This window comes from Faecalimonas nexilis, from assembly GCF_059731825.1.
This window is the reverse complement of the sequence record NZ_AP029189.1, coordinates 2710562-2768232: the sequence shown is the minus strand read 5'-3', so window position 1 is coordinate 2768232 and position 57671 is coordinate 2710562. Positions and strand designations below refer to the sequence as shown.

Sequence of the window (57671 nt, the reverse complement as noted above, 5' to 3'; positions counted from 1 at the left end):
AAAATAAAAAAAGTGGTAGTGATGTTGGCTCTTTTGGGTATGACAACAAGTAGTATTTCTGCACAGGCGGCGGAATCGCAATCAAACAATACGTATCAGCAAAATGAAAGAATGGGGATTTCAAGTACAACATTGAGTGCAGGAGAAACCATCAATATTATTGATAACGATGGAATGGCATTTTATGTTCCGGGTGGGGCTAAGATAAGTTTTTACATTAGTTTGAAAACATCAGGAAGTGTTGAAATGGGATATAAAAATTCAAAGGGTGTCAAGACAAAGACGTATAGTGGAACCGGAAAAAGCCATAGCACTACTTTCACAATCGGAAGCACGGGATATTATAAATTTTATATAACCAATAAATCTTCTGGTACAATTACCATTACAGGAGGGAGCTTAAATTTTTAAATGAGAATAAAGAAAAAAATATGGATGATCATAAAATGGATTTTAGTTGTTATAATTTTGATTTTTTTACTGGGAGTTGTATGGAATGCAATTTGTAAGAAAGTAGATGAACGAAAAATGCAGAATGCATATGGTGACAGTGTACAAGTAAATGGTAAAAATATGGTTGTAGAGATTGTGGGAGAAAATCATGATGGACCACCAATCATATTGCTGCCAGGTTTAGGAGAACCGTCTCCTATTTTAGAATTTAGACCATTAGCAAGTGAGTTATCTAAAAAATATGAAGTGATTACGATTGAGCCGTTTGGATATGGATTATCCGATAGCACAAAGCGTAAGCGGACGATTGAGAATATTGTAGAAGAACTTCATGAATGCGTAAAGAACTTAGGCGAAGAGGAATATTATCTTATGGGGCATTCCATATCTGGGTTATATACTTTATATTGGAGCCAGATATACCCGGACGAAATCAAAGGAATCATAGGAATTGATCCATCCGTTCCCAAAATGACAAGTAAAGAAAACAATCCTTTCCCAATCAGTGTGCAGTTACTCAATCAAATATCTGCATATACTCAGAAGATAGCCAATATAAGCGGAATTACAAGGCTGCTTTCCATGAATGATCCAAAGAAAGTTGTGTATGCAGATTTTCAGTATCCATATTCAGAGAAGGAATGGGAAGTTTTCAGTATGTTAACATTAGATAAAGGTTATAACTCAACAGTTATGGCAGAAATGAAAAATCTTGAAAAGAGTATGGAAGCAGTAGAAAATATGAAGATTCCAAAAGAAATACCAATACTGCAGTTTGTTTCAAAAGAGAATTGCAGAACTATGCCGCAGTGGGAACAGCTACATAGGGATATTATAGCAGATAAAGAAAATGGAGAAGTGATTTTACTAGAAGGATCTCATTATTTACATTTTGAACAAAGATCGGCTATTGTCCAAAAAACGATACAGTGGATAGAAAATAGGTAAATATTCTGATTTTTATAGAAATAATTGTTCAAATGGTTCCGTATGTTTGCAATGCACTGTATATCGTGATAGAATAATAAAAAAATAAAGGAGTGGTGTTTGAAAATGGAATCTACGTGTAAGCCTAAAATTGTTTCATCGTTATTGAGAGAGTCCGGAAAGGGAAAACTTGATTTTTCACATCCCTTTCAGCGAAAAGAAGGACAATGGACCAGATATATGGAATCATTGGAAGTGGATTCTCTGCTAAGAGGATATTCTATTAATTTGGTATATGTTTGGAAGAAAGACAACAAAAACTATGTGATAGAGGGCAAGCAGAGAATTACTACATTGCAGAAATATAAAGGGGATAAATTCCCACTTTCTAAAAAACTTGATCCGGTTATAGTTGATGGAGAAACATATGAAATTGCAGGGAAAAGATTTTCTCAATTAGATGAAGTTGTACAAGATAAACTGTTGAATTCAGAAGTTCTGATTTTTGAAATGTGGGATTGTACGGAAAAAGAAGTAAGAGATATGTTTGTGCGTCTGAACAGTGGAAAGCGTTTAAATGGAGCCCAGATCCTGACAGGTCTTTTAAATATTGATGTGAGTACAGAACTTTATAAAATTATGGAGCATCCATTTTGGGCAAAGACAGGAATTACAAAAGGTGATATTAAGTCAGATAATATGCGCAAAGTGGCCTGCCAGATTTTGATGCTTATTTCCGGATATGAATATACTGCTTTTGATCAGAAAAATATTGAAAAATATGTTGAAGTATTGAATAGCGATTCAAAGGAAAGCATACATCTCATTGGACATGCATTAGACGTACTTGATAAGTTAGACGAAAAGGTTACAGATAAAATTGATAAGATGAAAAAGCTGTCCATTCCAATGGTAGTTGCAGCAATGGATATGGTGTACGGAGACGAAGCAAAAGAAGATGCGTATCTGTTATGGGTGAAAGAGTTTTTTGATAATTATGATAAACAGGAAAAATACCTGGAATATTGCGGAAGAAGTACAGATAAAGGCGAAAATGTAAGAGGACGTTGGGAAATTTTTTCACAGGCAGTAACAGAGTAAGAATGATCATGCCCCATGAGATTTCTTTTATTAAAATTCATATATCTAAATATAGTACGCAAATATTGACACATGCTATATATTGTGGTAAAGTGAAAATGAATTAACATTTATACTCATGTAAGTGAAAGATGAGTACAAAATTTTTTTCCGATACAGAATCGGAAGCAAGTTTTGAAACAGGTGGCTGTTTCGGCAAGAAATAAAGAGTTATCAGGCATTTAGAATGAAGATATTCTAGGTGCCTTTTTTTATTTCAATTAAATAAAAAGGAGGATAGTATTACGCCACAAAAGAAAGAAGAATAGGAGGAAAATCATGAACCAAGAGTATTTAAAAGGAATCCACAGTGAGATGTGCAGCAGAGAGGCAATTATTTTTCAGGCTACGGAAAATAACATTATCAGTTTCCTGAAGAACAGTTTATTTGCAGAACGTTCTGAAATCAGGACACTGGACGGAAAACGGTTTTTAACGACGATAAAAGGAAAATGGATCGATATCTGTCCTGATAGAATTTATCTGGAAGAAAAGTTAAAACCGCTGATTTTAGCTGTGAAGGAAGGGCGAAAAATGCTACTTCCATTAAAACAGATCAAGGTAGAACAATTAGAAGGATATCGTCCGCCGATACCGGATTGGAACTATTTTTTCTGGCTAGGGTGCAGTGATGAAGAATACGAGAACTTCAGAAAGCAGCAGAAACCAAAAACAGTTATGTATGAGGCTTTCGGAGAGAAATTTCCAATACAGTTAAAGGTGGATAAGTATTCAATTACTGGAAATCTGGCGATTGAGATGGTGAACTGGAAACACAGGTATCCGTCATCATGGGCTGCTTTGACAGTTGATTTGAATGAGGTGTGTGAAAAAGATTGTTCTTATGTTGATACAAACCATCATGGAAGAAAAATATTGTCATGGATTATAGAAAATGGATTAGGGGAACTGACAGGACAAAGAAATAGGAGTGGATACTGTACTTATGAGAAAATACGTTTTTATCCGGAAAAATTAAAGGATTGTGATCCCGAAGGTTACCAGAGATATAAAATAAAATTTGAAGAAACATAAAAAGGCTGCATAGTAGAGATGTTATCAGAGAACAGGAGGAATCAGGATGAGAAACTATCAAGATGAACAGAATAAAAATTATGAGAATACAAAACAAATGTTTGAAGCGTGTCGAAACGATGTAGGCGATTCTAAAAAAGCGAGAAGAACCATGCCAATAGTTGATGATGAGATTTGCTTTGCAGATATTCCGGAAAATGGAGTGTGTATTACGTCACAATTTGAAAATGGGCTTTGCGGAGAGATTATCTGGTGCCGAAGTGGAGAAGATGTTTATATGCTGCACAGCAGTATCCGTCTGGCAGATCATACTGTCTGGCTTCAGATGGACAAGAAAGGTAACAGCGAGGCACTGCATTTAAAACTGCTTTCAAAAGAAGGAAATGAAAAGGTACAGCAAGATGAGTTTCAGGGGCTTTATATTTCACCGCGTATGCAGGTGAAACGGTTTTATGAATATTGTTTCTGGCCAAATTACATAAGAGGCAAAAGACCGGCACAAGAGAACAGCCTGAACTTATATGAAATTTTAAAAAGAATTGTGAAATGCATTGGTTCTGATTTTCAGTATGATTTGGAAACAATGCGGATTTAGGATGTGACATTTAGAATGAAAATTCCAAGTGTCTTTTTTTGTACCTATTTGGCAGGAAAGAATTTTCCTGCCAGAATTTAAAGAAGGAGACCAATTATGAACGAACTTATTATGACAGGATATGTTGCTACAGAGCCTGAAATCAATGAATTTAAGAGAAAACGGCGCAGGAATAAGAAAACACCTCAATATGGTCTGGCTGCGAATTTTCGTATTTCTGTAAAGCGTTCTTTTAAGAAAAAAGATGGGAAAAAATATGACTATTTTTCCTGTTCAGCTTTTGATAAATCCGCTGAATATATTGAAGAGTACATTGAAGAAGGCGATTATATTGGAATACATGGAACACTTTTAAATGACAATTACGAAAATGACGATGGAGATATGGTGTATAAGGATAAGATTACAGTGCTCCGGATTGAACTGCTTAGAAAACGAAATGACGAAGAGGAAGGATATGATTACGAGGAAGAGTCAGAGGACAACGATTATGATGATGAAGAATATGAAGAAGATGACTACGAGAATGACTATGAAGATGATGAGTATGAAGAAGAGGAATTGGAGGAAGAAGAGTACGAAGAGGAAGAAAAAGGATATCGTAGAAGTGTAAGAAAACCCAATAAAAATACGACAACCTCGTATAAGAGAAGCAGCAGGCAAAAGAAAACAGCGCCTAAAAAAAGATCTGAGCAGAGAAAAAGAGCGAAAGAAAATTTAGAAAGAAGGAAGCGACAAGGAAAGAGAAGTGCACCGGAGCGAAAACGCGGTGATAGTAGAAAACGTAACCTGGTAGATGAAGAATTTGAGCGTGTACAGGAATCAGAGTATAACAATTATGGATTTGACTAAAAATAGAAGCATTTTTAACAGAAAGGAACTTGTGCTGTTATGAGTAGTAAATGGAAATACTTTGTCAAAAAGTATCAAAATTTTTGTATTGCTTCGGGGATTGTAGGATTTCTGTTAGCCCCATTTTTATGGCCGTTTTTCCTCGCAATTCTGGTGAATACCTTGTCCCTGACAGTACCAGTTCTGCTGGTGTACTTGGTGATTCGCCAGCTGAAAAAGAGGCCAGAAGGAGCAGAAAAAGAAACATTTAAAGAGGTAGCTGAAAATAGGAAAGAAAAAGCAGAGGCACCTGAAGAACAGTCTTTGAAAAGGGCGGCTCCGGTTGTGAAAGCTCCCAAACAGGAACAGACGGTGAAAAAGAAAATGGAAAAAGAACGGAGCCCAAGTGTTTCCGAAGAATTGAATGAAGCAGAGAAAGTAGCAAGAAACTGGTATATCATGGAAGGAAGAGAAAAATTTCATCATATTTCCATGAAGCTGGCATCAGAAGGAGTCAACTCTTTTTCCATAGGAAAAGACGGGTTGTGCAGTATCCGAACCGAAAAAGGGTTTCGCAGAGTTGCAGCAATTCGGGATTTTCCAGCTCAAAAAATGTTGGTCATCAAAAAAGAACTGGAAAAAGAAGGGATTTACTATGTAAAACTTTCTGGACGCTATATGTGGGTTACAAGGAGGGAATAGCTTGTTAGAGTGTAGATACGCTTCTTCCATCTATTATAATCAGGAAAACGGATATACTGTGGCGGTATATGAAACAGAAGATGAAATTCCAGAAGGGAAGAAGGAGATTGGGAAACAGCAGTTTATAGCAGTTGGCTGCGAACTGCCAAGAAATGAAGGGTTGGATATATCCTTAAAAGGACAATGGAAAGAATCAGAACGGTATGGAAAACAGTACCATGTGGCTTCTTTTGAGATTCAGATGCCAACAACGGGAGAAGGGGTGAAAGCGTACCTTTCTTCCGGATTAATCAAAGGGGTTGGACCTATTATCGCAGAAAGGATTGTAGACCGGTTCGGGAAAAATACCTTCTATGTCTTTGAACAATGTCCAGAACGTTTGCTTGAAATTCCAGGAATTACACAAAGAAAGCTGGATAGTATTTTAGAGGGGTACCATAAAAGCGAAAATATCCGTCAGCTTTCTCTTTTTTTATCTTCTGCGGGTGTAACACCAAAGAAAATAGAAAAAATTCAGGAACATTTTGGACACAAGGCAGTCAGCATTATCAAAAAAGATCCCTTTCGTTTGTGTGAAATGGAAGGTTTTGGATTTAAAACGGTTGATCCGATAGCCAGGAAGGTCAAACATTTTCAGGCAGATAATCCTTTACGGATAAAAGCAGCTATATTATATGTTTTAAAAGAAGCAGAAGGGGAAGGGCATCTCTATTTAGAGGTGCCTGAAATTTTGACAAGAACAAAATCCTTATTGTTTCGAGGAGATAAAAGAGGTCATGTCACAGAACGGAAAATACGTGATGCAGGGAATTCGCTCATTAAAGATGACAAGGAACTTGTCTGCAGCTATACGAAAATTTATTCTAAGAAAAATTATGAGTCGGAACAAAAAGCTGTTATACAACTTGCGGCGCTCAGCCGATATCCGATAAAAAGATATGATGTAGAAAAATGGATTTCCGGTTTGGAATCGAAAGAAAACATACAATTAGCGGAAAAGCAAAGAAAAGGGATTGAAATGGTTTTTCAAAATCCAGTTTCCATTATAACAGGAGGACCTGGAAGTGGTAAAACAACCCTGCTGCGTTTTATTGTTATGATACAGGAAAAATTGAATATGGATAGTATGATTTTACTGGCGGCCCCTACCGGAAGGGCAAGACAGAGAATGTATGAGGCAACGGGGTATCCGGCACTGACGATACATAAAAGTATCGGGCTTACAGGAGCAGAAGGGGAAGAGGCATGGAATGCTGGAGAGATGCTTTGTGATGATTTGATTATCATTGACGAGTGCAGTATGGTAGATATGCATCTGTTTACCAGCCTGATGATGAAAATAAAGGCTGGAAGCCGGATCGTTTTTGTAGGAGATAAAGATCAACTGGAATCAGTAGGTCCTGGCAATGTGTTTAAAGAACTCATTGATTCCGGAGTCATTCCGGTTACTGTTTTAGAGCAATGTTTCCGGCAGGAAAACCCTACTATTTTGGAGAATGCGATAAAAATCAACTGTGGGAAACAAAATCTGGTATATGATGACAGTTTTTCTTTTGTAGCAGCACATGATGATGAAGAAGCTGCGAAAAAGATTGTGAAAATTTTTGATACGGAGTGGAATCAACAAGGGAAAAATGTAAATGCAGTTCAGGTATTAACACCTTTAAGGGAGGATACAAAGGTAAGTGCCAATGCCTTGAATATAAAAATCAAAGACAGGATCAATCCATACCAGAGAGGACAGCAGGAAATCAAAAGTGGAAACAAAATTTTTCGGATACAGGATAAAGTGATGCAAACGAAAAATGAAGATGAAATTTCCAATGGAGATATCGGGATTGTACGAAAAATAGGAAAGGTGAATGGCAAGAAATACATGGAAGTGGATTTTGGAGAAGAAAGGGTTATGCGATACCAGGAAGGAGAATCTTGGAACCTTGTTCATGCGTATGCAATTACTGCCCATAAGGGACAAGGATCAGAATATCCAGTAGTCATCATTCCAGTTTTGTCATGCTTTCGGCGGCATACTTTAAAGAGAAATCTATATTATACTGCGATTACAAGGGCAAAAAGAAGAGTCATTCTTGTTGGAAGCAAACAGGCATTTTCCCAGGCAATACGGGCAGGAAGATCGAAAAAAAGAAATACGTTACTATCCTATCGGTTAAAAAAAGCATTTGCGGAGTTTTGGGATAAGAATGAAGCGGCGTAAGAAAATAGCAGGAAACTATTTGTAAAATTAAGAATAGTTATGATAGGGAAGGAAAAATAAACGGTCCTTCCTTATTATACTGATTATATGGAAGAATGATACAGTGAGAAAAATGTCAAAATTCTTGAATAAAAAGAAAATATTCATGTATAATAGTGTTAAGAATAGCAACAATGTTGTTGACATGCAATGGTTGGTTTGTTAAAATTATAAACAGATATTTAGGAGGGTAAGCATGAAAGAATTTAATGGAGAAAAGTTTTGCAAGGATATTATTGAATTAAGAGGAACAGATTCACAATCAGCATTTGCAGAGAAACTAGGGATTAATAGATCAACATTGTCTTTGCTGGAAAACGGGAAACAGATTCCAACACTTGAACTTTTTAACAAATTGTGTAATTTGGCGTCAAAAAGTACGGAGGAATATTTTAAAGAAACAACAAAGGATTCCTTAGTATATTTAATGGGAAGTCTTGATGAGGCTGATAAGGTGAAAATTGAAGAGATGGCTGAACGCATTCGCATTAAGGAGAAATATGAGAGGTTAGCGAAAAGGAGTAGTTATGTCGGATATTAATTATAAAGAATTATTTGAACACTATTACCAGAAGGATTATGATTTCAATACATCTTCTTTGTCAGCGGAGCAAATTAAAGATATTAAGCAGACAGCACGGCAGATGAGGGTGGACTATGCATTAGCGCCAATGGGAACTAGTATCTTCAACTGGATATTAAACCAGAATAGTAACATAAGATTTGAATTGGTGCCATTTGATTCTGAAAATATTGATGGTATGCTTTATGTGCCAACAACTGGAAAGGATTGTGCATATATCATATTGAATGTAAATAAGCCATTGATTAATCAGATTTTTACGGCTGCTCATGAATTTTATCATTATATCAAAGATTATAAAAAATTTAGAGAAACGCCGTATATCTGTGATTTTAATAAGCTGAAAGATATAAATGAGATGTGTGCAAGCCGGTTTGCGGCAGAACTATTATTGCCAGAAGAAGCACTGCTAAGAGAAATCAAAGATTATTTGGTGAATATGAAAATTCCAGATACCAGTAAAATGACCTTTCATCAGTATGCGACTTTGATGATTTTTTTAACAGTAAAATATCAAATGCCATTGAAAGCTGTGATTTACAGATTGGCAGAGGAAGGATACATTAAAAATATCGAAGAATATATTAAAAATTATGAATTCATAAAAAATGTGTTAAGGGAGATTGAGATATTTAAAAAACGTGTTGAAGAACTTTATAAAAAAGAAAATAATTATGTTCTTCCGTATAGTTCCACATATGTAGATATGGAAAGGGCCTTTTCTACAGGGAATGCATCAAGGGAAGAAATTCTGGAAGATGCTAAAAAACTTGAATTGGATATGAAATTAATTGATGATATTCTTGCGCAAGATACGGAAGAAGATGACGAAGAAACAGATGATGAGGAACTCTTTGCCTTGATTCGTGCAAAAAGGGGGTAACTACAGATGATAACACCATTGAAAAGAACTCCTTTGCATGATTTGTTGAATAAACCCGTTTTATTCGATGCTAATATTTTCATGGTGGGAATTGAAGATAGAATATCTAATAAGAATTGCTCTTTTGAAAATATGAAACAATTGTATATACAGCCACTTTTTGAGAGTTTCACAGATATTTGTATCCATAATGAAGTATATAAAGAATTAGATGAGAATGCAAAAAAGATGGTTGATACATATATAGGGAAAAATGTTACAATCGTAAAAGAAGATGGAGTGTATGGAATAGATCCATTGTATACGACGATTTTTAACCATATTGCAGGGCATGAACTTGTGAATTATAAACGAGGAAATTCAAAAGACAGAGGGGAAGTATACAGTTTAGCTTATGCTGCATACCATAAGATGAACTATTTTTGTTCCAAGGAAATTATGGTAGATAATATTGCACACGAACTGAAGGATTTACAGGATATTGATATTATTACATTTGATATTATTGTTTTAGCAGCGTATATTTATTATGTACATAAAAACGATTCTTCAAATACTAAAGGATTAAAATCTATTTATAAAAGGTATTGTGCAGATGTTATCAAAAGGCACGGATTGCCGAAAACATTAAACGAATATATTAAGGCATCATTAGAGTATTTATAAAGAGGACTTTGACAAAAGAATGATATGCTTCAGGTATTTTAAAATTATTAGAAGTTTTTCTGTATTCGGATCGTGAAGTAAAGGAAAAGAAAGAGATATTAGAGAATGATTTTTCAATTGAAATGACAAAGACATTAGAAGGTGTCTATGTGTAACCTGAGTAAAGGCGTTGAAGAAAAAGGAATTCAAAAAGGAATCCTTCTTTCAATTAGAAACCTTATGGAAACAATGAGGTGGCCGGTAGAACAGGCAATGGAAGGACTGAAAATTCCTGAAGAAGAAAAGAGTAAATATTTAGAAGAATTGAAAAAGGGATAAGAATTCAAAATATGTAACTTTTAAATAAGCTAGAGTGAAAATAAAATTTCTCCGGCTATGAAGAAAAGTCTGTAAATAGGCATTTCTACGATAATCAAGGACGAAAAGTTTGCGTAGAATCAGCCTTTGTCCTTTGATTTATGTATAATAGTTACAAAATCGAGGGACAAATAATAGGACACATTATAGTATCTTTCATGCTATAAGTGCTGTGCTCGCAAAATAGGATGTTGCTTTTAAACGTTACCAAGGTACGTTGAGACATTTCAATAAAAACTATATCAGTGCAGAAATATTTCCAAGAAAACTAGTACGAAAAATCGTAAAGGTAGAAAAAATCTGATATGCCAGTGATTATGACACGTTTTATATCGCCTCCAAGGCAGTAACAATCCGACAGATTAAAACTGTGGGAATACTATTGAAATTTGGGAAAAATATTTAGAAATGGAATAAAGCTATATAAATAAAAAGTAAAGCACGAGAGTGAGAATCAGCATAGGTTCATACTCTTGTGCTTTTTTGATTTACTTGGAAATGAAGAGAAATTTTCAGGTAAATCAAAAATATCGTGAATATCAGATGTGTTCTATATAGAAATATGCTACACTACCGAAAAAAGCGTGGAGGGCAAAATCATGAATTATAATGAGCAGGTAAAAAAATATCTGGAATATTGCGAATTTCGGAAAGAGTTAGACTGGAACACCTTGAAAGCGTATAGAATTGATTTAAAATAGTTCTTTGAATTTACCCAAGAGGATATGCCTGAAAAAGATAAAATAGCTTCTTGTATAATTCAAAGTATAGAGAGTAAATAATTTTACAAAAATAGATACCTAAGTTAAACTGTCATTGCTGACCGGCCAGTTAGCAAATGAACAGAATAAGGAAGGTATCTACAAATGAATTCTACACAAAACAAGAAGATTGAGCAAGTAAAAGAAACAACAATGAGCGTTGGTATTGATGTTGGAAGTGAAAAGCATTATTTCAGGGCTTTTAACTGGAGAGGCATCGAGCTTACTAGAAAGCCTGTACCGTTTTCAAACTCTATGGAGGGATTCAACAGCTTTTACAATACAATAGTGGAGCTGATGCAGAAAAGTGAACTTGAAGAGACACTGGTAGGAATTGAGCCAACAGGCAATGCAGATCTTGAATGCAGCAATGAGAAGCATCGGATTAAAAGTAGGTCTTAGAGAAGCCCGAATGGAGATTCAGGATCTGATAGAGGATTATGAACTCCAGACAAAACGTCTTGAGAGGATCAATGACCTGATCAAAGAACTGTGCCAGCAGATCAAGTATGCGAATAAGTTGCTTGAAATAAAAGGCATAGGAATAACAACGGTAGCTGGTTTCATAGCAGAAGTTGGAGATATCACGCGCTTCGATAACACGAAAGAACTTCAGAAACTGGCAGGATTAGAACTGGTGGCAGATAGTTCCGGTAAGCACAACGGAAAGACCAAGATAAGCAAAAGAGGGCGCAAGCGACTCAGATATCTTCTTTTCGAGGCTGCTATATCGGTAGTTGGAAAGAATGAAGAATTCAAAGAAATCCACAGGTATTACACTACCAGGGAAAAGAATCCATTAAAAAAGATGCAGTCACTGATAGCTGTAGCTTGTAAGCTGATAAGAGTATTCCATGTGATCCTTACAAAGGGAGTCAGCTATGATGCATCAAAGATGCTGGAAGATATACGGCATCCAGGAGTGCAGTTAAAGGCTGCGTAATTCAATAACAAGAAACAACCATAATGATTACAGGAAGCGTCCACCGAAAGGTGCTGTAATCGGAGTGTTTGGATCAGTAATGAAAGTACAAAGAATGAGCTGGTAGCCGGCAGGAATTTTCTCCAGAGGGCATGACCCTGATGAATAGCTAAGCTGGCACCCTGGTTATGGATAGGCAGAACGAAGGAAGTGGGGACCCGCCGCAAGGAGGATGATCCTGTTGGACATGAGAGGTGAGCTGCCATATAGGGATGGGTATACATCGAGGCCATTTAGAACGGATAGTGATGACGTTTTATTTGGTGTACCCATTATTACTATATATCTGCCCTGTATGAGTTAAAGATCACTCCATAACCTTAGTTCCATTCAACGATAGGTATCAAAAAGTATTGAATTTATTGAAAAAAACACTTGATTATATGGAGAGCTTAGTTTATTGTGCTTCCAAAAAAGAGATAGCATAAATAACGCTCCCGAAATTCGAATCACTTTCTGCTGATTGTTCTAATTTTAATTTTTCAAGGTACAAATAAAATCATATATTTTTAAAGTGTCTTTTGACACCCTAATCATATTAGACAAATAAGTGCTAAAAAAGAACGAGTTTCTTCTTGTTTATGAATTATGACATAATTTAATATTAGTACAATGAATATATACAAGGAGGAAAAGAATAAAAGTGAAAACTAGAAAAGAAACATCTAATAAGTGGTTAATTTTAGTGATTGTTGTATCAATGACTTTTATGGCCACCTTGGATTCTAGCATCGTGAATGTCGCTTTACCGGTTATGGCAAAGGAGTTAAAATGTTCGATGATTGCAATAGAATGGGTGGTTGCGAGCTATTCTATAATTATTTGTGGAACAATATTGTTCTTTGGTAAATTAGGAGATATTGTAGGTAAAGAAAAAATATTTCAATTAGGATGTATTGGCTTTATTATCGGATCTTTATTATGTGGAATATCCCAGTCATTTACTATGTTAATAATATGCAGATTTATTCAAGGAATTGGTGGAGCTGCGTATATGGCGAATAACCATGGAATTATTACAGAAATCTTCGAGCAAGAGCAAAGAGGAAAGGCTTTAGGAATTTTAACAACGGCAGTTGCATTGGGGACAATGATAGGTCCGCCTGTCGGTGGACTGATAGTCTCCCTGCTTGAATGGCATTATATCTTTTTAGTTAATATCCCTATAGGAATTGTCATCTTAGCTTTAAGCGTTAAGATTTTTATAAAAAAGAAGATTGAATTTAATATTCAGCATCTAGATGTAATAGGAGCTATTTTACAATGTGTTGGAATGATTTTATTTTTCGGTGCATTTATAGTATCACAAGAAAAGGGATTAGAAAATAAGAGTGTAATTTTGGCAGTGGTAGTTTCAGTATTTTTATTTATTATTTTTGGGATTGTAGAAAAAAAGCACTCGAATCCATTAATTGAATTAGGAATTTTCCGCAATAAACTATTTTCTATTAATTTAGTTTGTGCTTTTTTATCTTTTACATGTATAGCAGCTTCTACTATTTTATTACCATTCTATTTTCAATATACTTTGAAATTGTCTGCTTCTGTTACAGGATTTTTATTAATAGTATCTCCGGTGGTATTAGCTCTTTTTTCTCCTTTATGTGGGTCTATTTCGGATAGAATAGGCAGAGAAAAAATGTGTTTAATTGGATTAACGGTTATGGCTATTGCTTTTATTTTATTATCAACTTTAAAGACAAATAGTATAGCGATAATAGTTATGCTATTTATGGGATTGATGTCACTCGGTCAAGCACTATTCCAACCAGCAAATAATGTATTAGTTATGTCAAATTGTCCACGTAATCAGCTGGGGGTAGCGGGAAGCATTAATTCTTTAGTAAGAAATTTAGGACAGATAGTTGGTATAACTCTTTCTACAACAGTCTTATATGTTTTTATGAGTTACAAATGTGGATATAAAGTATCTGGCTATACTTTTGGGCAAGATGAAGTTTTTGTATATGGCATGAAAAGAGTATATATTATATTGTCAATCTTATGTTGTGTGGGTGTAATTGTGAATTTAATTAGAGTCCTTAAAGTTAGTAAGGTAGAGTAGACAAATGGAAATGGAGTGGTAGCATTTGAGTAGAGTCGTAAAGCTCACCGAATCTATGATATTATCAAGGCATAGATTTGATAAAAAACACAATATGAAAAATTATTTAAAGAAGAATCATTGAAACTTTCTGGCAAAATTAGAGTAAAAGCAGTTACTACTCAATTAGGCATACTCTACTACACGTTGTATAGTTAGTGTAATAATCGAAAAAATACGAAGCCAATTTGGACTGTAGGAATCTTGGAAAACCAGTCAAAGATATTTTCCTTTCAGCAGAGATACAATTCATTCTAGCTGAATATCCATATAATAATAATTGTGGTATCCCACAGATACAATTAGAAGTTGTTGATTCATAGATGATTATTCTTCTATGGATCAACTCCGTATAAAATTGAAAGCATGATTTTAGTATCTAAGTTTCACAAAGTTTTTTAGTACCGAAATTTAGAAGGGGAAATTCCATATTTCTTTTTAAATACACGACTAAAATAATTCAAATCATTAAATCCACAATTCATAGCAATTTCTGTTATATTCATAGAGTCTGTTTTTAGTAATTCTATAGATTTTCTTAAGCGTATTTCATTAATATATTCTACAGGAGTTCTTCCCGTTATTTGTTTAAAAATTCTCGAAAAATAATATGTGCTAACATGAGCAATTTCTGCGAGCTCAGCTGTTGAAATTTCATGTTTGTAATTATTTTCTATATAATCATATATTTCATAAAATCGTTTTATGGTATTGATTTTATGAGTAGCCTGCCTAGGCGTTACAAATCTGTCTACATAGTTTCTCATTAATAACACCATTAGTGTGTATAATGAGGATTTAATGGCTAATTCATATCCGATTTCTTTGGAGTAATATTCATGAATAATACTATCTATGCAGGAAGAGACAGTTTGATCATTTCTAATTAGATTTTTAAAAAGAATCAGATTTTCAGAGAATGGTGCCAAGTATTTTGTTTGGCATAAGTCAATTTGGTTGCTGAACAAAAAAGGAAGATCAATTCGTATTAGATAAAATTTGAAGTTGTCATCTTTACTCTCCAAATAGTGAATCTCACGACTATTTATTACTATTATATCTTTAGAGCAGATATCATAGTCTTTAGTTTCACATCTTATATAACCTTTTCCAGAGACAATATAAAAAATTTGCAAATGTTCATGCCAGTGTTCTTTGAAATTATGCCCGTATTCCCATGAATCAGATAAACCAATGTCTATAGAAAAATTGGGATTAGGCATATCTTTACTGTAATAATTTTTTTTGTCTTTCATATTTATATCCATTCCTTTCACTTCGCTCAGCCACAAAACGTTATGAAAATGGTTTCAATAACGAGTATTTTGTGTTATAGTGAATCTAATAATTAGGCATTCCGGTATCAATAGCTGATGCACCAACCGTTAAGTGTTGATATGAAGATTTTCTTTTCTCAAGGCGGGAATACCGTAAATTAGGTTCACTATGTGAGCCTTTTTTTATGTCTTATTGTAAGTTTTAACTCAGTTTACTATTTTGCAATCTTAATCTTCCAAGTAAATAATTTTTTGACTTATTATATCATATACAACAAAAAAATACTACTTTAAAGCAAAATAATTCTAGTGAAATGATATCATTTTAAAGTAGTATTTATTAAGAAATATTTTAAGATTAGGAGGAAAATTTATGAATACAGTAGAGGAATATATTCACAAATTAAATAGTAAAAGTCACATACTGTCTAAAGAAGAGTTCGAAAAAAATACAGCACTCAAATATTATTGTCCTGTCATAGATACAGAAGTTGCACGGTTCTTACAAATTATTATTCAAGCAATACGTCCGAAAAACATCTTAGAATTAGGAACTAGTATAGGATATTCAACTACTATGATGGCCTTTGCTGCGGATAAGTGTGGTGCAAAAATTACAACTATAGAAAAAGATAGAGCAGCTGCCTATGCTGCACAAGAAAATTTCAAAAAATATAAGGTGGATCATATAATTAGTTTGATTAATGAAGATGTATTTTCTATCTTACCTAAGTTAAAGCAGGAATATGATTTGCTTTTTTTAGATTTATATAATGGCTTATATCCAGAAGTCCTGGATGGATGCATTGATGCTTTAAAAATAGGTGGAATGTTAATTGCTGATGATACTTTATTTCCAATAACGCAGAAAAAAGTATTTTTCGAAAACAGTAATAAAAAAATAGAAGAATTTAATAAAGTGCTTTCTAAAAGGAATGATATGAATAGCTTTTTATTGCCTCTTGATGATGGAATAACTATTGCTATTAAACAGTGATTCGGAATTTGAGTGCAAAATAATGCTAAAATTCAACTAATAATTTCTTGATAATGATAAACCTAAACCATTACTATATATCCGACGGAATAAAAAGAAGTAGAATAATTATAAATCAAAGAGTAGGAGGAAGCATAAATGGACGATAATAAAGAGCAAATTAAACTTCTGTTGTTACCTTATGCAGGCGGCTCAGCACTTTTTTATTCTAGATGGGTCAAATATTTGAGTAAACACATAAAAATGGTTCCTATAGAACTTCCAGGCAGGGGAATGCGTTTTAAAGAAGAGTTATGTGATGACATGAGCAAAACTATAGAAGACATATGGCATCAAGTAAAAGCTGAAATTACAGAAGGTAGATATGCTCTATTTGGATACTGTATAGGTACACTTATTGTTTATGAATTATTAAAAAAAATCAAAAAAGAAAATATGCCAGAACCAAGTCATTGTTTCCTATGTGCATATCCTGCGCCAGATGTTCCTAGAAAGGGGAAGCAAATGAAGATAGTTAATGAAGAGGAGTTGATGGAAGAATGGATAAATTATAGCAATGTAAGTCGTAAGCAATTGATGGAAAAACCCTATTTAAGAAGTATGTATGAGGTTTGGAAGTCGGATTGTACTATGATTGACAAATATTATTTTTCAGGCACCAAAGAAAAATTTGACTGTAATATTACATTGGTTAACGGCACACGGGAGCAGATATTTTCGCTAAACGAATTAGAAAGCTGGCAAACTTTTTGCAATAAAGAATGCAATAGCTATATTGTAGAGGGTAAGCATGATTTTATGAAAACAAACGAAAAAGAATTGATCCAAATTATAAATAAAGAAATTTAGGAGGACAATTAAATGGATTTAAAAGAACGAATAGAAACTATTATTGAGGGATTAATGAGATCCCATGACGAATCTGATGATGTTAAAGAAATTGAAAATGAAACAGCAGTAGAATATCTTGAGTACATTGATTCTATAAGGTTCATTGAATTGATAACCGAAGTGGAAAATATCTTTGACATAGAAATCCAGAACGATGATTTGGTTCAAGAGAATATCAAACACTTTGACACATTTGTTAATATGATTGAAAAATATGTGAATAAATAGAGGGAAGTGCAAATTTCGCCCGACCGGTGTGAATATTTCGTTTGAAACGGTGTGAGCACATTGTTCCACCGGTGTACCTGCTCGGAATATCGGTGTGAGACTTATTGTGGTATAGTTTTCTCGTGGTAAAAACAAATGAGAAAGGAGCATACAATTATGCAAAACTGTACTACAATTCTTGGAATCATCGATATGCGTCAACGTGGCATATCCTATGATGATTGCCGTAGCCGATACAAAGTTGGCTGCAGCACAATTACTCTGATCATGAACCGCTTCAAAGAATCCGGCAAAGATCTTGATACGCTGAAACAAATGTCGGCAGAGGAAGTGGAACATCTATTCTTTCCACCCGAAAACCTCCGCAGAAAAGATGATTCCGTTATGCCTGATTACCAAGCCGTCTATGAGCGGCTAATTATGCCAGGAAGCAAAGCAAATCTCTTTTATCTGTGGCTAAAATACAAGAAGGACTGTCCTTCCGGTTATCAATATACACAGTATTGCCTGTATTTTAAACGCTTCGTTGAAAAGCATTACGGCTCGGAAGCTGTCAGCATGGTCGTGGAACGGATTCCAGGAGAAAAGGTTTACATCGACTGGGTCGGTGATCAACCGGAAATTCTTGTGGATTCATCAACTGGTGAAATAAAAAAGGTACATTTTTTTGTTACAACTGTTGGAGTAAGCAACCTTATTTATGCGGAAGCCTTTGAGGATGAAAAACTGCCCAACTTCATTGCCGGTACTGTTCATGCATTGGAGTCCTATGGTGCAGTGCCTAAATATCTCGTACCAGACAACTTAAAAACTGCAATCACCAAGCATACCAAGGATGAACTGGTAATCAATAGTGTCTATCAGGACTTAGAGAATTTCTACGATGTAGTAATCCTTCCACCACCGCCTCGCAAGCCGAAGGGAAAACCAACGGTGGAGAAGTACGTTCAGTTTCTGGAGACACATCTGTTGGAAGACCTGAAAGAAAAAGTTTACTACAGTATCGAAGATATCAATCGTGATGTACGGCAAAAAATAGCGGACATCAACAACGAGAAAAGGACCTCCCAGTCCCTTTCCAAAATGGAAAGTTTCCTTCGATATGACAAACCACAGATGAAGCCACTTGCCGGTGAATCCTTCTCGCTGTGTGATTATAAATACTTTGCCCGTGTACCGAATAATTACCATCTGTTGTATGATGACCACTATTATTCAGTATTGTACACGTATTATAATCAGCCTGCAATTCTTAAGGCTACAATGGCAGAGGTACGAATCTGCGACCGGAATAACAAGCTGATTTGTACCCATAGAAGGTCCTACAAAGACTTTCCCAAATACATCACCAAGCCGGAGCACATGGCTCTAGAGCATCAATACTACAAAGAAGTGAATTCTAAAGATGGCGCTTATTACAGACGATGGGCCTCGAGTATCGGTCCATATATGGGTAAACTTATTGATTCCGTGCTTCTTACACCTCAGCACGAAGAACAAGCCTATAATAGTTGTAACGGCATTCTTCATATGTGTAAGAATCAATCCAGACTTTTGCTGGAAGATATCGCAAAAACATGCGTGGAAAGTAATGCCTGTAGGTATTCTTATTTCAAAAAGCTCCTGAAAAATATGCAGGACAATCATTCGGTACCGACTACATCCTCACTTCCAGAGCATAGTAACTTACGAGGGAAGGAGGAGTATCGATGATAAATAAAAACCAACTTTCCACAGAGGACTACGAAATCTGCAGTAAGCTTAAAAGTATGCGGTTCTCCGGTATGGCAGAAGCATTGGAGGAAGTGTTTGCAGATCCCAATGCAGAACTTCTTCCATTCAGAGAAAAAATACAGCGTATCGTAGATGCTGAATGGAATCTGCGCTATTCCAAGAAACTGAATCGTTTTATCAAAAAGGCAACCTTGAAATATCCCGCTGCTGATCTGGATGAAACGCTTTATAATCCGGAACGACAGCTGGATGTGCGCATCATAGAGGAACTTTCCAAATGTGAATGGATTGAACAGGGAAAAAATCTTGTCATAACAGGAAAAACCAGTTCCGGTAAAAGCTACCTTGCCAATGCACTTTGTATTTGTGCCTTGCGGCAGTTCAAGACAGTCCGGTACATGAAGGCTAGCCAGTTGATAAATGAGTTGTCCAAAGCAGAAAAACTCGACACTTATCAAGAAGAACTGAATCTGTTCGCTGGCTATGATCTTCTTGTCGTTGACGATTTTGGATTGATGAACATGGATGTTAATAAGTGCCGAAACTTATTTGAGGTATTCGACAGCAGAGATCCTCATAAATCCATCCTTGTAATCTCTCAGTTCCCTGTACCTGCCTGGTATGACATGTTTCAGGATCATACTTATGCAGAGGCGTGCCTTGCACGCATGCTTAGTGGAGCCTATCGTTTGGAGATGAATGGTAAGAACATGAGAGATATGGAACCTATTAACAAGTAACAACAAACGGATAACGCACCGCTGGTGCGAGCCTCTTACACCGCTGACGCGGGAAAGGGGCTCCGTTTATCCGAAATGTGCAGGGAAGGAATATTATTATGTTTGACAAAAAAATTTTACTGCCGCATCAATATTATTATCCTCATATGGACTTGTTTGAAGATAAAAGTACGGTTAAAAAAGAAGAAAAGTTTTTTACAGAATTAAATTCAGAAGTAAAACCCGGCGATGCATCAATCTATATACATATTCCATTTTGTGATTCTAAATGTGCATTTTGTGGATTTGATAAAGTAAAAAATACAACGGAAATTATGCAGTATAAGGAAAAAGTTATAGAGGAAATTCATAATTATGCTGAAAAAGAATATATTCAACATTTGACAGTATCCGTTATACATATTGGTGGTGGTACACCAACAATACTTCCAAGAGATGTATTCAATGATATATTAAATGCTGCAAAAGAAAATTTTAATGTATCTGACAATTTGATTGTGAATATTGAAGGTTCTGCAACAACAATCTACAAAGACGAAGTTATTGATTATATTAAGGAAAATAAAATTTCAAAGGTAAGTGTAGGAGTACAAACTTTTAATCAGAAATTGCGAGAACAATATAAATCCAAAGCAACATTGGAGGAAGTTTATTTAACATTGTTTAAATTGCTGGATAATGATATTACAACAGGGATAGATATCATGTATGGTTTTCCTGATTTCAATATAGGAAATATGTTAGAAATAACATTCAACGACATTAAAGAAGCAATTCGTTTGGGCGTAGATGCAATTGACTTCGGACAGCTATATCCTTATTGTAATAGTTTGGAAAAAAGAATTAAGGAAGAGAATTTGCGATTTCCGACAAAAAATGAATTACTTGAAATAATTACAACTGTAAATGAGATGATGGAAAGAAACGGATATGAGCAAAAAGCATCTTATGGTTATACTAAGAAAAATAGGGATATCCGAGTAATGGAATCAGCATACTATGGTGGAATTCAGAATGTACCAGATTGTATAGCAATAGGATCTGGAGCATTTGGATTTATAAATGGTTATAAATATAGAAATAACTCCTATAACGCATATATTCGTGGTGGACGGACAAGATTTTCACAATTAAAAAAATTGACTTTGAATCAGTTGAATAATTTAAACATAGTTGGATTTCCTAAGTTGCTGTATCTTACAAAGGCACAATTAGAGCACAACCATGGAGAGAAATATATGGAGAAAATACAACAACTGATCAGTGGTGGTATGTTGCTTGAGACCGAAGTAGATTATAAGGTAACAGAAAAAGGTAAGTGTTATATTGATAATATATATTATTTTCTTTTGGAAGAGCAGGAGAAAAATATTATAGATAAACAAATTCGCATATTATCAATACAATAAGTTTGAAGGGATCATTAAATGGGAAAAAAGATATATTATGGTGGTTCTTTAATAGAGAGCACTTCTGTTAGTCGTAATACAAGAATATTCACTAAACTATTACGAAGAAACAATATTAGTGAAAAAAATCTTATTATCTGCAAGGCCCATACTCAGCTAGATGTATATTTACAGTGGATAGCATGTATTGAAAACAATCTTTTACCTATATTTGTTTTTTCTGAATTTTCTAAAGATAATATTGTAAACTGGAGTAACACTTTAGGTATAAAAGCAATAGTAGAATGTAAAAATGGGATTAATGAAATTTACAAATTACCTTCAAAAATAAATACTTCGAAGTTTATATCAGAAATAGAAACAGGATCGGTTATTCATTTAACATCTGCAACAACAGGAACTCCCAAATTGGTAATAAGAACAAAAAAGCAACTGGATGCAGAACTATTAAGATACTCAAAATATTTGGATATTAATGAAAAGGATACCATTTTACCTATAGTCCCAATTAACCATTCTTTTGGCTTTATATCTGGTATGCTTTTAAGTTTAAAGTTAAATGCAAACCTTGCATTACCAGATGTTCTATTGCCAAGAAATGTTATTCAATTGAGCAATAATACAAAAGCCACTATGATGTTAGGTGTTCCATATTTTTACAGAAAAATGTTAGATGTTTCAAATAAGTACTATTTGAATAATGAACTACGCTATATCATAGCTTCAGGTGGTCCGATGGAAGAAGGACTTCAACGAGAATTTAAGAAAAGATTTGGCAGAAAATTGTTGCAGCAGTATGGATCTACAGAAACTGGTAGTTTAGCTCTTGGATATTCAGAAAATGATAGCAAAGTAGTAGGTACTCCCATACCTGGCGTTAAATTAAAAATACTAAAGGATCAATATGGGAGACCACGTTTGTTTGTAGATACTAAAGATACAATAGGTGGATATGTCACAGAAAATGGGATTGAATGGCTTGGGTCTGAATATGAAACAGGTGATTTAGCTGATATTTCTTCATCAGATTCTATAAAATTGTTAGGACGTTATGATGATATATTAATTGTAGACGGAAAAAAAGTAAATAAAAATTATGTAATTTCTTGCATAATGAAGATTGAAGGAATAACACAAGCAGATGTGTTTTTAGAACAAAATGGAACAGCTACGGAGCTGACTTGCGAATACACAGGAGAGAGAAAAGTTTCAAAAATAGAATTTACGGAAAAATGTAAAAATATGCTTGCGAGTTTTCAGATTCCTAAGAAATTTATTTATTTAAAAGAAATGAAACCTACAAGTGACAAAACATGGAAAACAGGATTTTGACAGTATTTTAAATATCGAATAATTTAGGAGAATGAACAATGAACAGTAAAATGTTAGTGATAAAAGCTAAAAGTGAGCCTATGAAAGGAATTGTGAAGCCTTTACCAAATCAAATATATAAACATCCAAATCTTGTAATTCAAAACAGGGAGAAGAAAAAATTAGGTAGCAATGACATTAGATTACAAATGCTTTATGTAGGAATATGTGGTTCTGATTTGCATTTAGCTAAAGAAAATTCAGAAACCGGTTATATTATCAGCTCGGCACCAGCATTCATACCAGAAGAAGGAAGGGTCATTGGACATGAAGGTGTAGGAAAAGTTTTAGACGTAGGCGAGAATGTTAAAAACATACATAAAGATATGATTGTTACTTTGGAATCAATTTTAGTATGTAATCAATGTGTGCAATGCAAACAAGGAAAATTTAATCAATGTAAAAATGCTAAACTTATTGGTTTAGAAATAGACGGTATCATGGGCGAAGTTGTTGATGTTAATTCTTCTTTAGCACATGACATTACTCCCTATGTAAAAGAAGAAAAAGATTTGAAAGCTATGACCTGTATAGAACCGGCAGGTGTTGCATTTGATGCGTGTGTAGCTGCTGATATAAAGCCAGGAGATAGAATATTGATTTTTGGTGGCGGCCCTATTGGTGCACTAGCAGCAATGCTTTGTAAAAGAGTTTTTGGTGCTTCAATGGTGTCTCTGGTTGAACCTATAGATTTCAGAAGAAATGTAGTTAAAAAAATTGTAAATAATATATACAAAGATGTTAATGAAATTTATGCTGAAATTCAAGATGTAGATGTTGTTATTGAAACATCGGGGGTTTTGGAAAATGTTAATACTATTTTTCCTAAAATTTCAGCTAATGGTAGAGTTGTTTTACTAGCGAGAAATGGGAAAAAGTTAGTCGTGGATGATGTTGATCATATGATCACTAATAATATCAAGATAGTTGGATCCCGTGGACATTTGGAAGGAGCATTTAATAAAATATTAAGGTTATATGAAAGTGGGGATATAACTTTGGATGAAATAATTACAACTGAAATTAATGGAATAAACAAAGCAAAAGAGCTTCTTGAAACAGAAAATTTTGAACATAAAAACTGTAAAGTTATAGTTAAGATATCATAATCTCACGAAAGGAAATAGAAAAATATGAATTGTAAAACCTTACTTGAAGTTTATAATCAGCTTGAGATGCAACATACTTTTATTGTTTCAGCAGAAAATGAAATAATTATTTCAGCGGCTGAATTCAAAAAGAACGTTGAGGCGATTTTATATAACTTGCAAACCTTTGGCATTAAACCAGGCGATGAGTTGCTTTTTCAGATTAATGATGAAATTAGATTTGTTGAAACATTTTGGGCATGTATTTTAGGGAAAATAATTCCTGTACCATATACATATTTGGAGACTGGAAAAGAACATTATAAGTTGGCTGGCGTATGGGAGGGATTAACGAATCCTTATCTTATTACAGACAAAAAGTCATTTGATACTTTCAAAGATAATTTAAGTTCAGAATTTTTCAAGAAAATTAATAAGAAAACTATTATAATTGAAAATATTAACTATGATACAAGCAATATAAAACGTCAAATTCCAAACGAGAATGATATTGCATTCATTCAATTTTCTTCTGGTTCAACAAGTGAACCCAAAGGTGTAGTAGTAACACACAAAAATATTATTGCAAGTATTAATGCAACCATAAGAGCTATGAGGGTTACTGAAAAGGATATATATTTAAGTTGGTTGCCGTTGACTCATAGTTTTGGACTGATTGGAACTTATTTGACCCCGCTTATTGCCAGATGCCAATTTTATATTATGCCAACAAAACTTTTTGTGACACATCCGTTATTGTGGCTAGACAGAATTTCTAATCATAAAGTAACCATAACAGCCTCACCTAATTTTGGGCTGAAACATGTTTGCAGATATGTACAACATATTAATAAACAAAATTTTGATTTATCATCTTTGCGAATTATCATAGATGGGGCGGAACCAGTATCAGCTGAAGTTTGTGAAGAATTTACGAATAAGATGACAAATTTTAATATGAAATCTAATGTAGTAAAACCTTCGTATGGACTATCAGAAGCTACGTTAGTTGTTTCAACTCCTGAAAATTGTGATAGTTATACTGAGGTTTTGGTTGAAAGGAAGCATGTAAGGATAGGCCAGAAAATAATTGAACATGAAGTTCATTCAAATAACTCTATGAAATTTGTGGAAGTAGGACGAATACTCGACAATATAGATTCCAAGATTGTGGATGATGAAGGGAAAGTTCTTGAAGAAGGCTTTGTGGGACATTTGTTATTAAAAGGAGAGGCTATTTTCAAAGAATACTATAAAAATCAAAAAGCTACTGAGGAAACAAAAGACTTGCAGGGCTGGCTCGATACAGGAGATTTGGGCTTTTTCCACAACGGAAATCTAGTATTAACAGGTAGAGAAAAGGATGTAATTTTTATTAAAGGAGAAAACTTTTATGCACATGATTTAGAAAACATTTGTAATGAAATTGCAGAAGGAGATTTTTCTAAAACAGCAATATGTGGAGAGTACGATGTACATCGGGAAAAAGTAATTTGCTTTGTAGAATATAATCAGGAAAAGGAAAGTTTTTCTGAAATTCAAAATAGAATAAAAAGGCATGTTTTAAGCAAAGTAGGTATTGGAATAACAGAAGTAATACCTGTAAAAGAGATACCAGTAACTGTTAGTGGAAAGTTAAAAAGATACATATTATTGGAACAATATAGACAAGGATTACTATAATAACTGATCAGAAAGGGTTCTAGATAATGTTATATGATATTCAAAGATTTCCGGTAGGGCATGTTAATAATTATACATATTTAATCATTAATACAGAAAGTGGTACTGGTATTCTTATTGATCCAGCGTGGGAACAGAAGGAAATTTTAGATCATATAAAAAAAGCACATATTGAGCTGAAAGGCATATTACTCACGCATTCACATCAGGATCATACAAATTTGGCAGATTTTTTTTCAAAACAATATCAATGTTATGTCTATATGTCAAAATATGAAATAGAATATTATAATTTCCAGTGTAATAACTTGGTTGCACTAGAAGATAACCAGAAATTGCGTGTTTCTGGTATAGAAATTGAATGTTTATTAACGCCTGGCCATACCACAGGAAGCATGTGTTACAAAATAGAAAATGCTTTGTTTACAGGAGATACAATTTTTATCAGAAGTTGTGGATTCTGTAATTGCAAAGGTGGTAATCCGCAAGATATGTTTTTAAGTATAAAGAAATTACGACAATATGCAGAACAAGGTGCTCGGATATATCCGGGGCACTACTTTAAAAATGACTTTAAATACGAAAGTGATTGCTTACATAGGAATATATATTTTCACATCAAAGATTTAGAAATATTCTTAAAATTTGTAGAACGAAGCAGCAAAAGAAACGTCTATTTAAAATATGAATATTAATATAGAGTAGAGAGGTGCAGAAATGAAAAAATATACTTCTGAAGAAAAATTAAAAATTATAACTGATTGTTTACTAGAAGTAGCTCCAGAAAAAATGATTGATGAACTAACCATACAAACATCAATTACGAATGATCTTGTATTAGATTCAATAGAAATTATGGATTTACTAATTAAAATCCGGGAAACTATGAAAAATAGTAATCAGGATGAACAGGTAGATATTGATAGACTTTTGGTTTATTTATTTGCTAATACAGAAGATGTATTGGTAAAAGCCATATGTGACTTCATGGATGAACTTGTATGATTAATAGTTTAAGAAAGGAAAATATATGAAAGAAGATAACAAAATAAATTGGGGAATTTCTAAGGATTTGCAAGCAGATATAAGATATGAGCCTAACGCTTGCAAGGGATTCGTTATGGACTTATCATTAGGATGTCCTCACCATTGTACGTATTGTTTGTTTTCACCTCTTGAATTAAGAGTGTATAAATTACAAAATCCAGGCTACAAGGGAAATGTACTTCCACTTAAACTTGATAATTTCTTAAAAAGAAAGGAATTTCCGCCTTCAGTATATCTCTGCTATTCTTCAGATCCACTTGGTAATGAAAAAATTAAAGAATCGGCAAAGATTGTATTAAATAAGCTTTTTTCACATAATGTAAATGTACTATTTATAACAAAAGGCATATTTGATGAATCTATCATTGAGGTAATTAGAAAAAGGCCAGATCTTATGAACATACAAATTGATGTTTCAAGTTGTGATGAATCTAGAAATAAAATTATTGAACCCGGAGCTCCCACATATAGGGAGAGATTAAAAAATATAGAAAAGCTTTCAAATATTCCAGGATTAGCATCATTAGTAGTGAGAATGGATCCACTGCTACCTAATGTAGATGATACAGAGAAAAATATTACAACAATTCTGAAAGATATCAGCGAATTAGGAGTTAAAGAAATTGTTGCAGGTTATATTGTACTGACAAAAGGTCTAAAAGAGTCATGGAACAAAAACGAATTGATGCATATTGCTACACAGGCACTTACAGAAATAACACCAACAATTTCAAAGCAGGAATTGTATTCACTTCCATTTGAAATAAAGTTACAGAGATTAAATATGATTAGGAAATGGTGCTACAATTATGGAATTAATTTGTCTGTATGTGGTTGTAAAGATGAGAGATTTAAACAAACAGATATAGAATGGATATGTCATCCATTTAATAGAAAAAGAAGAGAAGAGTTAAATAAAAATGTTGCAAAAGAAATGCAAATGGCAACAGATCATTTGAAATAGATTAAAACAACTAGATGATTAAAAAACTAAGATTCTTGAAAACTCTCCTTTTCTAGTCTTCGTTTTTTTGCAAAAAAGAATATGATGGAACTATTAGATATTATCAATTATATTTAGTTTTTAAAGAAAAATATCTAAGAGGATTAATCCACTTAGATTTGACTGATCTTATGGAGTCTCTAGAAAATCGGTTATTAAATCGTGCTAGCGTTTTCCATTTCAGAACACCAATAATATACTTGAGCAACTATAACTATAAAAGTAATAAAAGTTAGCTTTTTATCTAGGTTTATATAAAAGATAACAAAAAAGTTGTTAATATGATAGAAACTATAATTAACATATTTTATATACAGTAGATAGAGGAACGATGCTTATGGATCTTAACAATTGTCAACTAAAAGTGATGCAAGAAAATTTCTTGAATTTTTATGAACAGATAGGTAATAATAACAAAATTTCTCCGAATATTATTGCAGGTCCGTGCGCTATGGAATCTTATGAACAAATGGAAAGTATCATAAGATTCTTAGTGCAAAGAAATATAACAAATATTAGGGTGGGCATTTATAAACCTAGAACCTCTCCATATGACTTTCAAGGTTTAGAAAATGATGGGGTGGAAATAATCAAACAGTTAAAGGGAATGTATTCAATTAAAGTTATTTCTGAAATTGTTTCCCCACGACATATTGACAAGATGAAAGAAGTAGTAGATATGTTTCAAGTGGGAGCACGAAATATGAGCAATTATGAATTGTTAAAAGAATTGGGTAAAGTAGATATTCCAGTCCGTAAGCGCAAAATAATTCGACGGATTGTGTTGCCCTAAAAATCATTCCATAATAATCAATAGAAAATGCAAGCATTTCACTTCATCTTCTCTTGCTAGAAATGATAGATGCGAGCATTTTACTCTATCCGATTTATGGAGGTGTGCTCATGAGAAGCAAAAGAATACCTACCGAAGAACAATACCGTCTCATCATGGAATGCCGTCAAAGTGGGTTGACAGATCATCAATGGTGTGTGGAACATGACATTAAACCGGGAACTTTTTACAACTGGGTAAAAAGGCTGCGTCAGAAAGGTTGTGTGGATTTGCCAGCGTCAACCGGACGCAGCTATCGTGCACCGGAAAGCCAGGAAGTTGTCAGAGTGGATTTTCATGATACTGACCCGCTCCCATATGAACAGCCATTAAATGTGATTCCGGTAGCTACGGAAAAAAATAACCTTTCCGTAGCAGAGCCAATGAAGCTGTCTGTAGGAAGTTTGCATCTAACAATACCAAATGGAACAGATCCTCAGCTTCTGGCTCAAACGCTTCGCATTGTGAAGGAGTTGGAATGTTAGGGGATATCACAGCCGCCGATGAAATCTATATCGTAACAGGCAGAACGGATATGCGGAAATCCATTGACGGGCTGTGTGCTATTGTAGAGAATCAACTCCATATGGATCCAAGGCGAAGCGCCCTGTATCTTTTCTGTGGAAAACGTTGTGACAGGATCAAAGCTTTGCTTTGGGAATCTGACGGATTTGTGTTGCTGTATAAACGTATGGAAGTCCAGGGCAGATTCCGCTGGCCCAGAAATCAGTTGGAAGTAAAGCAACTGACCTGGCAGCAATTCGACTGGCTCATGTCCGGTCTTGAAATCGAACAACCAAAAGCATTCAAACCTACGGAATGATTGTGTAAAACCTCTATGCCAGCCAACAAAAATGGAGAGCTTTCCACACCCTGTATCATGTCTGCAATCCCTTGTAAATACTGGGTTTTCTGCTTCCTTTTCATTGCTTTTTATGGTATAATAAGAGCAGTAAAAAAGGAGCAGAAGACATATGGCTGGTAATTCAAAAGATTCAAAAATCCTTGCGTACAAGGACATGATCAACCAACTGAATAAAACGATTTCCGCACAGACAGAACTGATCCAGTCTTTACAAAAAACATTGGAAGCAGACCGTCTGGAAAAAGAAAATCTTCGTCAGCAGATTGAATATCTCACGAAGAAGCTCTTTGGTACTTCCAGTGAAAAACGGAAAGATATCGATGGTCAGCTGAATCTTTTTGATGAAGCCGAGCAGGAAGCAGATCCGACATGGAAACAGGAACTTCCTGATGACATCACTGTTCCGGAACATAAGCGAAAAGCACGACGGACACATGCGGATCTCTTTAAAAATGTTCCTTCCTGCGACGAGATCATTTCTCTTCCGGAGGAGGAGCGGAACTGTCCAACCTGCGGAACGCAGATGGAATGTATTGGGAAAGAATTCGTCCGCCATGAATTCCGGTTTACCCCTGCCAAAGGGAAAGTAGTAAATATCTATCGTGAAACCTATAAATGCCCGGAGTGTGCCATATCAGAGGAACACCCGGATGATCAGACATTTGTCAAAGCGCCTGTTCAGGAACCATTGATCCCGGAAAGTTATGCATCGGAATCCGTTGTAGGATGGGCAATGCACCAGAAGTACCAGAATGGTCTGCCATTAAACCGGCAGGAATCGGAATGGAAGCAGCTGGGTGTCCCATTGAGCCGGGCTACGCTTGCTAACTGGATCATTTACTGTACCGAGAATTACCTCTGCCATGTTTATGATTATTTTCACCGTCAGTTACGGATGCGTAAATATCTGATGGCAGATGAAACTCGGGTTCAGGTACTGAATGAGCCGGAGCGCAATCCTGAAACAGATTCCTGGATGTGGCTCTTCCGCAGTGGAGAAGATGGGCTTCCGCCGATCCTGCTCTATCATTACACAGAGACAAGGGCAAAGTTCCATGCAGCATCTTTCCTGCAGGGGTTCCGTGGATATCTGGAGACCGACGGATACCAGGGTTATAACAATCTGCCGGATATCAAACGCTGCTCTTGCTGGGCACATGTGAGACGTTATTTCACAGATGCCATACCGAAAGGGAAAGAGTATGATTACAGCCTTCCGGCGGTGCAGGGAGTACAATTTTGCTCCAAGCTGTTTGATTGTGAGCGGTACTCAAAAGCAAAAAATCATACTGCGGAGCAGAGAAAACAGTTCCGTCTTGAAAAGGAGAAGCCGATACTGGAGGCATTCTGGATTTGGCTGGATCAACAGCGTCCAAACAAGGGAACCCGTTTGGCGAAAGCGGTGAACTATGCCCAAAATCGGAAAGACACCCTGATGACCTATCTGGAAGATGGTCATTGCAGTTTATCCAACAATCTTAGCGAGAATGCAATCAGACCATTCACTGTTGGTCGGAGGAACTGGCTGTTCAGTGCCAGTCCGAAGGGAGCGGCCTCTAGTGCTATTGTGTATACAATGGTTGAGATGGCAAAAGCGAATGACCTGAATACCTACAAATATCTGACATACCTCTTATCACAGCGGCCAGACGATAAAATGTCAGATGAACAGCTGGAACAGCTTGCCCCATGGAGCGAGACTGCGAAAGCAAACTGTCAAAACTAAACATAGAGCAAAACGCTTGCATCTATCATTTTGGTGCAAGCGTGATTCATGGGCAGCGTAGCAATATTTTGCGCTTACTCCAGTCCTATTAAAAAGAGGAATCAGTGCAACAATAGATGAATTCCTATATGCAGCAGAATATATAATCGTTAATGGTAATAGTAAAGTATCACTTTGTGAAAGGGGGATTAGGACTTTTGAGACACAAACTAGAAATACTCTAGATATAGCTTGCATTGCATTAATAAAAAAATATACCCAAATACCTATTATAGTAGATGTGTCACATTCATTAGGGCGTAAAGATATTATTAATCAAATTGGACAAGCTTTGCTTGCTTTAGGAGTTGATGGTATTATGGTTGAAGTACATCCCAAACCACAATATGCTCTAAGCGATTCACGGCAACAATTAAACTTTTCAGAATTTGATTGTTTTATTAAAAATCTTACAAATAATATTGAAAATGTAGAACGTGTCATTTGAAAGCGTCTATTTGCAACCCTCTAATTTATAAAGGGACATAGTTTTTTTGATAAAATATTAGGATAATAGGCTTCCTTAGAATTGAAAACATCCGTTTGTGTCATTTTATCAATCTGGCTTTGACGAAATTCGGGAGGCTGGAGAAAAGGGGATAAGACTTCATATTGCAAACACTTTATCCGAAGTAATAGGGTGCTTCTATTCCTTTGAAACAGTGGGGGCTTTGGAAAGAATGTGATTTCCACTATTTTGCATACATTCATAAATTGGGAAAAATCAAAGATTGACAAGTGTAGCATCATCAGTTCTGTACAATCCATACCGATAAAACATTGTACAGAGCGTAGGGGATAAAGAAGGCATTTTGATTTTATCGGAGAACCAAAGTGAACAGTATCCCTATTTTGAGGGTTTGGTTTTCCGTATTATTCATATATATGAAGCTATAGATAATATTTTGACTGTATCCATTTGTTTCTGCACATGGTAAATCTAAAAGCAGAAGGCAAGTTACGCTTGTGTATCTTTGCTTTCTTCCTTTTTATTAGGCTAAACTGGTGATACTGATTAAAAGATTAAAGGAAGGATTTTAACAAAATGAGTTTATTGGAAATTGAGGGATTGACACATTCCTTTGGGGAAAATGTACTTTATAAAAATGCGGGATTCGAATTGAATAAGGGAGAGCATGTTGGGATTGTAGGTCAAAATGGAGCAGGAAAAAGCACATTGATTAAAATCTGTACAGAGCAGATGATACCGGATGATGGAAGAATTGTTTGGCAGTCTAATACGACAGTTGGATATTTAGATCAATATGCTGTGATTGAACATTCTCTGACAATGAAAGAATTTTTGAAAACTGCCTTTTCAAATTTATATGAAATGGAAAAACAGCTGATGCAACTATATGAAAAGGCTGCCGAAGGGGACAGCAGGAGCCTTGAACTTGCAGCACGGTACCAAGAACAGCTTGAAAAACATAACTTTTATTCCATTGATACTGAAATCGAACGTGTTGCAAATGGATTGGGATTATCTGCCATTGGATTGGAACGTCCGATTTCAGAAATGAGTGGAGGTCAACGAGCAAAAGTCATTTTAGCGAAACTGCTTCTGGGAAAACCGGATGTATTGTTGTTAGACGAGCCGACTAATTTCCTTGATAAAAACCATGTAACATGGCTAGCGGAGTATCTGTCTGCTTTAGAGAATGCCTTTTTGGTTGTTTCCCATGATTTCAGTTTTTTGGATAAGATAGCAAATCGAATCTGTGATATAGATAACCATACAATCACAAAATACTTTGGTACCTACTCAGAATTTTTGCGGAAGAAAACACTGTTAAGGGAAAATTATGTTCGACAGTATGTTGCACAACAAAAACAAATAAAAAAAACAGAGGAGTTTATACGGAAGAATATAGCAGGTCGAAAGGCAAAGATGGCTAGGGGGCGACAAAAACAGCTTGACCGGATGGAAAAAATGGAGGCACTTGATCAAAAGGAAATTATTCCACATTTTCATTTTCCGGTATTGTCGTTGACAAATACAGAGCATCTACTGGTAAAACAATTAGCAGTTGGTTATCATTATCCTGTTTTATCGCAGATAGAGTTTAGCATCAGGGGAGGGCAGAAAGTAGTAATCACCGGTTTCAATGGGATTGGGAAATCCACATTATTAAAGACACTTATTGGACAAATTCCTTCCATGCATGGAACGTATCAGTTTTCGGAACAGGTAAAAATAGGGTACTTTGAGCAAGATTTAATCTGGGAAGACTCCGAACAGACACCGATTCAGATTGTTGCTAATGCCCATCCTGATATGGTGAGGAAAGATATTCGGAAGCATCTGTCACGATGCGGAATTTCTAGCAAACATGCAATGCAGCCGATCGGAACGCTAAGCGGAGGAGAACAGGCAAAAGTAAAAATGTGTTTGCTCACTCTGGTTCCTTGTAATTTTTTGATTCTAGACGAGCCTACAAATCATTTAGATGTGCAAGCAAAAGAGGCCTTGAAAACAGCTCTTTCGGATTTTGATGGGACAGTACTTTTGGTATCACATGAGGATGCGTTTTATCGTGACTGGGCACAGAGAGTAATCAACATTGAAAAAAGATAAGGTAGAAAGAGAATGGTGACAGACTGTAGGGGAAAGAAAATTGTAGCTTGGCAGATTGCCTTCATACCAAAGCCAGAGAAAAAACTCAACTTTATTTCACAAATGAAGTTGAATTTTTATATCAGCTCATATGTAAACATATCTTAAATTTTTTAAAAATAGTGGAATGAGAATATAAAAAATGAATATTTGGAGATTTTTCAGGAATCTCAAAGAGACAAAGGTGTAGAAAATGCTGAAGATCTGAAAGTTTCCATTTATTTATAAGTGATGGATAATTGGGTATTATTTTACACTGGAGAAAGAAAATGGATATATTAAATTTTATAGAGGATACTCCCTTAGCAAAAATATATAGATATTACGTTATGCAGACGGAGGAATTCATACGGGGAACTTTTATACCTGTTTATGAAATTTCAATTAAAAAAATGTTGTTGACAGTTTTAACATCTAATGATAGGATAAAGTCGTATTCATTTATGTACAAGCAAATTTGTGCAATGAATTTTTATTCTGCATGGTAGCAGAAGAGTTACTTTGGCATAGTCTGCAATAAAATATAGGAATAAGTTTAAGACAAGGTATAGAAAGACAAATACCTTGTCTTTTTTTGCGTGTAGGAAGGAGGAACATACCTAAAAATTGCAGACAGAAAGGAGAGAAAATGGCAGAGATAAAATTATTTGACACATGGACATTTCAGGAAGAAATGCCGGAACCATTCAGCAGGTTTTTACAAAAAGAAGGATTACGAAAAACCACTACCATGGTGGAATGTCTTTCCCAGTATAATCAGGGAAGACAGGCAACACTGCATCCCCCTACATTGAGGGCAATGCTCAATATTGCAGGGATTTATTTGAAACAAACAGAAGGAGCTCTTGGGTTTCAAAAAGGAAATTATGATTTGTTGAATTTCTATTGCATGGAATATGTAAAAGGAAAACGACGCTACGCATTGGTTTATAATCCGATCAGTGCAAAGATACGTGGTGTCTGTAAAACAGAAAAACAAACATATAAAGCTCTGGATTTTGTTGAAAGAAACGTCAGTGACGGAGAGGAAGTTCTGGCAATGCTTATTTATGTCAGTCTGGAAAAGAAAGAAGCATTATATAACCTGGAGTTTGCTCAGAATTTTATTTTATTCATGCAGCAGATGAAAGAAGGATGGAAAAATGCAAAACTTGCATTAAAAGCAGCTTTTCTTTGTTGTGATAACCTGTACCGGAGAGTCGAAAATGTACAGGATTTCAGCAATGAAGGAATTCCGTTGGAGAAAAGCCAGCTTGGAAAGAATGGTATGGAACAACTTTCCACACTTGCAATCGAAAGTGAACTGTATGCACCAAACGATGCGATAAAAGGTACATTTCAGATTTTTGGAGAAACGAAGAAAGTAAGAGAATGGACGTTAAAAGAATTACAGAAAATTTACAGACAGCACTGGCAGGTTTCTAAAGATTATCAAGACCGTATTCCACGGCTTCCAGAGGATATGAAAGTTGGGGAATATGCGCAGGATATCCTTTCTGCAATTGTAGAGTCTCCTTTCCGGAAATTTATGATCACCGGAAATGCAGGAACAGGAAAGACAACAGACGCACAGATGATTGCCCAGATTTTAGGAGTGCCTTATTTTGCTTTGAACTGTGGACCGGAAACCGATGAAAGTACACTGGTGGCAGGGATTTATCCAAATTCCAGGAAAAAGACCGAAGATAGCATGAAGTTTCCTTCTTTACAGGAATTTGTTACAGATCCGATGCAGGTATTAGAAGAAGTAGCCCATACAAGAAAAGAAGGGATTACCAAAAGCGAAGCCTTTCGGGAACTGTTAGATGCAGTGTATCAGTCCGGTTACCAGAAAGCAAAAAATGAAGGGGATTTTGTAATGCAGGAATCGGAAATCATAAAAGGCTGCCGAATGCCTTCGGTGATTGAAATTATGGAGGCTTCCCTTATTGTAGAGCCGGGGACACTTGGAAAACTTAACCGGTTATTAGATGACTCCAGGAAACTGGACCTTCTGTACGGGGAAGTCGTAGAACGACATCCAAATGCAATTATCATCATCACTACCAATCTGAATTATGTTGCAAATAGGGAATTTGATTTTTCCGTGGTATCCAGAATGAACAAAGTGCAGCATCGGAAGGATTTAACAGAGCAACAGTTGGCAGAACGTGCCATGTTTCGTACAGGCTGCAAGGATATGGAAGTCCTAAAACAGATGGCAAAGGTAATGAAACGACTGGATACAGTCGTAAAAGAAGAATTTGGAAAAGCCGGACTTTGCGGCTACCGGGAATATGAAAACTGGGTATATGAATATATGCGCACCCAAAATCTTGTAAAGGCTGCAGAAGATACGGTATTATCCAAGCTTGCATCCGATGAAGAAGATAGGGATATGCTCCGGCAGGTATGTATGGAGATTTATGTAGAGCAAGGGAAGGGATCTGTATGAGAAGTAAAGAAATAGGAAATAGCAGGCAGACAGAGAAGCGCTTGCTGCGGGATATGGAAGTATTTTCTTCTCCTCAGTTTTTAAGGTTAGTGCAACGGATTGGAAAAGAAATTACAGATAAGCATGATGCACAGATCCGGTTTTATTCCGATGCAACGGATCACAGGGCCGGTTATTTTGAGGGGCGCTATATTTATATCAATACCATGAATATGCTTACACAAAGTTTTCCGACTTTGGATTTGAGAAGCAAAAGCCTGATAGGCGTGGAAGGACATGAATGCGGACATCAGAATTACAGCAGTATCTATCTGAGACGGAAATATATAGATGGAATTGCAAGTGGGATTTTATATCCAGCCTGGCCGCTGCCGGAGACGGAGCGAGAAACTGGATTTTTACAAAGTATGAAAGAGGGTTTTCAAAAGAAAGATGCGGTTCTATTAGGACTCTATCTGCAAACAGCCGGAAGGCTGCATGGATATCTGGAAGATGCCTTTATCGAAGAACAGATGTGCAGAAGGTTTCCAGGAAGTATCCGGCAGGGGATTTTGCAGAACCGTAAAAGGAATATGGAGCAGATTTCTAGTCTGAAAAGCCAGATTGTACAGAAGAAATCAAAGCTGAAGATTATGTTACTTCTGTTGGTGCAATATATGTTTACCAATAAGGTCAACGTATGGGACGGAGAAGTTGCAGAATATATGGAACTGCTTAGAAACTGTATTCCGGTTCTTTTGAAAACGACTGTTGATATGGGGGAAAGCGCAAGGTATCTTGCAACAAACCAGATTTTATTGAAGTTGTGGCCTTTGCTTTTAGAAGAAGCGGAAGGTATGGAAAGAAAAATAAAATCGACAGGAGAAGACAAAGAAAACGTATTGAAACAGACCTTTGATGAGTGGAAAGAAGATCTACCGCAATACTCGGAAGAACCTTCCTGTAGGAAAATCCGCATGGAGCGAAAGGAAGCTTCGGATGTTCTTTGGAATGGAGGAGAACTGAAATATACTGTTTCAGAAGAAATACAATCCATTCAAATGGAAGGAGAAAGTGCAACAAAAGGGCAGGAAAGCCTGAGAGAAGAAAAAACAGAGTCCTTACTTTCTGAATTGCAGCAAGAAACGGTAAAGACAATTGATATTGGAAGAGAACTTCAAAACATCTGTCTGGAATTAAAAAGAGAAGCAAGGGAAAAGGGATATGAGGAATGGATGCGGGAGCGTTTGAAAGAGATTTTAGAAAATACGGAGTTTACACCTGTGAACCGGGAAATTAAAAAGCGTGTTTTCCGAAAAGAAGTCATTTCACAAACCGCATATCAAAAATATAGAATTTTTCAACCGCAGATAAAACATACTTTAATGAAAATGAAGCAGGATTTACTACCGGTTCTAAAAAGGAAGAAAACCCATATTTTACGTTACCAGTATATAGGAAAAAGATTGGATATGGCACATCTTTGGAATCCTGAAAAAAGAATTTTTCAGACCAAAATTCCTTCTCAAAACATGGATACGGCGATTGTATTTTTATTGGATCAGTCTGGTTCCATTGACAGCAAACGGTGGGAAACCTCTGTGCTGACAGCCCTTTGTGTGGTGGAATTTGCACAGGTATTTGGGATACCGGTATGTGTGAACGGACACTGCACAGGGAGAGAGCATATAGGCAGGAAACGAGAGGAAATTGTGTGTTTGCATTCCTATTTAGAGTTTGGTGAGAAAGAGGAAGGCAAGTACCGGATTTTGGATATGGAGACAGGCGGAGCCAACAGAGATGGGGCGGCTCTTCTTTACATGGCAGAAAAAATGGTAAAAAGAAAGGAAAAGATGAAAATCCTGATTTTTTTCTGTGATGGACTTCCAAATGCACAAGGCTATGGCGGAAAAGTAGCAAGGGAAGATTTACAGAAGGTACAAAGGCAGCTGAAGCAGAAACAGATTACTTTGTTTGTGGCAGCGATTGGAAGGGATCAGGAGGATATTCAAAATATTTACGGGAATGCCTGTATCAATGCGGAGAATCTGGAACAGCTTCCGCATCAGATTGTAAAGAAACTTTTAGAATACATGGGATAGAGAAACAGGACAAGGGACTTTTTCAGGTCTCTTTTTTGATTGGAGGAATTATGGAGCAGAAAAAAGAATGGATTGAGGATTTCTGGCGTACAGGGTATGCAATCCGTCTGGGAAAAGACCAGTATTTTCAGGAAATCAGAAACAAACGTATTGTAACCGCAAAAATTTGGAAAGCCGCTTTCTTTCAAAGCTTAAGAGAAGCTGAGATATTTGCTCAAAAACATCTTTGGTATACGGGAATGGATCCGCAGATTTGCTACCGTGCTTGGGTACTGGTATCTATTGAAAGTGAAGAAGAACAGGAGTTGTTTTGGAATGGAAAGCAGTTTGTCCCGGAACTTGGGAAGGCAAAACTTTTTTCCAGTTCGCAGGAAATGCAGACTTATGTAAAACGTTTGGGACTATCCAGACAGACTTATCCGGAATTATTGCCGGTAGAGAAAAAACAGATGAAAAATGCAGCGTAAGGAGGAAACAGGATGGAAATTAAAAATTTAGCACAATTAAAACGGGTTATACAAGAGAAAAGAGAATTTATTATCAGAGTACACCGACAGGAAAAATTTTTAGGACAGAAGAGAATACCTAACGTGGTACAAAGTAATGGATTTTATTCTGTCATATCCGGACAGCCGGAGCATGAGGTCAGTTGTGCAAATCATGGAAAAGGAAGCTGGATTGATTTTGGGAAAGCAACTCAGTGGGAATTTCAGGAGGAGACATGCAGTATGTATTTGCCAGAAATGGAGCATATACCTGAAAACCTGATTTGGACGATTGAATTTTGCAAGGATAAAAAGAATATCCCACAAAAACTTTCCTGCTCCATTCTCTGTAATGCTTATTATCATGGGGAATTATTGCTGCCAGAAGCAATAAAAACCTTCCCGGAGGCACTGGAATACGCGAAGGACCATTTAGATGAAATTCCATTAGGAGAAATGAATTATATCGAAAACAGTGATGTACTCGATCAGGAGAATTGTGAGCTGGTAGCTGCCGATTCGGAAGAAATTCCAGAAGACAGCAGCAAAGAAAACGGTTTGAAAAGTTCCAAAGAGGAATGGTGGAGGATCATTGAAGGAATAAAAGAACATGAAAGTAGACTGGCAGAACAGGGAAGGACAGAAGATGCAGAAAAGATTGCCAGAGGTATGGACTTTTTCTATCCAAATGATGTTGTAACGGAGATTTTAAAAGATGGAGATGGAAGAATTTCTGGGATAAAAAGAGGAGAAATTTCTTTATCAGATGACGATTATTATCTAGCAGATACCCAGGAACCTTATTCCTTCCGTCAAGTTACTTGGGAGGATATTCTTAGAATAATGGAGGAATATTCCAAGAATGGTTATCTGCCTCCCATCTTTTCAAAGGGAACGGTTATCTGGCTTTCAGAAGAATATGAGGGCGATTCCAAAACATCAAGATTTTACTATCCGATGCAGCTGCCACCATGGAAAAGTCTGCAAATGATCCGAAAGTTGGATTGCTGGTATGCAGATACCGATTTGGATCGTAGGGAATATGCAGAAGAATATCAAAGGATTGTATCTGGAATTTTGCATGGTCTTGTGATTTTAAACCCGAAAAAACTCGCATTAGAAGAGGTGATTAAAGAATGGGAAGTGAATTTTACAGAACCCGAAAAAAGAGGGTATCGAGTAGTCTTTGATGAAATTCGTAAAGGTAAAATCCCAATTGTTCGGGACTGTAATTACATAACAGATTAACCACAAAAGAAAGAAATAAAGGGCTGTGCAAGACAGCCCTTTCCAGAAAGGAGATCAAATGGATATATTAAAAGAAAAAATAGATGCAAACAGTTTTCAGACTATGAAGCATATCATTTTCCTTACCTCAACAAAGAATGATAAGATACGGTATTTTGAAAAAGAAGAGGCAGATAAACGTTTTCTTCCAATAGGGAAAGAACAAAAGGAGGAAGACGCTTATACCTTTCAGTATCCGGGTGAGATGCTGGAGAGGTATGAAGAAAAGATAGGGGATACTGTTCAAATCCGCAGGGCACTGGCATTTGCCCTTGTAACTATGTCTGATTTTCATGAAGCACAAATGTATGTGGGAACACAATATGAAAACTTTCTGAAACGGATAGAACGAGAAGCGAAAACCGATATTTATCTGGCAGGAGCTATGTGTTTTTTAACTCCGTCTGAAAAGAAACAAAAGTTTTATTATGAACGGATTAAAAGTTATTCATACAAAGAACTTGCAGAATGTATGTGTATCCTGTTTTTATTCAAAGGGAAAAAAGAAATCTGGGAAATGCTAAAAGAAAATGTATGCTCTTTCTTTGAAAATGAAAGAGCAGTAAATATCTTCCAAAATGCTGAAATGTATATCTGGTTTTTCAGAACTTATGAAAAGGAAATTAAAAAAGAAAGAAAACAGATATTTTCGAGATTAAAACTTTTGGTGAAGATGCAGCATACCCACGTAAAAGAACGTTCAGAGCTATTTCAACAGATGCGAAAGGCAGGTTACCAAAAAGAAGAAATTTTTTATTTAAACCTGCGGATGCTGCAGGCTGCAAAGGAAGACAAGTTGGAAACAGTAAGCCAGATAACATGGGAGCGTGCTTCAGAAAGTTTTTGCATTTTTATATGTAACCAGGAAAAGGAATATTCGGAGGAGCTTTATCAGCTTTGCAGGGAACTAATACAAAAGCATCGTTCTTATGAAATCAAAATCGGCGGATATGATGGGATTTTAGGCGCCATGAAATGTCAGGTAACTGTTAAAAATTCCAAGATATATGCACTGCTTCATACTTATGCAGGAGAGCGACAGGCAAATCCTAGCTGGTTTTTTATTCCATCATGTAAAACACAGGCAAAGAAAATCTTTTCTCTGTTGGGGAAAAAGGATTTTGATAAAAAAATACGGGAGACTTTATATAATCAGTCTTTTACGGAACAGGAACTTCAGGAGTATCTGAAGATTTATCAGGAATTGACAGATGTAGATTATATTCAACAGATGCTGCAAGAAGAGAACTATCAAAATCATAAAATTTTTGAAACATTTGCAGAAAAGAATTTCTTAGATCCCCGACAGATTATAAAAGAATTGCTTACAAAGGGAGAAGGAAAAGCGATTTCTGAATGGGAAGAACCGGAAAAAAAGAAGTATGGCTATATTCTTTCCTATATCGAAGATTTGGATACGGATTTAAAATTTCAGACTGCAAAACTTCTTTTGGATAACCGATCCATGGAAGAAATCAGAAAAGAAGGAAAACGAAATTTCTTATGGAAGAGTGTCGGAATTCAGGAATTTTATTACAGACGGGAATATGATAAGATGAATTTTTTGAAACTTCATTTGCAACCAAACCAGGTCCTGCAGTTGTTTTTCTGGATAGAAGAATCTGTTTATCGGTTTCAGCCACAAAAATATTTTGCTTTTCTTTTAAAAGTCTTGGAAAAAGAGGAAAATCTTATTTGGCTTCCGAAAGAACAGGCACAGGACTTTTGGAAAAAACTAATGGAGCTTGGGATAGAAGAAGCTGGAAGTAAGAAATTTAGAATGCTATACATGGAGAAAGAGGAACGGGAGAAGTTTTATAAAGAACAGGAAGAAGCCGCAAAACAGAAAAAAGTGGCTGAACTGGAAAAGCAAACAAAAGAAGCATACCAGCATTTTTGGAAACTGCAGCAGGAGAAAACAGCAGAAGAGATTTTTTGGAAAATCGATTCACTTTTCTATTCTTATCAAAAAGAAGCCTATATAAAAGCAACGGTTCAGTTCCTAAAAAAATATTTAGAAAAAGTGGGGTGGAAATTACCAAAAGCAGCAATTTGGGAATATTTAAAACTGCTATTAAACTTAGGGAAAAAAGAAGGGATAGAGATTGCAACTATAAAAGAGTGGTTGATAAAAACGGAGGTAGAAGATGCTTACGACGGTGAAGGAACACATGGAAATTATTAAGGGGTTGGAAGGACTTGGCAGGCAGGAGATTTTAGGATTTTCAAATCAGCAGCTCCTTCCTTTTACAAAAGAAATTGATACAGACGAAAAGAGAAGAATATTAAAACAGCTTCCAATCGAGTATGGAAAGAAATTGGTTGCCTATCCGAAAATTCTTTCAAAGATTATAAGTCTACTGGAAGCAGGAATTTCAGCCTATAGAATAGAAATGTTTATCGGCAGTGCCGATGAAAAACTATTTGACCGTTCCTATGAGGAATTGGAAGCAGCTTTGAAAACAGAAGCAATTTCGGACAGATACGTAGCTGTATATCTCCAATATTATTTTTCCAGCCATTTGTCCGAAAAAGAGTGCAGTACATTAAATGGAAATCTGGAGTTTCTCGAAACATATTGTGATAAAAAGCTACAAAATTTAACTCCTTCAGAAAGAATGGTTTTAAAAGAACCCATTTTTACAGGAGAATTTTTAGGAATAGCGATTGCAGAGGAGAATTTCTTTCAGGATTTAGGGAAAGGGAAGGTATTAGAACTTTTGAAGTATTTGTCAAAGTTTCAATTGCCGATGCTAAGTAAAGAGGCATACAGACAGATTGTTAAAAATGCAGAAGAACTTTATCCGCTATTAAGAGAAATCATACCTCGTTTACATAAAGGCATACGATCTTGTTTTTTGACAAGGTGGCTGGAGAATGAACAGTTATTGTTTGATTTAAACAGATTTGTAAGACAAGGATGGATTTCGCAAGGGAATTTCTATACAAGAGCAGGGTATATACAGGAGGTTTACCGGTATGCCATAAAAGCGGTGGACCGATTGAAATATTATCAGGAGTCAGTACTTCTTTATGCAGTCAAACATCAGAAAAAACACTTTTTGAAGTTGTATGAAGAAAATACAGAACTGTTTCTTGAACTTCCATGGAATTCTATTTTATTTCAAAAAGTATTTTATGAGGAGTATGTCAATCTAAATACATTAAATTTTCAAAATTTAAAGGAATGCAGAAAAATAAAGGAATGTTCTGCTATAGAAAAGACAGATATGCTACAAAAAGAGTATACTTTTGCGGAAATAAAATTATTTGCTGTCTGTCCTGACAGAGAGTATATCCGTTTGTACCACAAACTAAATTATAGAAGGGTAGACGATCGGTTGAGAGTTATGCAGGAAGTGGTGAAAAAGAGACTCTTGGACAAGGTAACCAGCGAAGAAACGCTGGAAAGAGTTGCGGCTTTTTTATCCCACAAACCATTATCTAAGTGGGTGAAAGAAGAATTGGGAAATATTTCCGGCCTAGTAGGGATGGATATACTAGATTTGTTTCTTTCCTGGGAAGAAGTTGTACGTTTTCTTCCAGAAGTGAAAAATGGTTTCCAACTGCGGTATTTGATAGCAAATAAAGAAAAATTAAGTGGATACCCAAATTTTCAGTCTGCCTATGCTGAACTATTAAAAAATGATCCTCACTGGGAATGGATGAAGAACACTTTTGCTTTCTCCGATTCGTTTATCAGAGAGCATGAAGCAAATATCCAGACATTTCTGGAACAAGGCGGTTCTGAAATTTTGTATGAATTTTATAAAGGAGATACCGGACAGACAGAAATGTTGCGTAGATTGTTGGTCGCAGAGCTTATGGGGAAATTTAAAGACTTAAAATACCATGATACAGATCTGGAAAAGGAACTTGCTTTTCCGATTTCAGAAAAACAGATGAAACTGTGGGCAGAAAATCTGCAACTTCAGAGAAAGGAATGGAAGATCTGGGAAGAAGACCGTTTTCTTCCGGTGATGCAGATTGGGGAGCTGCCGGATAAAACCTGTTTGAGTTACAAGACAGGAATGTATCGAAAGTGTCTGCTATCCTGCTTTGACAGTAATAAGAAAATTATATATATTTCTTATCAAGGTAAGATTGTCCTTAGGGCAATCCTTCGGCTTACAAAAGCATCTGAAGAAAAAATGGAAAGGGAGAACAAAGAATTTCAATTTGTAGATTTTACAAAGGATACGGGAAAGAAAAAGAAACCAGAGCAACTGGTTCTGTTTTTGGAAAAAGCCTATGTAAAAGGGATTTCAGACAGATTGGAACAGGAGATGTTTAAGCTTCTTTTTCGTATGGTAAAGGAAAAAGCAGGAAGACTCAACATCTCATTGTTAATCAGTCGTGATTACTTTGGGAACATTCCAAGTGGATGGTTTCAAAAAGAGAGCAGATACATCTATATCTCGGCTACCAAAGGAAAAGAGCAGTATTTGGATTCTCTAGGTGGAAATCATGGAATTGCTTCTGAAGGAAAATACCTGCAAGCATCGGTCTTCCGTCCAATATCCCTGGAAAAGTGTGATTATGAAAGAATGGAGGGAGAGGAATTCTCTGAAATATCATAGAAAATTCAATTTGTCAGGTCCTATGAAGTTTGATATAATAATCGTAACAAGAGAGTGACTGGTTGTAGAAAAGAGAGGAATTTACGTGGAACATACAAAAGCAGATATTATATTTAAAGATTTTTGGCGGAATAATGAACGGTTTGCCGATCTTTTCAATGTAGTTGTGTTTGGAGGAAAAGAGGTTATTAAGCCAGAGGCATTGCATGAAATGGATACGGATGTTTCCGGTGTCATTCAATTAAAAGATTATAAGGAAACGTTATCCAGAACAAGAGATGTCATTAAAAAGACCGCTTATGGAGTAGAATTTGTTGTTCTTGGAATTGAAAGCCAGCAGCATATTCATTATGCCATGCCGCTGCGTCATATGGTGTATGATGCAATGAGTTACCTGAAGGAATATCAGGAAATTACACGCAAATATAAAAAAGATACCGGGAAAAAGACAGAAGATGAATTTTTATCAAAGATGAAAAAAGATGATCGACTTCATCCGGTTATCACATTGACAGTGTATTATGGAGAAAAACAGTGGGACGGACCGTATTGTCTGAAAGATATGATTGTAGAAATGCCGGAAGAAATTGCCGCTATTTTCTCAGATTACAAAATGAACCTCTTGGAAGTACGGGATTCAGACCGATATGTGTTCAATAATACAGATGTTCAAAGTGTTTTTGAAATTACCAGGGAAATCTTTGCCGGCCATTTTGAAAAAATTCAGGAGAAGTATGGAAACAAGGAGATGGGTTCAGATCTATTAACAGTTGTCGGTCAGATGACAGGATCAAAGGAACTGATTCGTATGAGTAGAAATATGGAGGTAAACAGTATGTGTGAGGCATTAGAAAAGTTGAAAGAAGAAGGCGAACAAAAGGGTAGAGAAAAAGAGCGAGAAGCAGTCATTCTTACAATGCTGCAGAATAATTATCCGGTTTCTGAGATTTGTAAACTTTTGAATATCCCCGAAGAAAAGGTATTAAAAATAAAAGATAAAAAATAATATCGGTTTTCCCCAAGTGGAGTAAAAGGAATAGTGGTACATTTAAAGGCATCAAAAACAATGGATTTTTGGTGTCTTTTTTGTATCCTAAAATGGGCAATTAAGCGAACTTTTCAATCTGAAATTTAATTATTGTTCCATAGACTCTGAAAGCCTTGTAAACACACTATTTCCAAGTGTTATAAGGTTTTTGGGAACTTTTTCATTGGCAAAGGAAGATGACCGTTTGATTTATTTGCTATTTTTTGAAGAAGTGACGATTAAAGATGCAGCTCAAATTTTGCGGTGTAGCCGGAAGACTATTTATAATCGAAGAAAATGTATTCTGTCAGAACTGCGCTCTATTTTACATGATTTGGGGATTGTAGGCGGTGTTTTTTATGGGGCTTTGCGACAAGATGTCGTAAAGTCCTCTCAATTATTTTTCTTTTAATTTATTTACAATAAATAATAGATAGAGTTATAATTGAAAAAAATATAGAAATGGAGATTACAATGAATAAAAATATATTTACAGTCTTGATTGTGGAAGATACAAAAGAGATTTTGGATTTGATAGTATTACATTTAGAGGATAAGTACAACCTGATTAAAGCAGAAGATGGCAGAGAAGCAATAAAAATAGTTGAAACAGAGAAAATAGATTTAGTTATTTTAGATATTATGTTACCGTTAGTCAATGGATATGAGTGTATGAAAGTGATAAGAGAAAAAAAGAATATTCCTATTATTATTATTTCAGCAAAAAGTACAGATGAAGATAAGATTATAGGTTTGCAGAAAGGTGCTGATGATTATTTGGCAAAGCCTTTTAATCCATTAGAACTGGTAGCTAGAGTTGATGCACAACTTAGAAGGTTCTATAAATTTGGTGGTGCAGAGGAAATTCAAGAAGAAGTTATCTGCTTTCAAAATTTAAAATTGGATTGTAAAGAATGCTGTTTATATAAAGATGAGGAAAAAATATATTTAACAAATAAAGAATATAAACTTTTAAAATTGCTGATGAATAGTCCGAAACGAATTTTTACTAAAAAAGCTATTTTTGAAGCTGTATGGGAAGACGAATATTTATATGATAGCAATACGATAATGGTTTATATTAGTAAATTGAGGGACTATATAGAAGAAGATTCTAAAAATCCTCAGTTTATTATCACAGTAAGGGGGTTAGGATATAAATTTGGGAAATAGAAAGAAGAAACTAGAAGTAACACTTATAAAAAATTTTTGCTTTTTTTCAATTGTGATTGTTATTATATTTGCAATAGTGGCGAGTGTAATAAGTGTATTTAATAACTCAAAAATTGTTAATACATTAGAGGAAAAGTATATTGTCAGTTGTGAGGGAAAAAGCCAATACGAAGATATAGATATTTCAGAGTTAAAAAGAAATGGTGCATGGTTTGAAATATTGAATACAGATTATGAAAGACAATATCCAAAAGAAGAATATAAAAAATACACTAGCATAGAAATTATAGATATTGTAAATGGTAATTATGAAATTGATGGAAAAAAATATAGAGGGATTGTTAAAAAATTTTATGATGAACAGAGTAGACAGAGAATACAGGTAACTTTTTTTCCGGCAGATTTCTTGCGAGTAACGCCAACCATAAACATTCCTTTAGAGGCAGAATCAATCCATTTTCTAGGGATTTATATAGTAGGTATTATTTTATTTGGAATTGGGTATTGTTTAACTGTTTTTTGCGTGTCTAAGAAAATAAAGGTAGAATTGACCAAGCCAATCAATTTATTAAAGGAAGCAATGAAAGAGTTAGGAAGTGGAAATTATAAAAAAAGACTATCTTTTAAAGCAGAGTATGAATTTGTGGAGATGGCAAATTCTTTTAATTGTATGGCGCAAGAAATGGAAGATGCTGTAAAACAAAAAGAAGAAGAAGAACGGTTGAGAAGACAATTAATCTCAGATATTAGTCATGATATAAGAACACCTTTAACAGTTGTTCAAGGATATTTGCTAACTGTTATAAATGATTTAGAAAATAGCAAAAGTAAGAACATAGAATATTTGAAGCGTTGTTTTGAAAGCAGTGTTGAAATGGAACAGTTACTTCAGCAATTAAGCGATTATAATAGGATGTTTCGAGTCGATTACAAATTAAATAAAGAATTAGTAGATTTTACAGAGTTTGTAAAACATATTTTGGCGGATCAATACCATTATATTGAGGTAAATAAAAATATTTTGAGCGTGGAAGTTGATGAGGAGGAAAGAAATATCTTCATTGATAAAAGAGAAATGCGTCGAGCAATTATAAATTTACTTAATAATGCAGTACAACATAATAATGAAAATACAACTATTGAAATTAGACTGACAGAATATGATAGAAAAATATATCTTGTTATAGCGGATGATGGGAAAAGGATTCCTGAAGATATTAGTTCATGTATGTATGAGCCATTTGTTAAAGGAGACCAATCGAGAAATGATAGTAGTAATAGTGGGTTGGGACTTGCCATTGTAAAAAAAGTTCTGGATGCACATGAAGCAGATATTTATTTTGAGCAGCCATATAAGAAATATACAAAGGCATTTATAATTGTGATACCAGTAGAATAACATAAAAAGCAGGGAATTGTACCCTGCTTTTTATGTTATTTTAAGGTTCAGATAAGATGAATTTAAAAAAGGCATGGTATAGTAATATCATCAAAACAAAGAAAGACGGTGGTCATAATGAATGAGGCACTATTAATTCATAATTTGACAAAGAGATATAAAAACAAAATAGCATTGAATGATTTTTCTATGGAAATAATGCCAGGAGAGATAGTGGCGCTTATAGGTGAAAATGGTGCAGGAAAAACAACATTATTAAATTCTATTTGCGGCTTCATTAGACCTACTTCTGGAAGTATATCTTTCAAAGGGATATCTAGTGAAGAAGAAAAAGCATTAGATAAAATAGGAGTTTTAATTGAGCCTAATTTTTTGGATTATTTGACAGCTGAAGAGAATTTACAGTATCTATCAGTATTATCAGAAGACAAGAAAAATAATGCTCTAATAGAAAGGTTATTACAGAAGACAGAACTTTCTGATAGCAAAAAAAAGAAAGTAAAAACATTCTCTTTTGGCATGAAACAAAGATTGGGATTGTGTCAAAGCTTGTTGACAGATGTGGAATTATTGATATTCGATGAACCATTTGTAGGATTAGATCCGGTTGGAAAAGAATTATTTAAAAAGGTAATTTTAGATAAGGCACATCAAGAAAAAATCCCCGTTTTATTTTCGAGTCATGATTTAGATGATGTAGAAGAAATATGTGACAGAGTTGTGATGGTTCAAAAAGGGAAAAAGGTTTTGGATCAAAAATTAGTGAGAGAAAAGACTTTTATCTTGAAAATTGATGGAAATATAAGCACAGAAGAGAAAGAAAAGTTGGAGTTAAAAGATCCTACTATACATTGCGAAAAAAATTGTATTTTTTTCAAAAATGAAAAAAAAATTGTTGATATTCAAAAAATATTATTACAGGAGGGACATTATATCGTGGGAATGTCAATTCAAAATAATAATTTGAAAAAATTATTTTTGACGGAGGAAACGATATGATAAATAGAAAGCAGGTAGTTTATAGAACAGAATTATATAAATTGTATAAAAGAAAAGATACATGGATTTTTTTAGCAGTGATTTTAGTTCCGATTTTATATAGTGTAGGAATCGCAAGTGGTTCAGAAATAGTTTCTTATAGCGGAAATGGAAACATTACAGCAATCAATTTTATATCAGCGATGTTCCAAATGGCTCAATCTATGTTTATTTTTAACATTATTTTAGTTGCCATTACAAGCAGAACATTAGGGACAGAAATTGAAGACAAAAGTTTACGGATTTATTTGAATAAAGTAGGTGATAGAAAAAAAATCTATATAGAAAAAGTAAAGGCATTAAGTATGTATGCCGGTGTGATCAGCGTATTATTAGTAGTTGTAGGATTGTTTTGTTATTATTTTATAATGAATGGTAAAACTCCAATTGTAAACGGGGCGTTGTATGATGAAAGAATTTCAATAGAAATTATACAGATTATTACCATATATCTTTTCTGGGTACTAACAATTTTTATTACCATGATGCTATCCATAAAATATAGATTGGTAGTCTGCTTGGGGATTTATATGATAGGCTACATTGGGATGAATTTACTTTCTTATACAAAAGTGTTTAAATATTTTTCCCCACTGTATTATATCAATACTTTTACAATGATGGAAAAAGTGGCGTGGAATCAGATTTTAATAGGAGTAATTTATTTTTCCATTATAGTAGTTTTTACTACTTATTCTGGAATCAGAGTGTTTAGAAACAAAGATATTTAATTTGGAGGAAGATATGGACTGGTTGGGTAATAATGTAAAGATATTCAAAGTCAAAGGAATAACTATAATTGCAAATCGAAATAATGGAATGGTAATTGGTTTAGATAGGGAAGGGGAAGAAGTCGTAGATTTATTAAAAAATAATCGCATAGAGATTTCTTCACTATCTGACAACCAGAAAGAACTTTATAAGGTATTGGAAGAAAATGATTTTTTGAAAAGCTGTTACCAAGAAGTAGCAGGTGTTGACTCAGTATATTTACATGTCAATTCTGCGTGTAATTTACATTGTCTTGGATGTTATTCTTATGTAGAAAATCGGAATACAAGAAATGAATTAAGTTTTGATGAATGGAAATGTGTCATTGATGATTTATCATTACTTGGAGTGAAAAATATTGTAATTTCAGGTGGAGAACCATTTCTGAGAAAAGACTTACGAGAAATTTGTAAATATATTAAAGAAACAGTAAATGGAAGCTTAGAAGTTATATCAAATGGAACGATGAACATCTCTGATTATGAAGTGGTTTTGCCGTATATTGATGCACTTAACATATCAATTGATGGATATGATGACAAAACATCATTTATAAGAGATAAAGGTATTATGAAACGTGTGTTAGATACGGTAGAAAGACTAAAAGAAAAGATACCGATTAAATTGATTGTAACATTACATAAGAAGAATGTTCCATTCATGAAAGAATATGAAAATTTAGCAAAAAAATTGGGTGTATTTATGAGTTTCAGTATATTTACAGTGGATTTTAGCGAAAAGATTTTTGAAGATTATAAATTCAGCGAGGATGATTTTGTTATTGTCGGTGATAACATTACAGAGTCAGAAAATGGAACTACAATTTTAGATACACCTACAGATGTGGTTGGCATTACATATCGGGAAGGTTGTGGCTTTGGAAAGAAAACGATTAGTATAGCATATAACGGAGACATTTATCCGTACCATATGCTACATTGCCAAGAATGTAAAATGGGAAATATAAAACATGGCAGGTTAAAGGATATTATTGATGAGTCTGATTTTGAAGGAAATAATATATTATTAGATGATATAGAAGAGTGTGGAATTTGTGAATACAAAAATTTATGTGGTGGAGCATGTAGGGGACGAGCATATCTATTTACAGGCGATATGAAAAAAAGAGATCCTTATTGCTTAGCAGCAAAACGATTTTATGATAATCTTTTTGCACAATATACAAGTATATAGTTTTTATAATTATATAAATTTCTGAGAAAGGAGGACGTAAGTATGATCTTTAAGAGTGGGAAAGCAAATGCAGGTTGCTGGTCTTTTGGTCCTGTATTAGGATTATGTGCAGGATACGGAAATAAAAAGGGCTGGTAAGAATTATGACAGCAAGAGGAGGGGGAGGTTAAACTTCCCCTTTTTCTTATTAGGAGATATAAGTTATGGATAAAAAAGAAAAATTACTTATAGAAATAGTTTGTATTATTGTTCTGAGTAACTTTTTATGTATGTTTTGCTTTTTATTCTTAAATTTGGCTTTTCAAGGAAATATGGAGGAGCTGGCAAGTATTTTGTCACTCGTTATCAGTTTTGTGATTATGCCATTTTATGTACTAAAAAAGCAACATAATATTAAAATCTCAGAAATAGGAATAGCAAAAATTGGTATAACAGATAGTATTTTTTTAATTAGCGCTGTGATTTTTAGTGTTTTCTTATTTATAACAAAAGGAAACTTGAAGATTTTTACTGAAGTTGTAAGTCAACAACTATTTGTTAGTATATCTGAAGAAATTTTAATGAGAGGAATTATTTTTTACTTATTATCACAGTTGTTTCGTAAAAAATATTATGTGGTTATTGTCAGTGCTATAATTTTTGGGTTTGCACTACATACGGGAGGAGATTTCTTAAGTAATTTAGTGTATAGATTTCCAGCAGGCATAATACTTGCTGTATTAAGGATATATACAAAAAAATTATACCCGCCTATGGTGGTACACTTTATGTATAATTTGTGGTGCATATATTTGTAAAGAGAGGTAGAAAAGATGAGGAAAAATATTATTTTATGGATTTTAGAAATTGCATTAGGAGTATTAGGGAGCATAGCAGTATTTTGGGGATATTCATCAATGAACATTTTTACACTATATGGAGTACTGTTTGTACCAGGATTACTAACAGCAGCCGTATATTTATATTTAATTAAAAGTAAGAAAGTAAGTAAATTACGTGGGAATAGTTTATACATTTCAAGTATGATATTTTCGCTTATTGCAACGCTGGTATTTGGAGTAGTTGATGTCGTTTTACGATCTAAGAATGATATGTATGAAACTATTATAGCAAATACAAGAAATGTATTAGATGGAGAATATTTGATTATAAAAGGAAATAGTAATTTAATGGACTATATCTTTATCTTTGTATTTATTTTTCTGATATTCTGGTTTATAGGAAAAGGGAATAAGATAGATGAAAAACGAATTGAATGTTAAAAAGTTTTGGGAATTACTAAGAAAATATTTGCCACTTAAAAAAAATATAGGTATATTGCTATTTTTAATATTTAGTCAAGTTTTTTGTACATTATATATGCCTATAGCTGTAATGAATACTATAGATATTAGTGGCGGAAATTATTACGAGTGGAAAAAAATTTGTTGGATTGCTTTTATTATTTTGCTACAGGTAATATTTTCAGTAGGAGTGTTGTATTTGATGTCTTGTATGGCTCATAAAGTTATTATGCAATTACGTGATGATTTATGGAGTAAAGTCTTGTATTTACCAATTGAATATTTCGATAGAACAGAAACTGGCGAAATAATGAGTAGGATAACAAACGATACTATGGTAATTAGTGAGTTTATAACAAATGATTTTTTGAGTGCAATTACAGGTGTTATATCTATAATAGGCTCTATAATTTTAATTTTTGCAGTTGATTGGAAAATGGCAGTAATTATGATTGGATTAGTGCCAATAACAGTCTTTGCAATCAGTCCTTTAAATAAAAAATTATATAGGATTTCAAGAGATTTTCAAAATAAGACAGGAGAATATCAGGCGAGAATGAATAATGTTTTAACTAATATTCGATTAGTGAAAACATGTATAGCTGAAGAAAAAGAAGAAGAAAGAGGAAAAATATTAACGAAAGAGTTATTTAATATAGGCATTAAAGGAGGAAAAATAACTGCTTTAGTTCAACCTTTAACAACAATGTTGATCTTCCTTTTATTAATTCTTATATTTGGATATGGAAGTGTGAGAGTAGCAAATGGGAGTTTATCGGCGGGAAGCCTTGTTGCAATTATATATTATCTTTTTCAAATTGCAACACCTTGTATGGGCTTGACGGCATTTGTAGGTCAATTGAATAGAAGTTGTGGTGCGATGGAAAGAATTAGTAAAATTTTAAATGAAGAAATCGTGGAGAAAAAGATTAAAAAAGAGATTATAATTGCTGATCAAAAATGCAATTGTGGATTAGTATTAGATAATATTTCTTTTCGGTATTCAGATAGAAAGAATACTCTTTGCAGTATCAGTTTTTTCATTGAAAAAGGAGAGACTTTAGCAATTGTTGGAGAAAGCGGATCTGGAAAATCTACTATTTTTTCACTGATAGAGAGATTTTATGAACAAGATGAAGGGAATATTTATTATGAAGGAATAGATGTTAGGAATATACCTATGAATGATTGGAGAGGAAAAATAGCATACGTTCAACAGGAATCACCAATTATGTCAGGAACTATTTTAGATAATTTAACTTATGGACTTGATAGTTATAATGAAAAAAATGTATTAAGTGCCTTAGAAAAGGCAGAGTTGAATAGATTTATTAGTTCATTGCCAAAGGGGTATAATACAGACGTTGGTGAACAAGGTGTTAAACTATCGGGAGGACAAAAACAAAGAATTGCCATAGCACGTGCGATGATTAGAAACCCAGAAATATTGTTACTAGATGAGGCAACCGCAAATTTAGATAGTTGTACTGAAAAATCTGTTCAACGAGCATTAGAACGATTGATGTTAGGGAGAATAACTATAGTTGCAGCTCACAGGTTTTCGACAATAAAATGTGCAGATAAAGTTGTTGTATTGGAAAAAGGGAAAATATGTGGCTGTGGAACACATGAGGAATTATTTGAAAACAATAAGATATATAGAGAATTGCTTTTAAATCAGATAAATAATTAAAAACCAAAAAAATCTACTAATTACATTTAAAAATTTTGTAGTTAGTAGATTTTTTTATTGAAAATGGCTTTGATATGTAAGCGCAAAATAATTCGACGGATTGCTTTGCCCTAAAATTCAGTCCATAATAATCATTAGAGAATGCAAGCACTTTACTTCATCTTCTGTTGCTAGAAATGATAGGTGCGAGCATTTTACTCGATTCGATTTATGGAGGACTGCTCATGAGAAGCAAAAGAATACCTGCAGAAGAACAATATCGTCTCATCATGGAATGCCGTCAAAGTGGATTGACAGATCATCAATGGTGTGTGGAACATGACATCAAACCAGGAACTTTTTATAACTGGGTAAAACGATTACGTCAAAAAAGTTGTATGGATTTACCGGCATCAACCGGACGCAGCCATAGCGCTCCGGAAAGTCAGGAAGTTGTCAGAGTGGATTTTCATGACACCGACACGCTTTCCTATGAACAGCCATTAAATATGATCCCGGCATCTACGAAAAGAAACAACATTTCCGTGGCAGAGCCAATGAGGCTGTCTGTTGGAAGTTTTCTTCTAACTATCCCAAATGGAACAGATCCAAAGCTTTTGGCTCAGACTCTTCGTATTATGAAGGAGTTGGAATGTTAGGCGATATCACAGCCGCCGATGAGATTTATATCGTAACAGGCAGAACGGATATGCGAAAATCCATTGACGGACTGTGTTCGATTGTAGAGGAGCAAAGCTTTGCTCTGGGAGTCCGATGGATTTGTGCTGTTATTAGAAGAGAATTATTATTCGAGATAATCTCTTGGAAAGTCCAGAAATTAAGACTTTCAGAGAAATCTTCTCGAATAATGATGTATCATTGGACTTACTAATATAAGACGGAGGTGTCCAATGAATAATACCCAAATACCTATTGATGAATTGTATGATCAACTAACTTTAATACTTCAAGAAGAAAAGTATGCAAAAAGCACGATACAACTGTATCAGGAACATGTAAAACGAATCAAAAAATTCATGTTAGCTAATAACATAACTGATTATTCTTCATCAGTTGCAGATCAATACTACAAAAAAGAAGTTGAATCAAGAGATTACAACTATACGACGAAACGTTTTTTCAGGACAGTCATTCGAAGATTAAATAATATCTGTTCTGGTACAGGTTTCGTATATTCCGTTCCACGAAAAGATTTGTCTGTTCCAGAGCAATATCACGCTATTAAGGCGGATTATCTTGAACATTGTCGCAAGATAGGAAATCGTCCAATTACTCTAAAGACTAAAGAACGCTTGTTATATTTATTCCTTACTTATCTGGATGAAAACAATTGTAAAAGTCTTGAATACATAAATAGTTCTGAAATCATTCAGTTTTCAGTGAATCTTAAGAATAAAGAATTCTATCCTGAACTAAGAGATTTTTTAAGATATCTTTTTGCACAAGGATACATTGAAAAAGATTTTTCAACATTAGTTCCTAAATTCAATCGTGGTATACGTATTCCTGAAACTTATGATATCTCTGAAATCATCGAGATCGAAAATGCTGTAGACCGAACTTCTTCTATCGGAAAACGAGATTATGCGATATTGCTTCTCGCTTCGCGATTAGGAATGCGTGCGGGAGATATTGCCTCGCTTAAATTAGATTCTCTTGATTTCAAAAATCAGCGTATCTGCTTTATCCAAAATAAAACGGGAAGTGTTTCAGAACTTTACATGGTGCCAGAAATCAAAACAGCACTGATGGATTATCTGTCAACAGATCGTCCTGCATCCACAAGCGACTATGTATTTTTAAAATCATGTGCCCCTTATTCAGAAATATCGTATTCTGTTGTCTCATTTGCTGTAAAAAAACATATGATTCGCTCTGGTATTAACATTGCAGGTAAAAAACATGGACCTCATAGTCTGAGAGCTTCTCTTGCGTCATCGATGGTAAACGATGGCATATCTTATGAAACCGTAAGAAAAGTACTGGGACATGATAGTCCCAATGCAATCAGGCACTATGCACGTCTTGATATTCAGATGCTTAGGAATTGTGCTCTTGCATGCCCGGCACCTTCAGGAACACTTCACCAATTCCTGAAAGGAGGTCGTATATGAGAACCGTGATTTTTAAAAGTTGTTTTAAAGACGACATGCAGTCATTCATGGAGTATCGTGTTGCGACTTTCGCATGGAATACCTATCGTTTGGATAATTATCGCCTGTCTTCTTTTGACAGATATCTTACAAAAATATCTTATAATGATGAAATTGTACCACAAACAATAATAAATCAGTGGCTTAATGATGTAGGTGTTCCAGAGGCATCTATTAATGGATACATAAAGACTATACGAAACTTTATGAAATATAGAGCCGATATGGGAAAAGTTGTTTATCTTCCGCCCTTCCAGAAAACGAAAGATTTGTATATTCCCTATATATTTAGTGATGAGGAATTGTCGAATATATTTGCTATTGCTGATGCATATCCAATGACAAACAAATTTAGCAGCATTCCGCATATACATATGGAAATGGCGGTTCTCATACGCCTTTTGTATTGTTGTGGACTCAGATTAGGCGAAGCTCTAAATTTGAAGATGGAGCATCTGGATCTAGAAAACGGAGTCATCCGTATTATACATTCAAAAAAAAGAAACAACGATTAGTTCCAATGCATGAAACATTAACAAACATGCTGAAGGATTATTGTAAGGTGATAAAAATCTATGGTATAGATAATCCATTTTTATTCCCAAGACAAAGCGAACATTTATCCCCAATAACTGCTGAACGCCAATTTAAAAAGATTCTTAGGAAAGCTGGTATTATCAAAGGGAATGAAGATCCTCATAAACGTGCTCCATGCCTGCACTGTTTAAGACATTGTTTTATGTTCCATGCTTTTAAACAGCTGGAAACTGCAGGATATCATATCGATATGGCTTCTCCATATTTTTCTGTATATTGTGGTCATGAATCCCTTGTGGAAAGTGAAAAATATATGAAATTCAGCAGTGAACTCTTCGAAGAAGATATGCTCTTGTTTGCTGATTTCACAGAATCTCTGTTTCCGGAGGTTGATTTATGAGAAAGCAGAAGACTCCTTCGATTTTTATGAAATATCTTGAATACTATGTAAATACATATATGCCGGAAGCACGTGGGTTAAGTAAGAACACAATCAACTCTTATAAAACAACATTTACACTTTTAATAAAATATATGTATTCAGTCAAAAACACGAAAGCAGATGAGATTACTTTTGACTGTTTAGATGTAAATACGCTTTCCGATTTTATGTCATGGCTTGAAAATGAACGTAAATGTTCAGTTACAACCAGAAATCAAAGACTTGCCGCACTGTATTCTTTTTCCGAGTATGCACAAAACTATGACTTTGATGC

General features: G+C 34.8%; 52 protein-coding genes and 3 pseudogenes (3 of these 55 only partly in view). 54 read left to right on the top strand and 1 reads right to left on the bottom strand.

Translation table 11 applies throughout. The annotated features are described in order from the left end of the window. Nucleotides 1-53: the end of a hypothetical protein gene (locus AC6I5B_RS13830; RefSeq protein WP_021740600.1), read on the top strand. The gene continues 715 nt to the left of window position 1, outside the view; only the last 53 of its 768 coding nucleotides appear in the window; the start codon falls outside the window, past its left edge; its stop codon occupies nt 51-53. Beyond that, nucleotides 1-411, top strand: partial view of a hypothetical protein gene (locus AC6I5B_RS13825; protein ID WP_117995301.1) — the 3' portion only. 6 nt of this gene lie to the left of the window's left edge; 411 of the gene's 417 nt are visible here — the last part of the coding sequence; the start codon falls outside the window, past its left edge; it ends in the stop codon at nt 409-411. The genes AC6I5B_RS13830 and AC6I5B_RS13825 overlap by 59 nt, the downstream gene beginning before the upstream one ends. Continuing rightward, complete coding sequence (locus AC6I5B_RS13820) at nt 412-1401, top strand: alpha/beta hydrolase (RefSeq protein ID WP_243036562.1); 990 nt, start codon at nt 412-414, stop codon at nt 1399-1401. Between the two features lie 105 nt (nt 1402-1506). Continuing rightward, nucleotides 1507-2481: a DUF262 domain-containing protein gene (locus AC6I5B_RS13815; RefSeq protein WP_021740603.1), complete on the top strand. Its 975-nt coding sequence runs from the start codon at nt 1507-1509 to the stop codon at nt 2479-2481. A gap of 318 nt (nt 2482-2799) precedes the next feature. Then, on the top strand, nt 2800-3555 hold the full coding sequence (locus AC6I5B_RS13810) for a DUF4313 domain-containing protein (RefSeq protein ID WP_021740604.1): 756 nt from the start codon (nt 2800-2802) through the stop codon (nt 3553-3555). 46 nt (nt 3556-3601) lie between these two features. Then, entirely contained in the window at nt 3602-4150 is a 549-nt protein-coding gene (locus tag AC6I5B_RS13805; RefSeq protein ID WP_021740605.1) for a hypothetical protein, read from the top strand. A gap of 96 nt (nt 4151-4246) precedes the next feature. Further along, nucleotides 4247-5002 (top strand): single-stranded DNA-binding protein, encoded by a 756-nt coding sequence (locus AC6I5B_RS13800; RefSeq protein ID WP_497773408.1) that lies wholly within the window; start codon nt 4247-4249, stop codon nt 5000-5002. A 39-nt stretch (nt 5003-5041) separates the two neighbouring features. Further along, nucleotides 5042-5683, top strand: a complete 642-nt coding sequence (locus AC6I5B_RS13795) for a hypothetical protein (RefSeq protein WP_270601583.1) — start codon at nt 5042-5044, stop codon at nt 5681-5683. A 1-nt stretch (nt 5684) separates the two neighbouring features. Then, complete coding sequence (gene recD2, locus AC6I5B_RS13790; RefSeq protein WP_497773407.1) at nt 5685-7898, top strand: SF1B family DNA helicase RecD2; 2214 nt, start codon at nt 5685-5687, stop codon at nt 7896-7898. A gap of 235 nt (nt 7899-8133) precedes the next feature. Then, on the top strand, nt 8134-8478 hold the full coding sequence (locus AC6I5B_RS13785; protein ID WP_144362961.1) for a helix-turn-helix transcriptional regulator: 345 nt from the start codon (nt 8134-8136) through the stop codon (nt 8476-8478). Further along, complete coding sequence (locus AC6I5B_RS13780; protein ID WP_021740610.1) at nt 8465-9403, top strand: ImmA/IrrE family metallo-endopeptidase; 939 nt, start codon at nt 8465-8467, stop codon at nt 9401-9403. Before AC6I5B_RS13785 ends, AC6I5B_RS13780 begins: the two co-directional genes overlap by 14 nt. 6 nt (nt 9404-9409) lie before the next feature. Then, nucleotides 9410-10069 (top strand): hypothetical protein, encoded by a 660-nt coding sequence (locus tag AC6I5B_RS13775; RefSeq protein WP_497773406.1) that lies wholly within the window; start codon nt 9410-9412, stop codon nt 10067-10069. Nucleotides 10070-10216: 147 nt separating this feature from the next. Continuing rightward, complete coding sequence (locus tag AC6I5B_RS13770; protein WP_182464928.1) at nt 10217-10387, top strand: hypothetical protein; 171 nt, start codon at nt 10217-10219, stop codon at nt 10385-10387. Nucleotides 10388-11292: 905 nt separating this feature from the next. Further along, nucleotides 11293-12130, top strand: a pseudogene (locus AC6I5B_RS13765) (transposase). Between the two features lie 682 nt (nt 12131-12812). Next, entirely contained in the window at nt 12813-14234 is a 1422-nt protein-coding gene (locus AC6I5B_RS13760) for an MFS transporter (protein ID WP_270744052.1), read from the top strand. A 437-nt stretch (nt 14235-14671) separates the two neighbouring features. Here AC6I5B_RS13760 and AC6I5B_RS13755 read toward each other — a convergent pair whose 3' ends face one another. Then, nucleotides 14672-15529 (bottom strand): AraC family transcriptional regulator, encoded by an 858-nt coding sequence (locus tag AC6I5B_RS13755; protein ID WP_118263185.1) that lies wholly within the window; start codon nt 15527-15529, stop codon nt 14672-14674. Between the two features lie 394 nt (nt 15530-15923). On the opposite strand from AC6I5B_RS13755, the gene AC6I5B_RS13750 reads away from it, so the two are divergent. The 39 genes and pseudogenes from AC6I5B_RS13750 to AC6I5B_RS13560 all read left to right on the top strand — a co-directional run. Continuing rightward, entirely contained in the window at nt 15924-16547 is a 624-nt protein-coding gene (locus AC6I5B_RS13750; RefSeq protein ID WP_118263186.1) for an O-methyltransferase, read from the top strand. 138 nt (nt 16548-16685) lie between these two features. After that, complete coding sequence (locus AC6I5B_RS13745) at nt 16686-17396, top strand: thioesterase II family protein (RefSeq protein ID WP_118263187.1); 711 nt, start codon at nt 16686-16688, stop codon at nt 17394-17396. A 12-nt stretch (nt 17397-17408) separates the two neighbouring features. Further along, a complete protein-coding gene (locus AC6I5B_RS13740) occupies nt 17409-17666 on the top strand; it encodes a hypothetical protein (protein ID WP_118263188.1) in 258 nt (85 codons plus the stop codon). Nucleotides 17667-17822: 156 nt separating this feature from the next. Beyond that, complete coding sequence (locus AC6I5B_RS13735; RefSeq protein WP_118724013.1) at nt 17823-19379, top strand: Mu transposase domain-containing protein; 1557 nt, start codon at nt 17823-17825, stop codon at nt 19377-19379. After that, the gene (locus AC6I5B_RS13730) at nt 19376-20140 is read left to right on the top strand and encodes an ATP-binding protein (RefSeq protein WP_022250343.1); all 765 of its coding nucleotides are present in this window, start codon (nt 19376-19378) and stop codon (nt 20138-20140) included. The genes AC6I5B_RS13735 and AC6I5B_RS13730 overlap by 4 nt, the downstream gene beginning before the upstream one ends. Before the next feature lie 98 nt (nt 20141-20238). Continuing rightward, on the top strand, nt 20239-21549 hold the full coding sequence (locus tag AC6I5B_RS13725) for a radical SAM protein (RefSeq protein WP_118263189.1): 1311 nt from the start codon (nt 20239-20241) through the stop codon (nt 21547-21549). Between the two features lie 18 nt (nt 21550-21567). Further along, nucleotides 21568-22881 (top strand): class I adenylate-forming enzyme family protein, encoded by a 1314-nt coding sequence (locus tag AC6I5B_RS13720; protein ID WP_497773405.1) that lies wholly within the window; start codon nt 21568-21570, stop codon nt 22879-22881. A 38-nt stretch (nt 22882-22919) separates the two neighbouring features. Next, on the top strand, nt 22920-24029 hold the full coding sequence (locus AC6I5B_RS13715; protein ID WP_118263191.1) for a zinc-dependent alcohol dehydrogenase: 1110 nt from the start codon (nt 22920-22922) through the stop codon (nt 24027-24029). 24 nt (nt 24030-24053) lie between these two features. Beyond that, the gene (locus AC6I5B_RS13710) at nt 24054-25691 is read left to right on the top strand and encodes an AMP-binding protein (protein ID WP_118263192.1); all 1638 of its coding nucleotides are present in this window, start codon (nt 24054-24056) and stop codon (nt 25689-25691) included. 26 nt (nt 25692-25717) lie between these two features. Continuing rightward, nucleotides 25718-26386, top strand: coding sequence for an MBL fold metallo-hydrolase (locus tag AC6I5B_RS13705; RefSeq protein WP_118263193.1), 669 nt, complete (start codon nt 25718-25720; stop codon nt 26384-26386). Nucleotides 26387-26408: 22 nt separating this feature from the next. Then, complete coding sequence (locus tag AC6I5B_RS13700; RefSeq protein WP_118263194.1) at nt 26409-26696, top strand: hypothetical protein; 288 nt, start codon at nt 26409-26411, stop codon at nt 26694-26696. A 25-nt stretch (nt 26697-26721) separates the two neighbouring features. Beyond that, on the top strand, nt 26722-27702 hold the full coding sequence (locus AC6I5B_RS13695) for a radical SAM protein (protein ID WP_118263195.1): 981 nt from the start codon (nt 26722-26724) through the stop codon (nt 27700-27702). A gap of 376 nt (nt 27703-28078) precedes the next feature. Then, on the top strand, nt 28079-28534 hold the full coding sequence (locus tag AC6I5B_RS13690) for a hypothetical protein (RefSeq protein ID WP_497773404.1): 456 nt from the start codon (nt 28079-28081) through the stop codon (nt 28532-28534). A gap of 110 nt (nt 28535-28644) precedes the next feature. Continuing rightward, nucleotides 28645-29058: an IS66 family insertion sequence element accessory protein TnpA gene (tnpA, locus tag AC6I5B_RS13685; RefSeq protein WP_172590409.1), complete on the top strand. Its 414-nt coding sequence runs from the start codon at nt 28645-28647 to the stop codon at nt 29056-29058. Then, entirely contained in the window at nt 29052-29396 is a 345-nt protein-coding gene (gene tnpB, locus AC6I5B_RS13680; protein WP_119636218.1) for an IS66 family insertion sequence element accessory protein TnpB, read from the top strand. Before tnpA (AC6I5B_RS13685) ends, tnpB (AC6I5B_RS13680) begins: the two co-directional genes overlap by 7 nt. A 151-nt stretch (nt 29397-29547) precedes the next feature. Next, nucleotides 29548-31164, top strand: coding sequence for an IS66-like element ISRgn2 family transposase (locus AC6I5B_RS13675; protein WP_119636217.1), 1617 nt, complete (start codon nt 29548-29550; stop codon nt 31162-31164). 88 nt (nt 31165-31252) lie between these two features. Continuing rightward, nucleotides 31253-31651: pseudogene (locus tag AC6I5B_RS13670) on the top strand (3-deoxy-7-phosphoheptulonate synthase); the annotation flags it as partial. 597 nt (nt 31652-32248) lie between these two features. After that, the gene (locus tag AC6I5B_RS13665) at nt 32249-33781 is read left to right on the top strand and encodes an ABC-F family ATP-binding cassette domain-containing protein (RefSeq protein WP_118263197.1); all 1533 of its coding nucleotides are present in this window, start codon (nt 32249-32251) and stop codon (nt 33779-33781) included. A gap of 667 nt (nt 33782-34448) precedes the next feature. Further along, the gene (locus tag AC6I5B_RS13660; protein WP_202184215.1) at nt 34449-36254 is read left to right on the top strand and encodes an AAA family ATPase; all 1806 of its coding nucleotides are present in this window, start codon (nt 34449-34451) and stop codon (nt 36252-36254) included. Further along, nucleotides 36251-38335: a VWA domain-containing protein gene (locus AC6I5B_RS13655; RefSeq protein ID WP_182464929.1), complete on the top strand. Its 2085-nt coding sequence runs from the start codon at nt 36251-36253 to the stop codon at nt 38333-38335. The genes AC6I5B_RS13660 and AC6I5B_RS13655 overlap by 4 nt, the downstream gene beginning before the upstream one ends. Nucleotides 38336-38385: 50 nt before the next feature. After that, on the top strand, nt 38386-38802 hold the full coding sequence (locus AC6I5B_RS13650; RefSeq protein ID WP_021740616.1) for a hypothetical protein: 417 nt from the start codon (nt 38386-38388) through the stop codon (nt 38800-38802). Between the two features lie 12 nt (nt 38803-38814). Continuing rightward, nucleotides 38815-40068 (top strand): hypothetical protein, encoded by a 1254-nt coding sequence (locus AC6I5B_RS13645; protein ID WP_182464930.1) that lies wholly within the window; start codon nt 38815-38817, stop codon nt 40066-40068. Between the two features lie 58 nt (nt 40069-40126). Further along, a complete protein-coding gene (locus AC6I5B_RS13640; RefSeq protein WP_118263201.1) occupies nt 40127-42292 on the top strand; it encodes a hypothetical protein in 2166 nt (721 codons plus the stop codon). Continuing rightward, the gene (locus tag AC6I5B_RS13635) at nt 42255-44687 is read left to right on the top strand and encodes a hypothetical protein (protein ID WP_497773403.1); all 2433 of its coding nucleotides are present in this window, start codon (nt 42255-42257) and stop codon (nt 44685-44687) included. The genes AC6I5B_RS13640 and AC6I5B_RS13635 overlap by 38 nt, the downstream gene beginning before the upstream one ends. Before the next feature lie 85 nt (nt 44688-44772). Next, on the top strand, nt 44773-45693 hold the full coding sequence (locus AC6I5B_RS13630; RefSeq protein WP_246944762.1) for an Rpn family recombination-promoting nuclease/putative transposase: 921 nt from the start codon (nt 44773-44775) through the stop codon (nt 45691-45693). 205 nt (nt 45694-45898) lie between these two features. Continuing rightward, complete coding sequence (locus AC6I5B_RS13625) at nt 45899-46126, top strand: helix-turn-helix transcriptional regulator (RefSeq protein ID WP_243036091.1); 228 nt, start codon at nt 45899-45901, stop codon at nt 46124-46126. Nucleotides 46127-46188: 62 nt separating this feature from the next. Further along, entirely contained in the window at nt 46189-46887 is a 699-nt protein-coding gene (locus tag AC6I5B_RS13620) for a response regulator transcription factor (protein WP_207748754.1), read from the top strand. Further along, nucleotides 46877-48286, top strand: a complete 1410-nt coding sequence (locus tag AC6I5B_RS13615; protein ID WP_118263203.1) for a HAMP domain-containing sensor histidine kinase — start codon at nt 46877-46879, stop codon at nt 48284-48286. Before AC6I5B_RS13620 ends, AC6I5B_RS13615 begins: the two co-directional genes overlap by 11 nt. Before the next feature lie 117 nt (nt 48287-48403). Next, nucleotides 48404-49285 (top strand): ABC transporter ATP-binding protein, encoded by an 882-nt coding sequence (locus AC6I5B_RS13610; RefSeq protein WP_118263204.1) that lies wholly within the window; start codon nt 48404-48406, stop codon nt 49283-49285. Beyond that, nucleotides 49282-50055 (top strand): hypothetical protein, encoded by a 774-nt coding sequence (locus tag AC6I5B_RS13605; protein ID WP_118263205.1) that lies wholly within the window; start codon nt 49282-49284, stop codon nt 50053-50055. The genes AC6I5B_RS13610 and AC6I5B_RS13605 overlap by 4 nt, the downstream gene beginning before the upstream one ends. 13 nt (nt 50056-50068) lie before the next feature. Continuing rightward, complete coding sequence (locus AC6I5B_RS13600) at nt 50069-51289, top strand: radical SAM protein (protein ID WP_497773402.1); 1221 nt, start codon at nt 50069-50071, stop codon at nt 51287-51289. Between the two features lie 203 nt (nt 51290-51492). Further along, nucleotides 51493-52086, top strand: a complete 594-nt coding sequence (locus tag AC6I5B_RS13595; protein WP_118340020.1) for a CPBP family intramembrane glutamic endopeptidase — start codon at nt 51493-51495, stop codon at nt 52084-52086. A gap of 15 nt (nt 52087-52101) precedes the next feature. Then, nucleotides 52102-52551, top strand: a complete 450-nt coding sequence (locus AC6I5B_RS13590; protein ID WP_118340022.1) for a hypothetical protein — start codon at nt 52102-52104, stop codon at nt 52549-52551. Continuing rightward, nucleotides 52529-54265, top strand: a complete 1737-nt coding sequence (locus tag AC6I5B_RS13585) for an ABC transporter ATP-binding protein (protein ID WP_497773401.1) — start codon at nt 52529-52531, stop codon at nt 54263-54265. Before AC6I5B_RS13590 ends, AC6I5B_RS13585 begins: the two co-directional genes overlap by 23 nt. Before the next feature lie 224 nt (nt 54266-54489). Continuing rightward, nucleotides 54490-54903, top strand: a complete 414-nt coding sequence (tnpA, locus tag AC6I5B_RS13580) for an IS66 family insertion sequence element accessory protein TnpA (protein ID WP_182464942.1) — start codon at nt 54490-54492, stop codon at nt 54901-54903. Further along, nucleotides 54897-55136 carry an IS66 family insertion sequence element accessory protein TnpB gene (tnpB, locus tag AC6I5B_RS13575; protein ID WP_497773400.1) on the top strand — a complete coding sequence of 80 codons (240 nt, stop codon included), beginning with the start codon at nt 54897-54899 and terminating at the stop codon, nt 55134-55136. The genes tnpA (AC6I5B_RS13580) and tnpB (AC6I5B_RS13575) overlap by 7 nt, the downstream gene beginning before the upstream one ends. Before the next feature lie 19 nt (nt 55137-55155). Then, nucleotides 55156-56379, top strand: a complete 1224-nt coding sequence (locus AC6I5B_RS13570; protein ID WP_022250142.1) for a tyrosine-type recombinase/integrase — start codon at nt 55156-55158, stop codon at nt 56377-56379. Next, a pseudogene (locus tag AC6I5B_RS13565) lies at nt 56325-57355 on the top strand (tyrosine-type recombinase/integrase). Before AC6I5B_RS13570 ends, AC6I5B_RS13565 begins: the two are co-directional and overlap by 55 nt. Further along, nucleotides 57352-57671 carry the start of a tyrosine-type recombinase/integrase gene (locus AC6I5B_RS13560; protein WP_118262634.1) on the top strand. Its footprint extends 718 nt past the window's final position, so only the first 320 of its 1038 coding nucleotides appear in the window; it begins with the start codon at nt 57352-57354; its stop codon lies off the right edge, out of view. Before AC6I5B_RS13565 ends, AC6I5B_RS13560 begins: the two are co-directional and overlap by 4 nt.

Excerpts from the sequence above, each read along its gene's own strand:
- AC6I5B_RS13585 (WP_497773401.1), top strand. The coding sequence starts at position 52,529 with ATGAAAAACGAATTGAATGTTAAAAAGTTTTGGGAATTACTAAGAAAA.
- AC6I5B_RS13770 (WP_182464928.1), top strand. The coding sequence starts at position 10,217 with ATGTGTAACCTGAGTAAAGGCGTTGAAGAAAAAGGAATTCAAAAAGGA.
- AC6I5B_RS13645 (WP_182464930.1), top strand. The coding sequence starts at position 38,815 with ATGGAAATTAAAAATTTAGCACAATTAAAACGGGTTATACAAGAGAAA.
- AC6I5B_RS13735 (WP_118724013.1), top strand. The coding sequence starts at position 17,823 with ATGCAAAACTGTACTACAATTCTTGGAATCATCGATATGCGTCAACGT.
- AC6I5B_RS13600 (WP_497773402.1), top strand. The coding sequence starts at position 50,069 with ATGGACTGGTTGGGTAATAATGTAAAGATATTCAAAGTCAAAGGAATA.
- AC6I5B_RS13665 (WP_118263197.1), top strand. The coding sequence starts at position 32,249 with ATGAGTTTATTGGAAATTGAGGGATTGACACATTCCTTTGGGGAAAAT.
- AC6I5B_RS13710 (WP_118263192.1), top strand. The coding sequence starts at position 24,054 with ATGAATTGTAAAACCTTACTTGAAGTTTATAATCAGCTTGAGATGCAA.
- AC6I5B_RS13820 (WP_243036562.1), top strand. The coding sequence starts at position 412 with ATGAGAATAAAGAAAAAAATATGGATGATCATAAAATGGATTTTAGTT.
- AC6I5B_RS13635 (WP_497773403.1), top strand. The coding sequence starts at position 42,255 with ATGCTTACGACGGTGAAGGAACACATGGAAATTATTAAGGGGTTGGAA.
- tnpA (WP_172590409.1), top strand. The coding sequence starts at position 28,645 with ATGAGAAGCAAAAGAATACCTACCGAAGAACAATACCGTCTCATCATG.
- AC6I5B_RS13775 (WP_497773406.1), top strand. The coding sequence starts at position 9,410 with ATGATAACACCATTGAAAAGAACTCCTTTGCATGATTTGTTGAATAAA.
- AC6I5B_RS13750 (WP_118263186.1), top strand. The coding sequence starts at position 15,924 with ATGAATACAGTAGAGGAATATATTCACAAATTAAATAGTAAAAGTCAC.
- AC6I5B_RS13655 (WP_182464929.1), top strand. The coding sequence starts at position 36,251 with ATGAGAAGTAAAGAAATAGGAAATAGCAGGCAGACAGAGAAGCGCTTG.
- AC6I5B_RS13730 (WP_022250343.1), top strand. The coding sequence starts at position 19,376 with ATGATAAATAAAAACCAACTTTCCACAGAGGACTACGAAATCTGCAGT.
- AC6I5B_RS13815 (WP_021740603.1), top strand. The coding sequence starts at position 1,507 with ATGGAATCTACGTGTAAGCCTAAAATTGTTTCATCGTTATTGAGAGAG.
- AC6I5B_RS13805 (WP_021740605.1), top strand. The coding sequence starts at position 3,602 with ATGAGAAACTATCAAGATGAACAGAATAAAAATTATGAGAATACAAAA.
- AC6I5B_RS13690 (WP_497773404.1), top strand. The coding sequence starts at position 28,079 with ATGGATCTTAACAATTGTCAACTAAAAGTGATGCAAGAAAATTTCTTG.
- AC6I5B_RS13810 (WP_021740604.1), top strand. The coding sequence starts at position 2,800 with ATGAACCAAGAGTATTTAAAAGGAATCCACAGTGAGATGTGCAGCAGA.
- AC6I5B_RS13660 (WP_202184215.1), top strand. The coding sequence starts at position 34,449 with ATGGCAGAGATAAAATTATTTGACACATGGACATTTCAGGAAGAAATG.
- AC6I5B_RS13640 (WP_118263201.1), top strand. The coding sequence starts at position 40,127 with ATGGATATATTAAAAGAAAAAATAGATGCAAACAGTTTTCAGACTATG.
- AC6I5B_RS13700 (WP_118263194.1), top strand. The coding sequence starts at position 26,409 with ATGAAAAAATATACTTCTGAAGAAAAATTAAAAATTATAACTGATTGT.
- AC6I5B_RS13715 (WP_118263191.1), top strand. The coding sequence starts at position 22,920 with ATGAACAGTAAAATGTTAGTGATAAAAGCTAAAAGTGAGCCTATGAAA.
- AC6I5B_RS13785 (WP_144362961.1), top strand. The coding sequence starts at position 8,134 with ATGAAAGAATTTAATGGAGAAAAGTTTTGCAAGGATATTATTGAATTA.
- AC6I5B_RS13570 (WP_022250142.1), top strand. The coding sequence starts at position 55,156 with ATGAATAATACCCAAATACCTATTGATGAATTGTATGATCAACTAACT.
- AC6I5B_RS13595 (WP_118340020.1), top strand. The coding sequence starts at position 51,493 with ATGGATAAAAAAGAAAAATTACTTATAGAAATAGTTTGTATTATTGTT.
- AC6I5B_RS13590 (WP_118340022.1), top strand. The coding sequence starts at position 52,102 with ATGAGGAAAAATATTATTTTATGGATTTTAGAAATTGCATTAGGAGTA.
- AC6I5B_RS13610 (WP_118263204.1), top strand. The coding sequence starts at position 48,404 with ATGAATGAGGCACTATTAATTCATAATTTGACAAAGAGATATAAAAAC.
- tnpA (WP_182464942.1), top strand. The coding sequence starts at position 54,490 with ATGAGAAGCAAAAGAATACCTGCAGAAGAACAATATCGTCTCATCATG.
- AC6I5B_RS13620 (WP_207748754.1), top strand. The coding sequence starts at position 46,189 with ATGAATAAAAATATATTTACAGTCTTGATTGTGGAAGATACAAAAGAG.
- AC6I5B_RS13740 (WP_118263188.1), top strand. The coding sequence starts at position 17,409 with ATGGATTTAAAAGAACGAATAGAAACTATTATTGAGGGATTAATGAGA.
- tnpB (WP_119636218.1), top strand. The coding sequence starts at position 29,052 with ATGTTAGGGGATATCACAGCCGCCGATGAAATCTATATCGTAACAGGC.
- AC6I5B_RS13745 (WP_118263187.1), top strand. The coding sequence starts at position 16,686 with ATGGACGATAATAAAGAGCAAATTAAACTTCTGTTGTTACCTTATGCA.
- AC6I5B_RS13650 (WP_021740616.1), top strand. The coding sequence starts at position 38,386 with ATGGAGCAGAAAAAAGAATGGATTGAGGATTTCTGGCGTACAGGGTAT.
- AC6I5B_RS13725 (WP_118263189.1), top strand. The coding sequence starts at position 20,239 with ATGTTTGACAAAAAAATTTTACTGCCGCATCAATATTATTATCCTCAT.
- AC6I5B_RS13695 (WP_118263195.1), top strand. The coding sequence starts at position 26,722 with ATGAAAGAAGATAACAAAATAAATTGGGGAATTTCTAAGGATTTGCAA.
- AC6I5B_RS13705 (WP_118263193.1), top strand. The coding sequence starts at position 25,718 with ATGTTATATGATATTCAAAGATTTCCGGTAGGGCATGTTAATAATTAT.
- AC6I5B_RS13755 (WP_118263185.1), bottom strand. The coding sequence starts at position 15,529 with ATGAAAGACAAAAAAAATTATTACAGTAAAGATATGCCTAATCCCAAT.
- AC6I5B_RS13800 (WP_497773408.1), top strand. The coding sequence starts at position 4,247 with ATGAACGAACTTATTATGACAGGATATGTTGCTACAGAGCCTGAAATC.
- AC6I5B_RS13605 (WP_118263205.1), top strand. The coding sequence starts at position 49,282 with ATGATAAATAGAAAGCAGGTAGTTTATAGAACAGAATTATATAAATTG.
- AC6I5B_RS13780 (WP_021740610.1), top strand. The coding sequence starts at position 8,465 with ATGTCGGATATTAATTATAAAGAATTATTTGAACACTATTACCAGAAG.
- AC6I5B_RS13720 (WP_497773405.1), top strand. The coding sequence starts at position 21,568 with ATGGGAAAAAAGATATATTATGGTGGTTCTTTAATAGAGAGCACTTCT.
- AC6I5B_RS13795 (WP_270601583.1), top strand. The coding sequence starts at position 5,042 with ATGAGTAGTAAATGGAAATACTTTGTCAAAAAGTATCAAAATTTTTGT.
- tnpB (WP_497773400.1), top strand. The coding sequence starts at position 54,897 with ATGTTAGGCGATATCACAGCCGCCGATGAGATTTATATCGTAACAGGC.
- AC6I5B_RS13675 (WP_119636217.1), top strand. The coding sequence starts at position 29,548 with ATGGCTGGTAATTCAAAAGATTCAAAAATCCTTGCGTACAAGGACATG.